This window comes from Massilia aurea (assembly GCF_014200505.1).
Lineage (GTDB): Bacteria > Pseudomonadota > Gammaproteobacteria > Burkholderiales > Burkholderiaceae_D > Telluria > Telluria aurea_B.
Genome location: NZ_JACHBX010000004.1, coordinates 341,058 through 397,170, shown reverse-complemented (window position 1 = coordinate 397,170; position 56,113 = coordinate 341,058). Strand labels below are relative to the sequence as shown.

Here is a 56,113-nt window from a genome sequence, read left to right as displayed (position 1 = left end):
CCAGGCAGATCTGGGCGACCTGCTGCGTGATGCGCAGCGCGCCGTTCTCGAAGTCGACACCGAAATACAGCAGCAGCACCAGCGCGATGACGATGCGCGTGAGCGTGAAGGTCTGCAGCGAGCGCCACAGGGCGACGCGCGCTTCGGGCGACAGGATGCGGCGCTGCGTCAAGGCCAGCCTGCGCCTACGGCGGCGGCAGGCGCACGTGGCCTGGCGAACAGTAGTCGTGGCCGTCGGCGCGCACCGATTCGGACGCCGGGAAGTACATGCCGCAGTGGTCACATTGGGCCATCGCTTCGATCTGCACCGGCGCCTTGGCCGCGCCGGGGCGCGCCTGCGGCGGTACGGCCGCACGTTTGCTCATGGCGCGCAGCTTGTTGCGCACCGCGAAGACGACGAGGGCGATGAAGGCAATCCAGAATAATAGTCGCATCAGATGGTTCCCCGGTGCAGGATAACTTCAAGCACGAAACGGCTGCCGACATAGGCCAGCGCCAGCGTGGCAAACCCGGCCAGCGTGAAGCGCAGCGCGGTCTTGCCGCGCCAGCCTCGCCAGCGGCGCCCCGCCAGCAGCGCCGCGAACAACGCCCACGACAGCAGTGCGAACACGCTCTTGTGGTCGAGCAGCAGCGGCCGGCCGAACACCTGTTCGGAGAACACGAAGCCCGACAGCACCGTCAGGCTGAGCAGGATGAAGCCGATCCAGATCACCCGGAACAGCAGTTTTTCCATGGTGAGCAGCGCCGGCAGCTGGTCGAGCGCAGCGCCAAAGCGGCCGCCACCAGCGGTGCGGGTGTGCAGCCGCGCTTCTTGTAACGCCATCAGCACGGCGTGGAAGGCGGCAATGGTCAGCGTGCTGTAGGCCAGTACCGCGACCGCGATATGCCAGCCAAAGGCAGGCGACTTGCCGGCCAGCGGCGTCAGGGTGCCGGGGAACAGCAGCGGCAGCAGCGCGGCCACGGCGGCAAACGGCATCACCAGGCGGCGCATGCCATCAAGAGCGAAATTGCGGTTCTCGAGCCAGTAGGCGGCCACGGACACCCACAGCGCGGACGAGAGCATGATCGCGAAACCGACGCGCAACCGGCCCGGCACCATCACGTCCATGCCGAGCGAGACGCCGTGCAGCGCCCATGCGCCGGCCGTCACGGCCGAGATGGCCGGCGCGCGGCGCGATGGCAGCAGGGCGCATACCGCGTACAGGAAAGCCGCGGCAAGGAAGAGGAAATTCTGCATGACGGGAGTCTACACCATTGCATGCTGTCGCCGTGGGGTGAGCGGGTTTTCCCGCCCACGCAGGGATGGTTGGCCGCCAGATCATCCGGCCCGCAAGCGGCACCGGTAACGATCACCGCGTGGAAGGCAGAGCCTTCCACCCTACGTAGGGTGGGCGGGTTCCCCGCCCACGCGGTGATGGTTAGCCGCCAGATCATCCGCCCCGCAAGCGGCGCCGCCACGGTCTGCTCCCGCGCAAAACGCCACGGTTTGCTGAAAAAATGTGCGCCTGCCGTCCGCCGGAAGAACCAGCAGCACCTGCGCAAGGTAAAATGCCGCTTTGGCGGCGCTCGCCCACCGGCATTTCGCTCGGGACCGCGCGTCCGATGTGCCCTTACTAATTAGGTTGAACATGCTAGATAACCTCACCCAACGCCTTGCCAAGGTCGTCAAGACCATGCGCGGCGAGGCGCGCCTCACCGAGGCAAACACTGCAGAGATGCTGCGCGAAGTGCGCATGGCCCTGCTCGAGGCCGACGTGGCGCTGCCGGCGGTGCGTGAATTCATCGCCAAGGTCAAGGAAAAAGCCCTCGGCGAAGAAGTCGTCGGCTCGCTCAGCCCGGGCCAGGCGCTCGTCGGCGTGGTGCAGAAGGAACTGGCGGCCCTGATGGGCGCCGACCTCGGCCCCGAGGCCAGCCAGCTGTCGTTCGCCCAGCAACCGCCGGCGATCATCCTGATGGCCGGTCTGCAGGGTGTCGGCAAGACCACCACCACCGGCAAGCTGGCCAAGTACCTCAAGGAACAGAAAAAGAAGAAGGTCCTGACCGTCTCGGCCGACGTGTACCGTCCGGCCGCAATCGCACAGCTCGAATCGGTGACCAGGCAGGTCGGCGCCGACTTCTTCCCGTCGACCGCCAGCGACAAGCCGGTCGACATCGCGCTGGCCGCACTCGACTGGGCCAAGAAGCATTACCACGACGTCCTGATCATCGATACCGCGGGTCGCCTTGGTATCGACGAAGCGATGATGCAAGAGATCGCGGCCGTGCACGCCGCCGTCAACCCGATCGAGACGCTGTTCGTCGTCGATGCCATGCTGGGCCAGGATGCGATCAACACCGCCAAGGCGTTCAACGACGCCCTGCCCCTGACCGGTATCGTGCTGACCAAGCTCGATGGCGACTCGCGCGGCGGTGCGGCGCTGTCGGTGCGGCACGTGACGGGCAAACCAATCAAGTTTGCCGGTGTGTCCGAAAAACTCGATGGTCTCGAAGCCTTCGATCCGGCCCGCATGGCCAACCGCGTGCTGGGCATGGGCGACATCCTGGCGCTGGTCGAAGAAGCGCGCAAGGGTGTCGACGCCGAAGCCGCAGCCGAACTGGCCAACAAGATCAAGGTCGGCGGCCGTTTCGACATGAACGACTTCAAGTCGCAGCTGACGCAAATGAAAAAGATGGGCGGCATGGCCGGCCTGATGGACAAGCTGCCGGCCCAGTTCCAGCAAGCCGCGGCGGGCGCCAACATGGGCCAGGCCGAGAAATCGGTCCAGCGCATGGTCGGCATCATCGATTCGATGACGCCGCTCGAGCGCGCGAAACCCGAACTGATCAAGGCCAACCGCAAGCGTCGCATCGCGGCCGGCGCTGGCGTGCAGGTGCAGGAAGTCAATCGCATGCTCAATCAGTACGATCAGATGCAGACGATGATGAAAAAGCTCAAAGGCGGCGGCCTGATGAAGATGATGCGTGGGATGAAGGGCATGATGCCCGGCATGCGTTAATCCATCGTTTTCCGCCCGCAGAACCGCGCAGAGTATCGCTTTGCGCGGTTTTTTTACGCCCCTTGTCGGCGTTTTATCGTTCCCGTGCGTTGTTGTGTGCGATAGCGCCCATTTAGCGGCTTATCAGAGTGAAAAAGTTTGGAAAAAGACTTGCACGAACAGTAAAACGCTACCAATATAGGCGTGCGATAAATTACGCATTTTTCCATGTGTTCGTTTTAGGAGGCTCGAAGATGGCAACAGCCAAAAAAACCACTGCAGCACCAGCAAAAAAAGCAGCTGCCAAGCCTGCTGCAGCGGCCAAGCCCGCAGCAAAAAAGGCAGCAGCACCAGCAAAAGCAGCCGCTAAAACGGCTGACAAATCAGCTGACAAATCGGCCGACAAGCCAGCAGTTGCACGCAAGCCAAACGCCGCGTTCATGAAAGCCATGACCCCGTCGGCCACGCTCGCTGCAGTCGTTGGCGACAAGCCGCTGCCACGCACCGAAGTGACCAAAAAGGTCTGGGATTACATCAAGTCGAAAGACCTGCAAGATCCGGCAAACCGTCGCATGATCAATGGCGACGACAAGCTCAAAGCAGTCTTCGGCGGCAAAGAGCAAGTCTCGATGTTTGAAATGACCAAACTGATTTCGGATCATCTGAAATAAGTTCAGGTTATATTCAGTCGATGTCTCGCTGATTAAAAAAGCCCCGGATTCAAACCCGGGGCTTTTTGTTATTCAAGTGTAAATAACCTGAATCTGCACTTACAAACCGCCGGCAGCCTTCATCAGTTCGAACACGCGGGTATTCTCCATCGTGCCTTTGAATGACGCCGAGCCGGCGCCAGTCGCATACAGTTTCACGTCGCCGCCGCCATGGGTTTCGGACGACTTGTGCACGCCTGTCTCCTGATGGTAATCGTCGCTCTGCGCGACCATGCCATCGACATCGGCGCGCACGTCCGCCCGGTTCGGGCCATTGCCGAACACCAGCGTGGTGAACGTCTTGCCGTCCGCATCCTTCTTCGGCTCGCCCGTCGCGTAGTCGCGCACGATATCCAGGATCGGGTTGCCGCGCTTCGGGTAGCCGTTGATCTGCATCGTGTGGTCATGGTCGGCGGTGAGCACGATCAGCGTGTTCTGCAGGCCCGGATCGATCGCGCGCATGCGCTCGATTGCCAGTTGCAACGCATCGTCGAACGCCACCGTCTCTTCCAGTGCGTGCTTGGCGCGGGTGTCGTGCAGCGCGTGGTCGATCTTGCCGCCTTCGACCATCAGGAAGAAGCCGTTCGGATTGGTCGACAGCAGATCGATCGCCTTGCCCGTCATCTCGGCCAGCGTCGGCTGCTCGGGGCGGCGCTGGTACGCATAATCGAGGTGGCTGGCCGCACTGTAGATGCCGACGAACTTGCGCCCTGCCTTCGCCGACATCATGCCTGCGCGGGTACCGGCCACGTAATAGCCGGCACCGGCAAATTCGGCCATCAGGTCACGCCCGTCGGGCCGGCCCTTCGGATTGAGCGCCGGGTCGCGCGGCGTGAAGTGATTGCGCCCGCCGCCCATCAGCACGTCGACACCGTCACCCAGCGCCGCGTTGTAGCCGGCGCCACCGGGCACGAGCTGCTGCGCGATCGTGTAGGCCGCGTCGCGGCTGCAGGTGTGCGCAAAGGTCGAGGCCGGCGTGGCGTGCGTCAGCTCGGTCGTCGTGATGGCGCCGGTGGCGCGGCCCCGGGCCTTGGCCAGCTCCAGGATCGTCACGGCTGGCGTGCCGTTGTTCGGGCCGCACTGGTCGACGCCGTCCTTGGTCGGGTTGATCGTGCGGGCGCCGGCCTGCGAGATCACGTCGTTGTTCAGCTTCATGCCGGTCATGTACGCCCCCATCGACGGCGCGCTGTCGGTGGTCTGGTAATCGAGCGAATAGGTCTTGATGCGCGCGGTGCGCTCCATCAGGCGCTCGAAGTGCAGCAGGCTGTCTTCGCCGCCGCGGTAGATGCGCGCGGCGGTGGTGACGGACGGGCCCATGCCGTCGCCAAGGAAGAAGATGATGTTCTTCGCCTTTTGCTGGGCCGAAGCCATTGCCGGCAGCGCTGCGCCAAAGGCGGCGGCCAGCAGCAGCGGGAGAATGCGTCGTGAAGTCATGGTGGATTTCTCGTGCTTACAGACCGGCTGCGGTCTTGATCAGATTGAAGACGCGCGTGTTGTCGATGGTCCCGCGAAACAGCTCCGCGTTCGCGCCGGCTGCGCCCAGGTAGACGTCGCTGCCGCCATGCGTCTCGGCGCCCGCGCGCGTGCGCACGACCGCTTGCTGGTGGTAGTCGTCGGCCGTCACGACGGCGTCGGTCAGCGGCGTGGTGCGCCCGCCCTGGTGGCGCTGCTCGCCCGTGCCGAAGCCGATGATCGTGTACGGCATGCCCTGGCTGTCGAGCGTCGGCTTGCCGTCGGCCGTGCGCACCAGCCCCAGCACACCCGGATTGGCGGGCGTGGTCTTGCCGGTGCGCGCTGCATAACCGTTCAGCAGCAGCGTGTGGTCATGGTCGGCGGTGGCAACGATCAGCGTGTTCTTCAGGCCCGGGTCGAGCGCTTCCATGCGTTCGAGCGCGGCCTGCAGCGCGGCGTTGTACGTCACCGTCTCTTGCAGTGCGCGTTTGCCGAGCGTGGCGTGCAGCGCATGGTCGATCAGGCCGCCCTCGACCATCAGGAAGAAACCACCGCGGTGCGGCGCCAGCAGGTCGATCGCCTTGGTCGTCATGGCCGGCAGCGCCGGTTGACGGGTGGTGTCGCGGATCGCGTCGAAGTCCATGTGGTTGGCGGCGAACAGGCCCACGACCGGCGCGCCCGGCGTCAAGGCGTTGAACCCGGCGGTGTCGTTCACGACCCGGAAGCCCTTGGCCTTGAACTCGGCCTGCAGATCGCGGTTGTCGGCGCGCTTGCCGCCACGCGCGAATGGCGTGAATTGCTGCGCACCGCCGCCGAACAGGACGTCCAGGCCATTGGCGCCCAGCGCCCGGTTGTAGCCGGCGCCGCCCGGCACCAGGCTGGCGGCGATGTCGGTTTCCAGCTTGCGAGTACATGCGTGGGCATAGGTTGCAGCCGGGGTAGCGTCGGTGACGCTGGTATTGGTGACCACGCCCACGGCCATGCCGCGCTTGCGGGCCAGTTCGAGCAGCGTGACGGCTGCTTCGCCATTCTCGCAGCGGCTCACCAGACTGTTGCCGTTGGCGTCCTTGGCGGGCGCGATCGAGCGCGTGCCGGCCGACATCGAGATCACGCCGTTGTTCTGCTTCACGCCGGTCATGTAGGCCGCCATCGAGGCGGCGCTGTCGGTGACCTGTGCATCGTTGGAGAAAGTCTTCACGAAGGCCGATTCGGGCAGGCGGTCAATCGCCAGCTCGCCCTCTTCGCCCACGGCAAAGATGCGCGCCGCGGTCAGCGTATTGACGCCCATGCCATCGCCCAGGAAGAAGATGATGTTCTTTGCGCGCTGGTCGACCGGGTTGACCGTCAGGGCCGGGGTCGCAGTCGCGGTCGAGACAGGCGGCGTGGCCGCGCAGCCGGTGAGTGCCGCCAGCAGTGCGCCAGCGGTGAAAAGAATGGGTCGCATGCAGTCCTCACTGGGGAAAGCGGGAAGTCTACACTGCGACAGTGACGATGTGGTGAATTGGCAGGACGCTGGTAGCGTTTGGCTGATCGCCAGCCACAAGCAGATGCACGTCGTTCCCGCGCAGGCGGGAACCCAAGATACGCGATCTGCCCCATGCGTCAGACGTATGCGGCAGTGCGGAAGACTTGGGTTCCCGCCTCCGCGGGAACGACGTGCTGGCGTCTTGGGTTCCCGCCTCCGCGGGAACGACGTGCTGGCGTCTTGGGTTCCCGCCTGCGCGGGAACGACGTGCTGGCGTCTTGGGTTCCCGCCTGCGCGGGAACGACGTGCTGGCGTATGTGGCCGAACGCTTCACGCCCCCGGTTTGAATTCCCAGTTCTTCCATGCGGCCAGCACCGCATTCGGGTATTTCGGCTTGCCCCGGCTGCCGTTGTAGCGGCCCAGCGCCAGGTACAGGTCGCCCCGCTCCATGTCGATATACATGCGCAGGATCGCGCAGCCGTAGCGCAGATTGGTCTGCATATGGAACAGGCGGCGGCGGTCGCCGTCGCCGATTGCCTTGGTCCAGAACGGCATCACCTGCATGTAGCCGCGCGCGCCGGCAATCGAGATCGCGTACTTGCGGTAGGCCGATTCCACCTGAATCAGGCCCAGCACCAGCCCCGGATCGAGGCCCGCGCGGGTCGCTTCATACCACGCGGTCTCGAGGAACTCGGTGCGGGTCTGGACGTCGGGCAGGCGCCTGGCCAGGCGCGGCGACATCTGGTCGAACCACGCCTGGTAGCGCGCCCGCCCCGCCTCGGTGCGGAAGGTCGGGCGCGGCGGACGCGCGTCGGCGATGGCGTTGGCCAGCGCCAGGCGCACCGAATCCGACAGCGCTTCTTCTTTCTGGTTGCCGGCATGCGCCGGCGCCGCCAGACCGAAGGCCAGCGCCAGCAGCACGCCTCCGGACCAGGAGGCCAGGCGCAACGCCATCACTTGCCCAGCTTGGCCTTGATGAAGCCGACCATCTCGCCCACGGCGACGCTGCTCGCTTCTGCATCGCGGCGGCCCTGGTATTCGAGGTTGCCTTCTTTCAGGCCACGCTCGCCGATCACCACGCGATGCGGCACGCCGATCAGTTCCCAGTCGGCGAACATCGCGCCTGGCCGCAGGCCGCGGTCGTCGACGATGACGTCGATGCCCATGGCCGACAGCGACGCATACAGCTGCTCGGTCGCGTCCTTGACCATCTCGCTGCGGTCCATGCCCATCGGGCACAGCACCACTTCGAACGGCGCCAGCGCGTCCGGCCAGACGATGCCCTTGTCGTCGAAGTTCTGCTCGATCGCCGCGCCCAGGATGCGGGTTACGCCGATGCCGTAGCAACCCATCTGCAGCGGCGCAGGCCGGCCGCCGTCGTCAAGGAAGGTCGCGCCCATCGCCTGCGAATACGCGGTGCCGAGCTGGAACACGTGGCCCACTTCGATGCCGCGCTCGATCGCCAGCACGCCCTTGCCGTCCGGCGATGGGTCGCCTTCGACGACGTTGCGCAGGTCGGCCACGACCGGCTCGGGCAAATCGCGGCCCCAGTTCACGCCGATGTGGTGGAAGTCTTCTTCGTTCGCGCCGCAGACGAAATCGGCCATGTTGGCGACCGTGCGGTCGGCCACGACGGTGACCGGCACTTTCGTGCCGACCGGACCGAGGTAGCCCGGCACGGTGCCGAACACCTCGAGGATTTCGGCTTCGGTCGAGAAGCGGTGGCCGGCCAGGCCATCGACCTTGCCGACCTTGATCTCGTTGAGTTCATGGTCCCCGCGCAGCAGCAGTACCCAGTAGCTCTTCTTGCCGTCGTTCTCGGTAGTCAACGCGATGGTCTTGACGGTCTGCGCCAGGTTCACACCCAGCAGCGCCGCGACGGTCTCGCACTTGGTCGTGCCCGGGGTCGGGGTCTTGGTCAGCGTTTGCGTGGCGGCGCCGCGCTCGCCGCTAGCGACGGCTTCGGCTGCTTCCATATTGGCCGCGAAATCGGACGTCGGGCAGTAGACCAGCGCATCTTCGCCGGTGCTGGCGATGACGTGGAATTCGTGCGAGCCGGTGCCGCCGATGGCGCCGTTGTCGGCTGCCACTGCGCGGAACTTCAGGCCGAAGCGCGTGAAGATGCGGGTATAGGCGTCGAACATGGTCTGGTACGACGTCTGCATGCCGGCGACGTCGCGGTCGAACGAATACGCATCCTTCATCGTGAATTCGCGGCCGCGCATCAGGCCGAAGCGTGGACGGCGCTCGTCGCGGAACTTGGTCTGGATGTGATAGAAGTTCACCGGCAGCTGGCGGTACGATTTGATCTCGCTGCGCACAACGTCGGTGATGACTTCTTCGGACGTCGGCTGGATCGCGAAGTCGCGGCCATGGCGGTCTTTCACCCGCATCAGCTCGTCGCCCATCTTGTCCCAGCGGCCAGTCTCTTGCCACAGTTCGGCCGGCTGCACGAGCGGCATCAACAGTTCGATACCACCAGCGCGATTCATTTCTTCACGGACGATCGCTTCGACCTTGCGGATGACGCGCAGCCCGACCGGCATATACGTATAGATGCCGGAACCCAGGCGCTTGATCATCCCGGCGCGCATCATCAGCTTGTGGCTGACGATCTCGGCATCGGAAGGCGCTTCTTTCAGAGTTGAAATAAAAAATCGTGAGGCACGCATATCTGTGAATTCTTTTTAAAAAGAGAGGGTTATAATCGACCTAATTTTAAAGGATTAGCCGGCTGATGCGTCCAATCTTTCTACAAACAGGGTCCGGAACCAGCATCATCGACCGCGCAAGCGGTGCGGAAACCCCTTGGGCATGACAATACGTAAGTAAAAACACAAGGGTACCGAGTGCCCGCAAGAGGGAACGTCCGCCGGCAGAAAGTATCGAGGTGCAATTATGCTCGACCGTGAAGGGTTTCGGCCCAACGTCGGCATCATCCTGCTGAACGCTAACAACGAGGTCTGGTGGGGCAAGCGGGTGCGAGAGCACTCATGGCAATTTCCTCAAGGGGGAATCAAGTACGGCGAAACACCCGAGCAGGCAATGTACCGCGAGCTCGAGGAAGAAATCGGTTTGCGTCAGGAGCACGTCAAGATCGTGGGTCGCACCCGCGATTGGCTGCGCTATGAGGTGCCCGATCATTTCATCAAGCGTGAAATTCGCGGGCATTACCGTGGCCAGAAGCAGATCTGGTTCCTGCTGCGCATGGTTGCGCGCGACAATGAAGTCAATCTGCGCCTGACCGACCACCCCGAGTTCGACGCCTGGCGCTGGCACGACTACTGGGTGCCGCTCGACGTTGTGATCGAGTTCAAGCGCGACGTCTACCAGCGCGCGCTGCAGGAGCTGTCGCGCTTTCTGAGCTGGCCGGCCAAGGGCCAGCACGGCGAGCGGCGTCACAGCGCGCGCTACCTGCGCCAGCCGCATGGCCGCGCGCAGCCTGGCGCCAAGGCGGGGCAAGAGATGCTCGGGGCGGCCGGGCCGGGCAATCCGGCGGCGCCCGATGCACTGGTGCTGGCGCCGAACAAGTAGGCTGTAACGATCGGAAGCGGCGCAGGCCGCTTCTCTCGATTTCATGCTTAAAGCATTGCTTTGATAGCAATATTCGCCAGTACAATGGTGGCATGAGCCCACTTATCTGTCACCTGCGTTTGCTGCTATTGCCACTCGCCGTGCTGACAGCGGCGCCTGCTGCCCACGCCTGGCAGAACACGCCGGCACGCTGCCAGCTGAGCCTGTTGACCACCCTCCCCATACGGTACACCGGCCCGAGCCTGAGCCTCACGCTCGAAGGCCGGATCGACGGGTCGCCGGCCGACATGCTGATCGACACCGGCGCTGCCGGCAGCATGCTGACGCGCACCGCGACCGAGCGCCGTGGGCTGCCACTGCACTCGAGCGACGCACTCGCAATCGGTGTCGGCGGCGTTTCGCGCATTTACACAACGCGCATCAAGGAATTTAAGGCCGGACCGGCGTCGATCACGAACAGCCGCGTGAACGTGCTGAGCGACTTCGGCACCGCACCATCGTTCGACGCCATCCTGGGCGCCCCGTTCCTGCTCCAGTCCGACCTCGAGATCTCGCTGGCGACCAAGGAAATCAAGTTTTTCAGACCGTCCAATTGCGACAATGCGGTGCTGTCGTACTGGGACCATGATGCGGTACAGATCCCCTTCAAATGGCGGTCGGCCGGGCGCGACAATCCCCAGTTCAAGGTACTGCTCAATGGGAAAGAAGCAACGGCGATCATCGATAGCGGCACCTCCACGACGGTCATCACGCACCGGGCGGCCGAAAAGGCGGGCCTGAAGATGAATGCGCCCGGTGTCGAACAGGCATTTGCGACAGCCGGGGCGGGTTTGAAGCGCATCGCGCGCTGGAACGCGACGCTGGGCACGCTGCAAATCGGCCGCGAAACCATTGAAAACGCCGACGTCGGTGTGATCGCCGCCGACGTGATCCTCGGCGCCGACTTCCTGCGCTCGCACCGTGTATTGTTCGCCATGAGCCAGAAGAAGCTGTATATCAGCTACGTCGGTGGCGATGCGCTTGGCCAATGGCGCCGCATCGAGCCCTGGTTACAACAGGAAGCCGACGCCGGCAACGGTGACGCCCAGATGATGGTGGCATCGATGCATGGCCGCGGAAACGGGGTCCCCCTGGACAAGGTACAGGCGCATGCCTGGGTCGACAAGGCGGCGGCCGGCGGACATCCCCGCGCCAACCTGATGGTCGGCGCGCGTCTGGTCAAGGAAGGGCGCTACGCCGAAGCAGCCGTGCGAATCAGGCAGGCGCTCGACCGCCTGCCGGCCGACCGCAGCGGCGCACTGCTGCTGTACACGGCGCGCATGCACAACGGTGACACGGCGCTGGCGCGGCGCGAACTGGAAGCCACGTTCAGTCACGACACCGATGAATGGCCGGGGCCGCTCGCCGATTTCTATCTTGGCAAGATCGATGAAGACAAACTCATGCAGCTGACCGTTGCAGCGCCCGACCCCTCGGTACAGCGCTTTTGCCAGGTGAGCTTTGCGATCGCCGAGGGCTACCTCTTTGCAGGCGATATCAACCGCGAGAAACTGGCGCGCGAGAAAGAGGCTGTCTGCCACCCGGCGCCCACATCTACGCCCTGACGGCCCGCCCCGCGCCGGATCGGCGGCTGCGCTACAATGCCCGCTCTCCCCTTTTTTCGCCCCCTCCTGCCATGTTCACTCCGTCCTCGCACGACGTGCGCCGCTTTTTCTGCGACGCCTATCGCAAGCAACGCAATGGCGAGATCCTGACGCCGATGGATGCCATCGCGGCCGACTGGATCGTGCAGCATCCCGAATACCACGACCAGTTCGAGGACATCGAGGCGGCGATCGCGCGCGACTACTCGGTCGAAGGCGGCAAGCCCAATCCGTTTTTGCACCTGTCGATGCACCTGTCGATCGCCGAGCAGATCTCGATCGACCAGCCGCGCGGCATCCGCGCCGCGCACGACATGCTGGTGGCCAAACGGGGCGAGCACGATGCCCACCACGAGATCATGGAATGCCTGGGCGAGATGATCTGGGCTTCGCAGCGGGGTGGCGTGCCGCCTGATACCGAGGCGTATATCGAGTGCGTGCGGCGCCGTGCGTTTGCCTGAATGCCGACGTGACTTGCGCGTGATTTACGCCAGCTTGTCGTCCGCGACCCGGTAACGCGGGTCTTCCACCAGGTTCACCTCGATCATGTCCTGCGCCTTTTCCAGCAGCTCGCGGCAGTCGGGGCTCAGGTGGCGCAGATGCAGGCGCTTGCCCAGCAGGCGATAACGCTCGGCCAGCGCGTCGATCGCCTGGATCGCCGAATGGTCCACCACGCGCGCGTGCAAAAAGTCGATCACGACATCCTGCGGATCGTCCTTCGGCGTGAAGATGCCCTGAAACGCACTCACTGACGCGAAGAACAGCGTGCCGTCGAGCGCGTACACCTTCCAGCCTTGATCATCGACCGCGACCGCCGCCTTCACCTGGCGCGCATGCTGCCACGCGAACACCAGCGCCGAGACGATCACGCCGGTCAGCACCGCCACCGCCAGGTCGACCAGCAGCGTGATCGCCGCGACCAGCACGACGACGAACAGGTCCGCGCGCGGCACACGCCCGGCCAGACGGAACGTGCCCCACTCGAAGGTCTTTTCGCAGACGACGAACATCACGCCGATCAGCGCCGCCAGTGGAATCGCCTCGATCCAGCTGGAGCCGAACAGGATGAAGCACAGCAGGATCACCGCCGCTGCGATGCCGGACAAGCGTCCGGTCGCGCCGCTGTTCACGTTGATCATGCTCTGGCCGATCAGCGCGCAGCCACCCATGCCGCCAAACACGCCGCTGACGACGTTGGCCGCGCCCAGCGCCAGCGATTCGCGGTTCGGCTGACCACGCGTGTCGGTGATTTCGTCGATCAAGGTGAGCGTCAGGAGCGATTCGATCAGACCCACGCCCGCCATCACGAGCGCGTATGGGAATACGATGCGCAGCGTGTCCCACGTCATTGGCACGTCGGGCAGCGCGAAGCTGGGCAAGCCGCCGGCGATGGAACCGAGGTCGCCCACGGTGCGCGTCTCGACGCCCAGCAGCGCGCAACCGACGTTGGCCACCAGGATGCCCACCAGCGTGGACGGCACTGCTTTGGTGATGCGCGGCGTCAGGTAGATCACCGCCATCGTGATGGCGATGATGACGCCCATCGTGACCAGCTGCGCGGCCGGCATCCATTGCGCCGTGCCGTCCGGGCCCGCCACCTTGAAGTGCCCGAACTGGGCGAGAAAGATCACCAGCGCCAGCCCGTTGACGAAGCCGAGCATCACCGGATGCGGCACCATGCGGATAAATTTACCGAGCCGCGCGGCGGCAAACAGCAGTTGCAGCACGCCCATCAGCACCACGGCCGCCAGCAGGTATTGCGCGCCATGCTGCACCACCAGCGCGATCATCACGACGGCCAGCGAGCCGGCAGCGGCCGAGATCATCCCGGGCCGCCCGCCGAATGCAGACGTGATGAAGGCAACCAGCACGGCAGCGTACAAGCCAGTAAGTGGCGACAGGTGGGCAACCAGGGCGAAGGCAATCGCCTCGGGCACGAGGGCCAGGGCGACCGTCAGGCCGCTGAGCAGGTTGGTTTTGAGATAAGTGGGCGAGGTGAGAATAGACAGAGATGACACGAAGAGCTCCGGCGGGTGACGCGGCAAGGGGCTCGCATGTTACCAGCAAGCGCCTTGCCCGTCTGGCGCCGGGCTTATTTCTTGGTCACCAGCTGGCCCGGCAGACTGCCCAGGTACGCGCCCAGATCGACCATGTCGCGGTTCGACAGCGGCTGCACCAGCGCTGCCATGATCGGGTTCACGCGCCCGTTCGGGCCGGCGCCGCGCTTGTAGGCACGCAGCGCCGTCGTCAGGTAGTCGGCATGCTGGCCGGCCAGTTTCGGATAACTCGGGTCGATCGGCTTGTTGAAATCGGCCCCGTGGCACGAGGCGCAGTTATGCGTCTTGGCCAGCGCCGCGCCGCGCGCGATGTCGGCGGCCGATGCGCTCGCGGCCAACGCGCCCAGCACCAGGGAAAGGACAATCCGTTGCATGGCGTGGTTCATCGCGTGGCCACCGTCTGTTGGGAGTAATAGGCCGCCACGTCGGCAATGTCCTGGTCGCTCAGCGACTTGGCGATATTGACCATCGACGGATGCTTGCGGTCGCCCTTGCGGTAGGCCTTGAGGGCGGATTCGAGATATTTGGCTGACTGGCCGCCGATCATGGGCACCCGGTAGACTTCGGGGAACGCCGTCTTGTAGCCGCCCTGAATGCCGTGGCAGCCGATGCACATCTCGATCTTGGCGACGGCCGCCTTGGGATTGCCGACGACTTCCGCGGCCGTGGCGACGGCGCTGCCGGCGGTACAGGCGCAGGCTGCCAGTACCAGTGGTGCCAAACTTGTTTTCATGGGCGTCTCTTAGTTGTAATTCGAAAACCGCAACCGCATAAAAAGTTAGCAAAGGTCTACCAACGGGCCGATTCTATCTGAAGACTTGACACCAGTCTACAAACCGGACGGTGGCGGCGCGCCCAGGGTTATGGCGTATACTTCCTGCCACCGACCGACTCGACAAAGCACCCGCCATGCATGCAGCTCCCCGCTTCGAAGGCAGCGACAAGTACGTCGCCACCGCCGACCTGAAACTGGCCGTCAACGCGGCCCTGACGCTGGGCCGTCCGCTCCTGATCAAGGGCGAGCCGGGCACCGGCAAGACCATGCTGGCCGAAGAAGTCGCGGCCAGCATGGACATGCCGCTGCTGCAGTGGCACGTCAAATCGACCACCAAGGCCCAGCAGGGCCTGTACGAATACGACGCCGTCTCGCGCCTGCGCGACTCGCAACTGGGCGACGAGCGCGTGCGCGACATCCAGAACTACATCGTCAAGGGCGTGCTGTGGCAAGCCTTCACGGCGCCCGAACCCGTCGTGCTCCTGATCGACGAAGTCGACAAGGCCGACATCGAGTTTCCGAACGACCTGCTGCGCGAACTCGATCGCATGGAGTTCTATGTGTATGAAACGCGCGAAATGGTCGTGGCCACCCACCGCCCGCTCGTGATCATCACGTCCAACAACGAGAAGGAACTGCCGGATGCCTTCCTGCGCCGCTGCTTCTTCCACTACATTCAATTCCCGGACCGCGAGACGATGGCCGACATCGTCGGCGTGCACTTCCCGAACCTGCGCCAGGACTTGCTGGCCGCGGCGCTGCAAAGCTTCTATGTCATGCGCGACGTCCCCGGCATCAAGAAGAAGCCGTCGACCTCCGAATTTCTCGACTGGCTCAAGCTGCTGCTGGCCGAGGACGTGCCGGCCGAAGCCCTGCGCGCCAGCGCCGAAGGCAAGGTGGGTATCCCGCCGCTGCACGGCGCCCTGCTCAAGAACGAGCAGGACGTCGGCCTGTTCGAGCGCCTGATGTTCATGGCGCGGAACAACCGGTGATGGTGGCGCCAGCCCCCTCGATGCGATGCTGATCGATTTTTTCCGCGCCCTGCGCGAGGCCCGCATCCCGGTCTCGATCCGCGAATTTCTGACGCTGCTCGACGCGCTGCAACGCGGCGTGATCGCCCCGTCGCTCGACGACTTCTACTATCTTGCGCGGCTGACGCTGGTGAAGGACGAAGCCCACTTCGACAAGTTCGATCGCGTCTTCGGCGCCTGGTTCCGCGGCATCGATGCGGTGTTCGACGCGAAGGCCGAGATTCCGCTCGACTGGCTGATCAAGCGCTTCGAGCGCGAACTCACGCCGGAGCAGAAAGCGCAGCTCGAAAAATTCGGCTACGACAAGCTGCAAGAACGCCTGCAGGAACTGCTGAAAGAGCAGAAGGAACGCCACGCAGGCGGCAGCAAGTGGATCGGTACCGGCGGCACGTCGCCGTTCGGCCATGGCGGCACCAACCCGGAAGGCATCCGCATCGGCGGCGAAAGTCGCAACCGCACCGCCGTGAAAGTGTGGGACCAGCGCACCTACCGCGACTACGACGGCGAGCGCGAACTGGGCACACGCAACCTGAAGGTGGCGCTGCGCCGCCTGCGCCGCTTCGCGCGCCAGGGCGCGGCGGATGAACTGGCGCTGGACGACACGATCCGCGCCACCGCCAGCAACGCCGGCTGGCTCGACATCCGCATGCGGCCCGAGCGCAAGAACCGGATCAAGGTCGTGATGCTGTTCGACGTCGGCGGCTCGATGGACGACCATATCGAACGCACCGAAGAACTGTTCTCGGCCGCCAGCAGCGAATTCAAAAACATGGAGTTCTACTACTTCCACAACTGCGTCTACGACTACCTGTGGAAGAACAACGCACGCCGCCACAGCGAGCGCTTTGCCACCTGGGACGTGCTGCGTAAATACCCGGCCGATACGCGCGTGCTGTTCGTCGGCGACGCAACCATGAGTCCCTACGAAGTCATGGCGCCCGGTGGCTCGGTCGAATACAACAACGACGAAGCCGGCGCGGTCTGGCTGGCGCGCTTCATGACGGCGTTTCCGAAATGCGCCTGGCTCAATCCCGAGCCCGAGCACCTGTGGCAGTACCGCCAATCGATCGCGCTGATTCGCCAGGTGATGAGCAACCGGATGTTCCCGATCACGCTGGAGGGCCTGGAACGGGCCATGCGCCTGTTGAGCAAGTAGTGTTAGCACGAACACGGACGCGAGCCGCCGGGCGCACTAGAATCGCGCAACGATAAGAAGAAGGAGACCGCATGCCTGACCTGTTGTCCGTATTGACGAGCCTTGCTTGGCCCCTGGCGATTGCGCTGGCATGGCTGGCCGGTGAATTTGGCCAGCGCTGGACCGGCCTGCCCCGCATCAGCTTCTACGGCCTGGTTGGCTTCGCGCTGGGCAGCGCGCAGATCGGCGTGCTGCCTGCCGCCGATCTGGGCCCGGTCGCGCTGCTGGCCAATATCGCCTTCGGCCTGGTCCTGTTCGAACTGGGCAACCGCATCAACCTGCGCTGGCTCGTCAACAATCCGTGGATCGGCGTGGCCGGCCTGGTCGAGTCCAGCCTGACCTTCGTGCTCGTCTACCTCGTCGCCATCGCGTTTGGCGCGGCCCAGATCACGGCGCTGCTGATGGCGGCGCTCTCCATGGCCACCTCCCCCGCCACCGTCGTGCGGGTCATCAACGAACAGAAAAGCTCGGGCCAGATGACCGAGCGCGTGCTGCACCTGTCGGCCCAGAACTGCGTGCTGGCTGTGTTCGCGTTCAACGCCATCATCGGCATCTGGCTGTTCCGCACGCAGGACGCCGTCAGTGAGGCAGTGTGGCAAAGCCTCGTGATGCTCGCCGCGTCGATCGTGGCCGGCGCCGTGTTCGGCCTGCTGGTGCCGGCGCTGCTGCGCGCGATCGGCAATGCGCAGCAGGACACGACCGTCGCGTTTGCGCTGGCCGTGATCCTCTTGGTGTCGATGTGCGATGTCGGCGGCCTGTCGCCAGTCGTCGCGGCACTGGCCTTCGGCCTGACCGTGCGCTCGCGCCGCGTGACCTTTACCCAGACCCAGCGCAATTTCGGCGCGCTCGGCGAAGTGCTCATCGTGCTGCTGTTCGTGTACGCCGCCTCGACCCTCGACTGGCGCCTGGTGACGGCCGGCGGCGTGATGGCGGTGGTTGTCGTGCTGGTGCGGCTGCTGGCCAAGACCGCCGGCGTGGCCGCGTTCTCGCACCTGTCGGGCGTCACCTGGCGCAAGGGCGCGCTCACGGGCCTGGGCCTGGCGCCGCTGGCCGTGTTCGTGATCCTGATGCTCGAACATGCGCGCTATGCCGGCCTGAAAGTGGTCGACGACCTGCACGCGATGGCCGCAGTCGCGATGCTGCTCGAAGTGTTTGGCCCGATCATCATCCAGCGCGCCCTGATCTGGGCGCACGAAGCACCGGAGTCCCATCATGCCGCTTGACGCTTTTACTTCGTCCACGCCGCTCACCTTCGGGGTCGAGCTCGAACTGCAACTGGTCAACCTGTCAGACTTCAACCTGACCGCCGCCAGCCCCGACCTGATGCATCTGCTGGAGCGCAAGCCGTTCCCGGGCAATGTCACGCCCGAGATCACCGAGAGCATGATCGAAATTAATTCGAGCGTGCACACGGCGTATGGCCCCTTGCTGGCCGAGCTGACCGAGATCCGCGACACGCTCGTCGCGGCAGGCGACACGCTCAATATCGGCATCGCCGGTGGCGGCACGCACCCGTTCCAGCACTGGTCCGACCAGCGCATTTCAGCCAAGCCGCGCTACGAATACCTGTCGCAACTGTACGGCTACCTGGCCAAGCAGTTCACGGTCTTCGGCCAGCACGTGCACATCGGCTGCGCCAACGGCGACGATGCGATGTACCTGCTGCACGCGCTGAACCGCTATCTGCCGCACTTCATCGCGCTGTCGGCGTCGTCGCCGTTCGTGCAGGGCCACGACAGCCTGTTCGAATCGGCACGCTTAAATTCCGTGTTTGCGTTTCCGATGAGCGGCCGCGCGCCCTTCACGCTCAGCTGGCAAGAGTTCACCGACGTGTACTTCGCCAAGATGGAACGTACGAACATCATCAAGAGCATGAAGGATTTTTACTGGGACCTGCGACCCAAGCCCGAATTCGGCACGATCGAGCTGCGCGTGTGCGACACGCCGCTGACCGTGGAGCGGGCCGCGGCGCTGGCGGCCTACCTGCAGGCGCTGTGCCGCCATCTGCTCGAGCGCAAGGATGAAGCACCTGCTGAAGACGATTACCTCGTCTACAACTACAACCGCTTCCAGGCTTGCCGCTTCGGGCTGGATGGCAGCATCACGCACCCGAAAACCTACGACAGCATCGTGATCCGCGACGATATCCTGGCCACGCTCGAACGGATGCTGCCGCACGCCGAAGCGCTGGGCTGCCGCCAGGCGCTGCAGCACCTGGCGGCAGCCGCCCGCGGCGGCAGCGATGCAGCAATCCTGCGTCGCCACGCCGAGCGCGAAGGCTCGGTCGAAGGGATGGTCAATGCGGCGATCGGGCACTTCCGGGGTGACCACGTGGCATGAGCTGCGCGAATCAGCCGTGCACTGCCCGGCTATCCGGCGGCGCCTGCTCGCGCTGCTGCATCCCGTAATCGCGTACCACGTGCGCCACGCGCAAACGGTAGTCGCGAAACACCCCGTCACGACCGGCAGCCTGCGCCGCCTGGTGCGCTTCCAGCGTACGCCAGCGCTGCACGGCGTCTTCATCGCGCCAGAACGACAACGACAGCAGGCGGCCGGGCTGCGTGAGCGATTCGAACCGTTCCACCGACACGAAGCCGTCGATCGCCTCGAGCGCAGCGCCCAGCGCCTGCGCCGTGGCGAGGTATTCGCGCTGGCGCAGCGGGTCGGGTTCGACTTCGAAGATGACCGCGATCACGCGCGGCTCCCGAGCGTGCCCTCCACCGCTTCGGTGAACGTGCGCGTTTCACGCACGATGAAACGCCCCTCGCGCGCCAGCGCGAAATTGGCGCGCGCCTCGTCATCCGTCTTCAAGCGTGTGCGGTACGCTTCGTAGTCGGCCAGACTGGCAAAGCCCACCAGCCCCCAGGCCTCGTCGTTGGTCCCCTCGTGCGGCAGGAAGTAGCCGATCAAGAAGCCGCCGAGCCGGGGAATGATGCGTCCCCAGTTGGCGGCGTATTCACGAAACTGCTCGCGCTGAAACGGATCGATGCGATAGCGGATGAAACAGGTAATGGTCATGGTGACTCCTCGGGTTTGGAGCGGTCACCTTAGCCTGATGCCGTGGCCAGATGCTTCGGTTAAGATCGAAGCATGAGAGACGGTCCCAATATCACCACCATCGCCGCACTGATCGGCGATCAGGCGCGCGCGCAGGCCCTGACCTTGCTGATGGCCGGACGGGCGCTCACCGCCACCGAACTGGCCGATGCGGCAGGCGTCACGCGCCAGACGATCAGCACCCATCTGGCCAAGCTGGTCGATGCCGGGCTGCTGGTCGTCCAGGCGCAGGGGCGGCACCGGTATTTCAGCATCGCCGATGCCGACGTGGCGGCGCTGCTCGAGACGCTGATGGGCATGGCCTTCGGCGCCGGCACGCTGCCGCTGCACCTGAAGCTGGGCCCGTCCGCGCCGGCCCTGCGCAAGGCGCGCGTCTGCTACGACCACCTGGCCGGCGAGCTTGGCGTGGTGTTGCATGACCGGCTGGCTGCGCGAGGCGCGTTCGGCTTCGGCGCCGACGGCATGGTGCTCACGACCGCAGGTGCGTCACTGATCGGCCAGCTGGGCGTCGACATCCCTGCACTGACCCGCTCACGACGCCCCGTGTGCCGCACCTGCCTGGACTGGAGCGAACGGCGTCACCATCTGGCCGGCGCACTGGGCAGCGCTCTGCTCGACCGGTTCGAACAACTCGGCTGGGCGCGCCGCGTGACAGGTTCGCGCGTCATGGCCTTCGATGCGCAGGGCGAGATCGCCCTGCGTGGCTGGCTCGATCAGGTCAGCCCGCCACCGGCACGCCCTTGCTGACCCAGCCCGTCTTCATGAAGCGTGCCAGCAGCGGCTGCCTGGCCGGTGCTGGCGGCGGCAGCCTGGCGTCGACCACGTTCGCCCACTGGTCGGCCAGCTGCTCGCAGGTGGCGCGCAGCACCGGGTCGATCGTCGGCAGGCGCGCCAGCGCGCACAGGTGGCGCTCGATCACGGACGCCAGCTTGACGCACGGCGGCTCGCCGTCGCCCTTGGCGCTGTAATGCGACATCAGGTGCAGCAGCGAGGCAACCAGCAGCGTGTCCTGGTTGCGCGGCTCGCCCGCTGTGGATGGCGTGGTGGGTATGGGGGAAATCGTCATGCGTAACGCTCCATGGACCAGAACAAGACAATGAGATGAGAATGATTCTCATTCATTATTCCCGTGTCACACGGTGAAAGCAAGCGATTTCGTGCTACAGGCGCGTCTCGCGCGCTGCGCGCAGGAACTCGTCGAGCACCGGCGTGCAGTCGAGCAGATCCACACCGCCCGCGCGGTGGAACTCGGGGTGCCATTGCAAGCCCATGACGAAGTTGGCGCGCTGGTAGCGGATCGCCTCGATGATGCCGTCCGGCTCGGACATCGCCTCGATGCGGATATCGCGCCCTAGGTCCTTGACGGCCTGGTGGTGGATCGAGTTGACTATCGCTTGCTGGATGTTGGGGAACATGCGGCCGAGCGACGAGCCCTTGGGAAACACGATCGCGTGGCGATGGGCATCGTACAGGTCGTGCACGTGCGCTAGCGCGTCGGGACGGTCGGTGGCGACGTCCTGGTGCAGCGTGCCGCCAAAGGCGACGTTGATCAGCTGGCAGCCACGGCACACGCCCAGGACCGGTTTGCCGGCGTCGACGAATTCGTGCAGCAGTTCGAGCTCGTACACGTCGCGTGCGCGGTCGCCGCTCCATTCGGGGCGCGTGGGCGTTTCGGAATAGGTTTGCGGCGCGACGTCGGCCCCGCCCTGCAGCACGAGGCCATCCAGATGACGCGCATAGTGGCGCAGCGTGATGTTGCTGGGGTGGAGCAAGCCGTTGGTATTGACCGTCGGGATCATGAACACCAGCACGTCGCGCGACATCACCCACTGGGCAATGGATTCCTCGAGGTACTGCAGGTTCTTGCTCAGCAGACCCTTGGCGCCCGCTTCGGGATGAAAGATGCGGGCCGAGACGCCAATGTGCAGCGTGCGCTGCATGATGTCGCGACTGAAGCGTTCACGCAGCGAGCGAAAGCGCGACGTGATGACCCGGCCGGCCAGGGCCACCGGGTTGTCGCCATCGCGCAGATAGCGCGCCGGCCCGCGTGCGTGCTGGCCGCCGCTGGCGCGCCGGTCGGGCACGCGCACGCGCGTCTCGCGACGTTCATCGATATCCGCCTCGGGCGAGGGGTCGTCTGGCTTGCGCTTGATGGGGTCGTCTTCGGTCATGTCATTAATATAACTTCGGCAATGCTGCGCACGATTCAAAGTTGTTACAAAAGGTCGCCACGCGCTCAGACCGGCACATCGAGCAGCTTCTGGAAGGTCAGCATCAGGTGGCGCCCTGCCACGGGCGTCTCGAGCAGGCCGCGCGCGCCGGCCAGCCGGGCGCGGGCACTGTCGTACTGAAACGATGGCGCGACCATGAACACGACCGGCGTGCGCCCGGCGCCGGCCTGCGCCTTGATCGATGAACACAGCGCATACGGTTCGATGCCCGGGGCGGCCGTGTTGATGAGCACCAGCGCCACCGGCGTCTCGTCACACAAGCGCACGGCGGCGGCCCGGCTGTCGGTCCATTCGACGCCGATCCGGCGCGGCCCGAGCACCTGCGCCACCCGGTTGCGCAGGTTGCACGCCTGATCGACGATCAGTACCGGGCCATCGACGGGGCCGCGGCGCAGTCGCGTGTAGAATGCGGGCGTTTCAAGATCCGGTCCCAGGCGCGGACGGCGGCGGCGTTCGGCCAGCACGCGGCGCGCACGGGCGCCCTGCTGGGCCAGCGCATGCACGCGCGTGTCGAGCAGTTCGGCCAGCTTTCCATGCAACGCCCGTTGGTCAAGCGGGCGGGTTAGAGTTGGCCAACAGGTGGCGTCACTGCCGCCGATGACCAGTACCGGTTGCAGCGCATCGGGTGGCCGGCACGCCAGTTGCGCCAGCGCAAACGGGTTGTCGCCATTGGCAATCAGCAGATGCGGCTCTTGCAAACTATCGGCATGCAGGCAAGAATACGACGGCCCGGCGCCCGGCGCGTCTTCGAGCAGCGCCGCCAGCCGGGCGGTTTCAACCGGATCAAAGCCGATCGGACGCACGGTGAACAGACAATGGGATCGCTGCATCAAGCCCCACCCTTCTTGCATCGATTATGTATTTACAGCGTAATCTAGCACAAAGGTGCAAGGTGAAAAGCACGACATAAGCGCAAAATACTGTATATTTATACAGTTAAAAAGCATTTCCTTTTCCGCTCGACAAGATAGAATGCCAACGCATTCTACAAATACTCTTCAAGATGGCCTCCAAGAAACCCGCTCCAGACTACAGCGAATCATCCATCCGCGTCCTCAAGGGACTCGAACCTGTGAAACAGCGTCCGGGCATGTACACCCGCACGGAAAATCCGCTCCACATCATCCAGGAAGTGATCGACAACGCCTCCGATGAGGCGCTGGGTGGCTATTGCAAGAACATCAGCGTCACGATGAACCCGGATGGCTCGATCACGGTCGAAGATGACGGCCGCGGCATCCCGGTCGGCATCCACCCTGAAGAAGGCGTGTCCACGGTCGAAATCGTGTTCACGCGCCTGCACGCCGGTGGCAAATTCGACAAAGGCTCGGGCGGCGCGTATGCGTTCTCGGGCGGCCTGCACGGCGTCGGCGTGTCGGTCACCAATGCGCTGTCCAAGCGTCTCGAGATCGAAGTCTGGCGCAAGGACGATCAAGGCAACGGCCAGCACAAGCTGGTGTTCGCCGCCGGCGACGTGATCGAACCCCTCACCTCCGCGCCATTCGAGCGCGGCGGCAAGAAGAACGGCACGCGCGTAACAGCCTGGCCGGACGGCAAGTACTTTGATTCGCCGACCATCCCGATGAACGACCTGCAACGCCTGCTGCGCTCGAAAGCCGTGCTGCTGCCGGGCGTAACGGTCACGCTCACGAACGCCAAGGGCGAAGTCCAGACCTGGCGCTACGACGAGGGCCTGCGTGGCTACCTGACCGAAGCGCTGGCGCAAAGCTCCACCGGCGAAACGCTGATCCCGCTGTTCGAAGGCGCGCAGTACGCGGCCGCCGGCGACGACAGTTTCGCTGAAGGCGAAGGCGCGGCCTGGGTCGTGGCCTGGACCGAAGAAGGCGGCGTGGTGCGAGAATCCTACGTCAACCTGATCCCCACCGTCAGCGGCGGCACCCACGAAGCGGGCCTGCGCGACGGCCTGTATGGCGCCGTCAAGAACTTCGTCGAGCTGCATGGCTTGCTGCCGAAAGGCGTCAAGCTGCTGCCCGAAGACGTGTTCGCGCGCGTCTCGTTCGTGCTGTCGGCCAAGGTGCTGGACCCGCAGTTCCAGGGCCAGACGAAAGAACGCCTGAATTCGCGCGATGCGCTCAAGCTGGTCTCGACCTTCACCAGGCCACCGCTCGAATTGTGGCTGAACCAGCACGTCGAATACGGCAAGAAGCTGGCTGAACTCGTGATCCGCCAGGCGCAATCGCGTCTGCGCTCGCTGCAGAAAGTCGAAAAGAAAAAATCGTCGGGCGTGGCCGTGTTGCCGGGCAAACTGACCGATTGCGAATCGAACGACATCACGCGCAACGAACTGTTCCTGGTCGAGGGCGACTCGGCCGGCGGCTCGGCCAAGATGGGCCGCGACAAGGAATTCCAGGCCATCCTGCCGCTGCGCGGCAAGGTGCTCAACTCGTGGGAAACCGACCGCGACCGCCTGTTTGCCAACAATGAAATCCACGATATCTCGGTGGCGATCGGCGTCGATCCGCACAGCGCGAGCGACTCGCCCGACCTGACCGGTCTGCGCTACGGCAAGATCTGCATCCTGTCCGATGCCGACGTCGACGGCTCGCACATCCAGGTGCTGCTGCTCACTTTGTTCTTTAAGCATTTTCCGGCGCTGTTCGCGAACGGGAACATCTGCATCGCGCGCCCACCGCTGTTCCGCGTCGACGTGCCCGCGCGCGGCAAGAAGCCGATCCAGAAGCTGTATGCACTCGACTCGGGCGAGCTGCTGGCGATCGAAGACAAGCTGAAAAAAGAAGGCCTGAAAGAAGGCGTGTGGAGCATCTCGCGCTTCAAGGGCCTGGGCGAGATGAACGCCGAGCAGCTGTGGGAAACGACGATGAACCCGGACACGCGCCGCCTGCTGCCCGTGTTTTTGGGCGACTACGACCACGCCGAATCGTCGGCACGCTTCAATATGCTGATGGGCAAAGGCGAAGCCGCCGCGCGCCGCGCCTGGATCGAAGAACACGGAAACGAGACCGAGGCGGATATTTGATGAGACTGTGATCTGCAAGCTGAACTTGGGTTCCCGCATCCGCGGGAACGACGGTCTTGCAGCCACTGGCCCATGTACGTCGTTCCAGCGAAGGCTGGAACCTAAGTCCTCCGCACCGCCACCACCGCTCGCCAGAACACGAAACAGACACCATGACGAACCAACCAAGTCTCTTTGAACAGCAACACGAGCCGTCCGACGTCGAGACGCTCACCCTCTCCACTTTCGCCGAGCGCGCCTACCTCGACTACGCCGTTTCGGTGGTCAAGGGCCGCGCGCTGCCGGACGTGTCGGACGGCCAGAAGCCGGTCCAGCGCCGCATCCTGTACGCGATGAATGAACTGGGCCTGGGCCCGACCGCCAAGCCGCGCAAGTCGGCGGCCGTGGTCGGCGACGTGCTCGGCAAACTGCACCCGCACGGCGACCAGTCGGTGTACGACGCGCTGGTGCGCATGGCGCAGGACTTCTCGCTGCGCTACCCGCTGATCGACGGCCAGGGCAACTTCGGCTCGCGCGATGGCGATGGTGCTGCCGCGATGCGCTACACCGAAGCGCGCCTGACGCCGATTGCCCGCATCCTGATGGATGAAATCGACATGGGCACGGTCGACTCGCAGCCCAACTACGACGGTTCGACGACCGAGCCGCGCACGCTGCCGGCGCGCTTGCCGATGGTGCTGCTCAACGGCGCCTCGGGCATCGCGGTCGGCCTGGCCACCGAGATCCCCTCGCACAATCTGCGCGAAGTGGCTGCCGCCGCTGTCGCCATGATCCGCAATCCGAAGATGTCGCACGCCGAGCTGATGGGCATCGTGCCCGGCCCCGACTTCCCGGGCGGCGGCCAGATCATCACCCCGGCGTCCAGCATCGCCGACATGTACGCGGTGGGCCGCGGCTCGATGAAGGTGCGCGCGCGCTGGAAGATCGAAGAACTGGCGCGCGGCCAGTGGCAGGCGATCGTCTACGAACTGCCGCCAGGCTGCTCGTCGCAGCGCGTGCTCGAAGAAATCGAAGAACTGACCAACCCGAAGGTCAAGGCCGGCAAAAAGGCGCTGCTGCCCGAGCAGCTCGCGCTGAAGAACACCGTGCTGGGCGCGCTCGACACGGTGCGCGACGAATCGGGCCGCGAAGCTGCGGTGCGCCTGGTGTTCGAGCCGAAGTCGAAGAACCAGGACCAGAACGAATTCATGCTGATGCTGCTCGCGCACACGTCGCTCGAGTCGTCCAGCCCGATCAATATGGTGATGATCGGCGGCGACGGTCGCCCGCGTCAAAAAGGCCTGGGCACGATCATTCAGGAGTGGATCGACTATCGCTTCACGACGATCCGCCGCCGCACCGACTTCAAGCTGGCCAAGGTCAACGACCGCATCCACATTCTGGAAGGCCGCGAGACGGTCCTGCTGAACATCGACAAGGTCATCGCCATCATCCGCAACGCGGATGAACCGAAGGCCGCGCTGATCGAGGAATTCCGCCTGAGCGAGCGCCAGGCCGAAGACATCCTCGAAATCCGCCTTCGCCAGCTGGCGCGCCTGGAAGCGATCAAGATCCAGCAAGAGCTGGCCGACCTGCGGAGCGAGAAGGAAAAGCTGCAGGACATCCTCGAGAACCCGTCGTCGATGAAGCGCCTGATCATCCGCGAAATCGAAGCCGACGCCAAGCAGTTCGGCGACGAGCGCCGCACCGTGATCGAAGAAGCGCAGCGCGCAGTGGCCGAGCAGAAGGTCGTCGATGAACCGGTGACCGTGATCGTGTCCGAAAAAGGCTGGGTGCGTGCCCGCACGGGCATCGGCCACGACCCGGCGCAGTTCGCGTTCAAGGCCGGCGACTCGCTGTACAAGGCGTTCGAATGCCGCACGGTCGACCATCTGCTGGGTATTGGCGACAACGGCAAGGTGTATTCGGTGCCGGTGGCGGCGCTGCCTGGTTCGCGCGGTGATGGCGTGCCGATCACGACGCTGGTCGACCTGTCGGGCGGCATCCGCATCCTGCATTATTTTGCGGGTAATCCCGAGACGCGCCTGCTGCTGTCGACGTCGGACGCCTTTGGCTTCATCACCAAGGCGGGCGACATGGTCAGCCGTCTGAAGGGTGGCAAGTCATTCATCACGCTCAACGACGGCGCGACGCCACTGCCACCACGGATCGTGACCGACAGCTGCGGCGCGATCGCGTGCCTGTCCGAAAAGGGCCGCGTGCTGGTATTCGGCATCGATGAGATGAAGGTGCTGACCAATGGCGGCCGCGGCGTGACGCTGATGGAACTCGAGCCGAAAGAAGCCATGCTGGCGGCGCAGCCAATCAACCAGAAAGGCCTGAATGTGATCGGCACCTGGGCCGGCGACAAGGCGCGCACCGTGGAGCTGTTCGCCTCCGGCCTGGAGCCACACTTCGGCAAGCGCTCGCGCAAGGGCAAGGCTTTGTCGGCGCGCATGAAGGCGCATGATCTGGGGATGCGGGCAGCCGAAACCGACTCTGTGAAAACGTAACGCGACCACAGGCGGCATAACGCCGAAATGGCGTACAGTTAGCTGCTGTAGGGTGGGCGGGTTTCCCGCCCACGCGTTCAACTCGACGTTGCACACCACAGAGCGAAGTGGGTTTGAACGCGTGGACGGCACAGCCGCCCACCCTACGACTGCCTCACTCGCTCGTTGAACGCAAAAAAAATGCCAGCTAAGCCGAAATGGCGTTCAGTTAGCTGATGTAGGGTGGGCGGGTTTCCCGCCCACGCGTTCAACTCGACGTTGCACACCACAGAGCGAAGTGGGTTTGAACGCGTGGGCGGCACAGCCGCCCACCCTACGACTGCCTCACTCACTCGTTGAACGCAAAAAAAATGCCGGCTGAGCCGGCATTTTTTATTGGAACTAGTTGCTTAGTTCTTTGCAGCAGCCTTGTGCACGTCAGCCTGGGCTTCAGCGCGGACCTGTTCGGTCTTGGCAGCAGCGGTTGCCTTGTCGGCAGCAGCATCAACCTGTGCTTTCAGCACTTTCTCGTCAGCCTTGATCATCTTCTTCTCGGCCTTCAGGTTGGCGTCAGCCACTTTGCCTTCGGCCTTGGCCATTGCCTTGGCGCGGTCTTCAGGATCGGCCTTGGCGACGTTGGCAGCAGCGTCGGTGTGGGTCTTGACCAGCTTGGCGTGTGCGTCGCCCTTGGTTTCCGTCGCCTTGGCCACGGTCTTGTTCAGCTTCTGGTCAGCCTTGACTGCGGCCTTGATTTCTTTTTGTTCGGCCTTGATGACGTCTTTCTCGGCGCTGGCTTCAGCCTTCACGATGCGGTTGTCCGCAGCGGTGGTGGTTGGTGCGGTGGTCTGGGCGTGAGCAGCGGTAACCATCAGGCCGGCGATAAGGGTTGCGATCAGTTTGTTCATGATAAGTTTCCTTTTGGTGGTCGCTGTACAGAGCGGGTTGCCCGTGCAGTCGTTGTTGTTGTTCAGTGATTCCAGAATACGACGTCAAGACAGTCGGGTCTGTTAGCCAGCACACGCAGAAATTGTCAGAGTTGTAAGCAAAGATTACTGACGAACAGAGCCCGCATACAAATCAATGATGTCCGTGACCCCATCGCGGCACACCGGGCAGAACGCATTGCTGCGGTCGAACATCAGGCACTGCATCGCGGGCCGGTAGTACCCGCTCGCCTCGTAGTTGGCGCCTTCAAAAGCGCCGACCGCGTGGCGGTGCGGCTGCCGGTCGAACAGCGCGTTGGTCTGTTTGAGGTCTTCACGGAACAAGGCGCTCATCTCCGACTCCGGCCGGTTGGCCTCGCGCAGCGCGGCGCGCTTTTTCTGGTAGGCGCGCGACGCGGCTTCGTAGTCGGCCTTTGGCCATGGCGTCGGCAACGGCGTGCCGGCCGTCACATGACGCTGCCATTTGAGCTTGGCCGGGTCACGCAGCGCCGTGACGTTCGGTTCCCACGGCTCCATGCGTCCGCTCGCCGCGGCGTAAGCCACCGGCGAGGTGTAGTACTCGTCGGCCAGGCCCGCGAAGTGGTGCCCGAATTCGTGCACGAACAGGTAGTCGGCCCAGTCGTTGCCGGCTGCCGCCGTGCTGAACTGGCCGAAGATCCCGCCGCCGCCGTAGGTTTCGTTGTTGACCAGGATTTCGATGAATTCATACGGCGCGTGCTGGGCAATGTCGCGCAGCGCGCGGTTGTCGAGCGTGAGCACATAGCGCTCGCTGCCGAAGATGTCGTAGCGCGTGCCCAGCGCCGATGGATGGTGTACGCCGGTCGATGGCCGGCTGATGCCCGATTGCCCGGTCGGCACGGCCATCGCCCAGACATTGAAGTCCTCCGCGCGCTCCTTGAACGGCGAGACCGAAAACAGATGCGCCGACAGGCGCCGCGCATCCTGCTCGAATTTTTTCATCTCTGTCTGCGTGTAGCCGTCGCCCAGGATCAACAGGTCGACCTTGTCGGGCGACGGGCCGCTGACTTGAATTGGGATCGGCTTTGCCGCCGCCGGCGGCTGGCGCTTGACCACGTCCGGCGCGTTCGGATCGACGTCGATGCTCCAGGCGACCGAGAACTGGTTGCGCTCGTCGCGCTTCAGGATGCGCACGCGCACCGGCTGCGCGAACTGGGGAAAGCGCACCGACTCGCTGAAGCTGCGGCTGATGCGCCCTGCTTCCTCGGTCGTGCGCCACTCGCCGAACACGGTGGAGAAACCGCGCGAATACAGCACGTCGCCCGTTTTCGGATCCACCACTTCGACCCGGTTCTGGCCGCGGTTGGTGTCGTCCAGGTTGCGCGCCGCGCTGCCGGGCCAGGGCAATGGCTCGATGACGACACGTTCGATCGCGTAGCTGTCCGCCAGCGCATTGCCGCTGTGCGCGTAGTCCAGGCGGACCGTGGCCGGCTGCGCAGCGTGGGCGAGTGAAGCGAATGCGCCAAACAGCAGCGCAGCAAAGGAGTGAAACAGGCGCATCGCGAATCCTTGACAGGTAGATCGCGCTATTCTAAGCCGGCCATGGCCTGCGGCGGCGACGCGACCTGTCAGATTTACCAGCCCAAGGCGATTGACCCGGCCTGGCAACCACGCCACAATCGGCCTGGTCATCCTTGACCATCCGGAGTTCCGATGTTTTGCCTGCGCGCCTGCCTTGCTGTTCCGCTGTTCAGTGCCTGCCTGGCCCATGCCGCCCCGGCCTGCAAGCCCGGCCAGCCGGTCGACGAAAGCGGCTTCGTGGAGATCGGCGGCATCGCGCAGTGGGTCACCGTCAGTGGCGACGACTGTGCCAATCCGGTGCTGCTGTACGTGCACGGCGGCCCGGGTAATCCGACTTCGGTGTTTGGCGCCGGCCCGTATGCATCGTGGCGCAAGCACATCACGCTGGCGCAGTGGGATCAGCGCGGCAGCGGCATGACCTGGGGCCGTCACCGCCCCGGCGAGGACGTCCCCTTGCGCATCGAACAGCTGCGCGACGATGGCCTCGACGTGGCGCGCTATCTGACGCAGCGTTTCGGCAGGGACAAGGTGATCCTGCTGGGCAGCTCGTGGGGCTCGATGATCGGCGCCCACATGGCCAAAGAAAAGCCGGGGCTGTTCTGTGCCTATGTCGGCGTGGCCCAACTGGTGGGTTACCGGGACAATGCCACGTCATGGAGCACGGTCATTGCCCGCGCAAGGGCGGCGAACGACACTGCCACCGTCACGCAACTGGAGGCGCTCGGCCCCCCGCCCTGGACCAATCCGCGCAACTTCGGCATCGTGCGGCGCGCCGTGCGCAAGTACGAGGCGCCCAACATCGACCCGACGCCGCCATCCTGGTTCGAGGTGCTGCCTTTGTATGCCTCGCCGCAGGCAAAGGCCGACTACACCGAGGGCGAGGATTATTCGTTCTTGAAATTCGTCGGCTGGAAAGGCGACGGCATGGCGTCCACGATGGACCTGTACCGCCTGGGCACGCGCTACGAGCTGCCGGTCTATCTGGTGCAGGGAACAGAAGACCTGTTGACCGAGCCAAAGGTCACGCGCCGCTTCTTCGAGGCCATCACGGCGCCGGACAAGGCTCTGGTCGAGGTGCCGCGCGCCGGCCACGATCCGAACGGCCCGCTGATCGATGCACAGCGCCAGGTGCTGGCCGAGCGGCTGCAGTGGCGCTGCGACTGAGCGCCGAGAGTACCGAATAAAAGACTTTCAAGCACTCGGTTTACAAGTGGCGGCAGCAGCCCAATCGCTCAACGAGCCGCGAAATTTCGTCTCCCTGACCTTGAGCAGACACAAAGTAGTTTGCTGCGTTAATTTGCCCCACCATTGAATTGTTCCCGGACTGATTCGATCAAGGCCGCTCCACTCGGTGCCTCCATATGTGCACACGAGCCACTTGCTTTCGTTTGGCTTAAAGCCGTAGACGGTATCCCAGCCACCCTTCACTTTTTTCGCTTCTGGGCCTTGCAATGTTTGCTCGCTATGCAGTTCTCCAACGTGCATGTAGGCGAACGATAGACGAGCCGGTTGCACGCGTCCGCTACCTTCTGGCAAGGTGACGTCCTTGTCAGGGTACCGTGGCGGGCACTCAATTACTTCAGCGTGTGCTGCGGATGTCAGAACAAGCGCGGTGAGTAGAAAACTTTTCATGGGACCATCACCACATAGAATTCATCAGCATTGTTGGAGGGGGTTGCAAACCTGGGGTATGCTTTTCGGAACGCAGGCGTAAGCGAGCCAAGGCCTCGCGCGGCTACGGTCTTTCCTCGGTACTGGTCGATCATCGAGAACACACACGGCATCCCGTTAATCATCACTGCGCCGTTCTCGAATCTGCGAAACAACCCGGCATGCCAGCCGTGCTTGTTGGGGTAGCGAGCCTTGCCGTTCTCAAAGACGAAGTTCGCAATAACGGTACCGGGCTGGAGAGAGCGAACATCGATTACCTTTGCTCCCGGTTGCCACTGGCTAGTGTGGCCAACCACGGTAAGTTCTTGTGGCAGTCTGGCGCACTCTCCATTCGCGACGTACTTTCCAGCCCAGGTCTGTTCCAGCGCCTCAAGATCGCCTTGGTAGATGATACTGCGGGGCATGCTGGCCTCGCCTCAAGCGCACTTGTTAGCGGCACAATCCCAGCCGCCCGAAGAGTTGCCTTCGGTACCGCCCCGGATGCCCTGCTTCGTGTATTTCCATTTCATTTTTGAATATGCCAGGAAGACGTGTTCAGTGACTATTCCCGAATCACCGCTGCCCGGGTTGATCCCGGAGATCATCACGTTTTCGATTTCCACAGTGTAATAACAGATTGGCTTGCCGTCGCCATCCGCTCGCATGAACTCGAGTTTCGCTCGCGGGAGCGTTTTTCCCATCGCACAGTGCTGCTGAAGTACGGGTGAGGACAAGTCAGCCAGCTTTTTGAAGGATAGGTTAGACAGCTCGGCTCTACCAGTCGTCAGGCCGCCAGCTGTCGATACCGCATCAGCCCGTGGCTGGAAAACGCTCCAAGCGACGTGCGATACTTCGATCCAGTCTTTGTGACCGCTGTCCGCAGACTCGCCCTTGATCCCTTCGATCTGCATATATGCGTCAAGTGCCATTTCGTTCTCCTTTGAGTGAACAAAACAGCAATTGTCACTGGGCTGGAGTCGGTCCAGCTTGGTCGAGGTCAGGCAATCAGACGGGAATTATCAAGGGTGATCCAGCGTCCAGTCTGGCTGGGCACCAGCCCGGAGCTGCAAACCAGGCATGCTGACATAACAAATGCAAAGCGCCCGAATATAGCCATCCGCCAGCTGAGCAGGAGATGGCCTACAGTCGCGGCGCGCCGGTACCGTGATGGATGCCCTGCTGGGTCAGTCGTTAAACGCGCCTCGGTTGATCATTCATTGAACCAGCTTTAACAAATCGGATTGAGGAGGTGGCTCTCGCACAGGCGCGTATGACTAATCTTTTTATAGTCCGAATAATCTTGATGGTGTTTCGAAAGGAAGAAATATTGGTCTGATGAAATAGCTAGAGCCATTTAGGAGATCGACCCTGATTGCGCCCGGTGCATCACCGTCGCACGTCCCGGCGAAGGCAAACTCACGTAAAACGATCCTGCTCACTTTCGTTTCCATCACCGATCCATTCGGTCATGATGGTGTCCATTTTGAACGAGCTTATCTGGCTTGTAATCTCATCAGCACGTATATATCACCCGGAGATCACCGATACTGATACAGCGGCCGTTGCACCACGATCGGCCGTATATCGAGCCGCACGTTATAGACCGAATAAGCTTCGCTGTACGCCGACTGGTAGCCTACCGTTTCGTTCACGCGACCGAGCTTGAACTCGAAGCCCAGGTCGGGCCGGTCGGCATTCGGGCTGTCGAGCGACAGGCCAATCGCATCCGGCTGGTCGCTGTCGACGAGCTTGGACATCAGGTCGACCACCGTGCCGTTGCCGAGGATATCGGCCGAGAACAGCGGCCCGCGCCAGTACGGCTTGTTCGCATCGAGCTTGCCACGCACTTTCTCGGGCGCCGGCGTGAACACCTTGCTGTCCAGGTTGAAGCGGTCGCCGTTATCGAGATAGCTCAGGCGGCCGTTACTGAGGTTGAAGGTGCCGTCGCGCGTGGCGGCGTTGCTCAGGTCAACCAGCAGCGCACCGCGATAGCCAAGCACTTCGACGTCGCGCTTCGGCCCCACGACCATCGCCGTGTTCTCGTCGATGCCCAGGCCGATGTTGTAGCCCTTGGCCAGCATGGCCGGCAGCATGCGCGCAAAGCGCCCGCGCACCAGCAGGTGCTGGTCGATGAAGACGTCGTCGCCGATGAAGCCCAGGCCGCGCGTGATCTGGCGGCCATCAGCCACGCCGTGCTGGAGCGTGCCCAGCACCGAGCGCGGATGGCCGAACATCGTGGCGCTCATGATGGCAGCGCCAGCGCTCGAGCCGGCAATGACGCCACCGCGCCGGTACATGTCCCACAGCGCATCGAGCAGTTGCGTGTTGCTGCCATCGGGCCGGCGCAGCGCGTTCGTGATGCGCGCCTGATCGCCGCCCGAGAAGTAGGCGCCGCCCGCCGAACGCACCGCCTCGACTAGCGCCGGATCTTCGGCGGCGGCGCGCACGTCGGAACCGTCGAGGCGTTCGGCGACGGGAACAAAGAACGCCTTGGCACCGTGCTGATCCAGCCGTTCGATGAGATAGTTGCCAGCGCGTTCGGGACTGGCCGAGGCCGAGGCGAAGACCGCGATGCGGGCATTCTTGCCGCCGGCAAGCTGCACGATTCGCGTCCAGACAGCGTCGTTGTCATCGCGCAGCGCGCCACCGATGATGACGAGCGAGCCCTTGGGCTGCAGTGACGATGGCGATGGTGTGGACGGCGACTCGGCCGCGTGGCTGGTGACGCCAGCGGCGACGGCCAGCGCGAGCGTGGTATGAGCAACAACACGGACGACAGATTGGAACATGCGACTTCCCCCGATGAGTCATCAGCGTAAGCCTGATTCCAGTTTCACGTCGCCATGTTGAGTGCGCTCAGGATAAGTAGATGTTGGGAAAGTAACGCTCCATCAATGTCTGTGGACGCAACGGTGGGGTGAACCCGAAGCGTTCGTACAGGCCGTGGCAATCCGACGTGGCCAGCGTGAAGCGGCGTAATTGCTGCAGGCTGGGATGCCGCATCACCACCCCGATCAATTGCTTGCCATAACCACAGCCACGGGCTTCCGGCACGACGAACACGTCCACCAGATTGGCGAAGGTGGAAAAATCGGTAATCACGCGCGCGAAGGCGATCTGGCGCCCATCGAGGTAGCCGCCAAAGCACAGCGAGTTTTCAATGGCGCGCTCGACGACGGGCCGCGAAATGCCCACGGCCCAGGTGGACTGCTCGCTGAGGAAGCGGTAGATCATTGGAATGTCGAGACGGGTCTGGTCGGTGCTGACCTCGAAGCTGGAATCGTTCGTCATCATGGCCTGGACAAGGTGACAAAAAGTCATTCTAGCGCCGATTGGTACCAACGCAAGCGGCGATGTGGCCTGCCGCACCGGATTTTGCCAGGCCCCGCATGGAAGCCTGTCCGCAAGCCTGCCTGCGAGCCTGGCCAGCCATGCCGCATGGCACACAGGCAGCGCAGTTTATAATCAAGGGATCCCCAACCGGAATCCCACCATGACCGAACAATTCTCCAAAAAAGCCGAAGCCTGGTCTGCCCGCTTCTCTGAACCCGTATCGGATCTCGTCAAGCGCTACACCGCATCGGTCTTCTTCGACAAACGCCTGGCCCCGCACGACATCGAGGGCTCGCTCGCGCACGCCGAGATGCTGGCTGCACAAGGCATCATCAGCGAACACGACCGCGCTGAAATTGAACGCGGCATGACGCAGATCCGGGCCGAGATCGACGCCGGCAGCTTCGAATGGCTGCTCGACCTCGAAGACGTGCACCTGAACATCGAAAAACGCCTGACCGAACTGGTGGGCGACGCCGGCAAGCGCCTGCACACGGGCCGCTCGCGCAACGACCAGGTCGCAACTGATATTCGCCTGTACGTGCGCGCCGCGATCGACGATATCGTCACGCTGCTCGCCAGCCTGCGCGGCGCCCTGACCGACCTGGCCGAACGCCACGCCGACACGATCATGCCGGGCTTCACGCACCTGCAGGTGGCCCAACCGATCACCTTTGGCCACCACATGCTGGCCTACGTCGAAATGTTCGGCCGCGACGCCGAGCGCATGCTCGACGCGCGCCGCCGCGTGAACCGCCTGCCGCTGGGCGCCGCCGCACTGGCCGGCACCACCTTCCCGATTGACCGCCTGCGCGTGGCCAAGACGCTCGGCTTTGACGACGTGTGCCACAACTCCCTCGATGCAGTGTCAGACCGCGACTTCGCGATCGAGTTCACGGCCGCCGCATCGATTCTGATGATGCACATCTCGCGCATGTCCGAAGAACTGGTCATGTGGATCAGCCCGCGCATCGGCTTCATCGACATCGCCGACCGCTTCTGCACCGGCTCGTCGATCATGCCGCAAAAGAAGAACCCGGACGTGCCGGAGCTCGCCCGTGGCAAGACCGGCCGCGTGTATGGCCACCTGATTGGCCTCCTGACCCTGATGAAGGGCCAGCCGCTGGCCTACAACAAGGACAACCAGGAAGACAAGGAGCCACTGTTCGACACGATCGACACCGTGATGGACACGCTGCGCATCTTCACCGACATGGCCTCGGGCATCACGGTCAAGGCCGAAAACATGCGCTCGGCAGCGCTGCAGGGCTATGCCACAGCCACCGACCTGGCCGACTATCTGGTCAAGCGCGGCCTGCCGTTCCGCGATGCCCACGAAGCGGTGGCGCATGCCGTGCGCGCCTGCGACGATGCCGGTTGCGACCTGTCCGAGATGTCGCTCGAGACGCTGCAGACGTTCTCGCCGCTGATCGAAGAGGACGTGTTCGCGGTCCTCACGCTCGAAGGTTCGGTGGCTGCGCGCGACCACGTGGGCGGCACCGCGCCGAACCAGGTGCGCATCGCCATCGAGCGCGTGCGCAAGCAGCTGGCCGAGTAATTTCATACCCCTGGAGCGGGCCGGCGCTGATCCAGCGCCGGCCCGCTTTTCCATGCCCTTTTTAGATTGAGGACGCCATGACCGCATTGCCCGCACGCGACTACGCCGCCTTCCTGTTCGACATGGACGGCACCATCCTGACATCCATCATCGCCGCCGAGCGCGTCTGGGCCGACTGGGCCCGCAGCCACGGACTGGACGTGGACGTGTTCCTGCCGACGATCCACGGCAAGCGCAGCGTCGACACTGTGCGCGGCCTCGGCCTGCCCGACATCGACGCGGAAGCAGAAGCGCACCGCATCACGCTTGCCGAGATCGAGGACGTCGACGGCATCGAAGCGATTGCCGGTGTGGCCGCCTTCCTGGCCACACTGCCAGTGGAGCGCTGGGCGATCGTGACGTCGGCGCCACGCGCGCTGGCCCAGGCGCGCATCGCCGCAGCCGGCCTGCCGCTGCCGCCGGTGCTGGTCGCAGCCGAAGACGTCAAGCACGGCAAGCCGGCGCCGGACCCGTTCCTTCTCGGCGCCGAAAAGCTGGGCATGCGCCCAGAAGAATGCCTCGTGTTCGAAGACACGCTGGCTGGCCTGCAGTCGGCCGCTGCTGCGGGCATGGACAGCGTGATGGTCACCGCCACGCACAAGCATCCGGTCGAGACCGACGTGATGGGCGTGCCGGATTACGATGATTTGCGGGCGATTCGTACGGGTGAAGGTTTGCTGCAGCTACAGCGTACGCGCTCTTAATTTCGTTCAAGCCGTTCGACGTTTGTTGAACGCGTGGACGGCACAGCCGTCCACCCTACGTTCCGATGCACTGCGTAGGGTGGACGGGCTCCCCGTCCACGCGTTCAACGCACGGCGTCGTGCCACTGATCGCGGATCGCTCAATGCCGCGGTTATTCGTCCACTGCGCGCTTCTGCACCAGCGTCAAAATGTCATAACTGGCCACCAGCTCATCGCGCTGGTTGGTCACCTGCACATCCCACGCCACCACGCCCTGCCCTCTACCCTGCTCGTCCGTCCGGTTGCGATCGACCTTGCGCTTGCAGGTCAGGCGCGCGCGGATCGTGTCGCCGATTGCCACCGGCGCCACGAAGCGCAGGTTGTCCAGGCCATAGTTGGCCAGCACCGGCCCCGGTGCGGGCGAGACAAACAGGCCGGCCGCCGCCGACAGCACGAAGTAACCGTGCGCGATGCGCTGCCCGAACTGCGTGTCCTTGGCCGCGATGGCGTCGAAGTGCATGTAGAAGTAGTCGCCCGAAACGCCGCCGAAGTTGACGATGTCCGCTTCGCTCACCGTGCGCCGGTGCGTCAGCAGCGAGTGCCCGACTTCCAGGTCCTCGAAATGCCGGCGGAACGGATGCAGGTCGCTTTCCTTGACCGCGCCGCCGCGCACGTATTCGCCCGTGACGGCGCCGAGCATCGTGGGCGAGCCCTGCACCGCCGCGCGCTGCAGGAAGTGCTTCACCGCGCGGATGCCGCCCAGTTCTTCGCCACCACCGGCGCGCCCCGGCCCGCCGTGTTTCAGTTGTGGCAGCGGCGAGCCATGGCCGGTGCTGTCCACGGCCGCCTCGCGATCAAGGATCAGCACGCGGCCATGCGACGCCGCCACGATCGGCACCGCGTACGCGGCCAGCGCCGGGTCCTTGGTCGCGAACGTGGTGACCAGGCTGCCCTTGCCGCGTGCCGCCAATTCGAGGGCTTCGTCAATGTCGTTGTAGGTCATCAGGGTGCTGACCGGGCCGAACGCTTCCACGTCGTGCACGGCATCGTTGACCATCGCATTACGGCATAACAGCAGCGTCGGCGAGAAGAAGGCGCCGCTGGCGACGTTTTCGCCCACCGGCTTGAACCCGTCGCGTGCACCGAACAGCACCTCGTTGCCGCGCGCGAGCAGCTCGACCCGCGCGCTCACGTCGCGGTGCTGGTCCATCGACGCCAGTGCGCCCATGCGTACGCCCTCCACGTTCGGGTCGCCCACCGTGATCTTCGCCAGCCGCTCGCGCAGCCGCTCGCCGACCGCGTCTACCAGCGCTTCCGGCACGATCACGCGCCGGATCGCCGTGCACTTCTGGCCCGCCTTGCCGGTCATCTCGCGCGCGACTTCCTTGATGAACAGGTCGAACTCGGGATCGGAAGGCAGCACGTCGGGCGCCAGCACCGCGCAATTGAGCGAGTCGGCTTCGGCGGTGAACGGCACCGAGGCGCGGATCAGGTTCCCGTTCGCGCGCAGCATCGCGGCCGTGTCGGCCGACCCGGTGAACGTGACGGCGTCAAAGCCGCCGAGGCGATCGAGCAGGTCGCCCGTGCTGCCGATCACGAGCTGCAGCGCGCCATCGGGCAGCAGGTTCGAGTCCACCATCATCTTGACCACTGCGTGGGTCAGGTAGCTGGTGGCGGTGGCCGGCTTGGCGATGCACGGCATCGCGGCCAGGAAACTCGGCGCAAATTTTTCGAGCAAGCCCCAGATCGGAAAGTTGAAGGCGTTGATGTGCACCGCCACGCCGCCGCGCGGCACCAGGATGTGGGTGCCGGCAAAGCCGCCCCGCTTGCCCAGCGCGATGGCCGGACCTTCGTGCAGCACATTCGACGACGGCAGCTCGCGCGAGCCCATGCTGGCGTAGGCGAACAGCGTGCCGATGCCGCCTTCGACATCGACCCAGCTGTCCTGGCGCGTCGCGCCGGTCAGGTGCGAGATCGCATACAGTTCTTCCTTGCGCTCTATCAGGTACAGCGCGAGCGCCTTCAGCGCCGCCGCGCGTTCCTGGAACGTCTGGCGCATCAGCGTCTTGACACCCGTCTTGCGCGCAAAGGTGAGCGCTTCGTCAAAGTCGATCTTCTCGGCGTGCGTGTGATAGATCAGGGTGCTGTCGAGCGCGCTGTGCAGCGGCGTGTGCGAGGCGGCGCCGTGCCAGCGGCCGGCGATCAGGCTTTGCAGTGTCGGGATGTGGCCCATGTAATCTCCAGTAGGTTCAGGACTTCGGCGTGTGCAGCGCGCTCGTGTCGAATGCAATGCGGCCACGGTCCGGCGCCACGGCGGTGTCGGCATCGACTTCGCGCATCGTCTGCAGCGAGCGCACGGCCAGCTCGTGGTACTGGCGCGTGCCGAAACTCTTCCACGCGACGTCGTCGTCGCTCAAGGCGCGCACCACCTTGGCCGGCGTGCCCATGACCATCGAGCGCGGCGGGATCACCATCCCCGCTTTCACAAAGCTCATCGCGGCGACGATCGATTCCGCGCCGACGACCGCCTTGTCCATCACCACCGCGTTCATGCCAACCATCGCATTGCGTCCCACGCGGCAGCCATGCAGCACGGCGCCGTGGCCGATGTGGCCATCGACTTCGACGACGGTGTCTTCCAGCGGAAAGCCGTGCATCACGCACGAATCCTGCAGGTTGGCCCCTTCTTCGAGGATCAGGCGCCCGAAGTCGCCGCGCAGGCTTGCGCACGGGCCGATATAGCAGCGCGGGCCGACGATCACGTCGCCGATCAGCACGGCGGAAGGATGCACGTAGGCGCTCGGATGCACAACAGGCCGCACACCATCGATTTCATAGACTTTGACCATTCGGCTAGACCCGCTCGACGATCAGGGCGATGCCCTGGCCAACACCGATGCACATCGTGCACAGCGCGTAGCGCCCGCCGGTGCGGTGCAGCTGGTTCACGGCGGTCATGACGAGGCGCGCACCGGACGCGCCCAGCGGGTGCCCCAGCGCGATCGCGCCGCCGTTCGGGTTCACGTGAGTCGCGTCGTCCGGCACGCCCAGGTCGCGCAGCACGGCCAGGCCCTGCGCGGCAAAGGCCTCGTTCAATTCGATCACGTCCATCTGGTCCAGCCTCAAGCCCGTTTGCGCCAGCAGCTTCCTGACGGCGGGCGCCGGGCCGAAGCCCATGATGCGCGGCGCCAGGCCGCTTGTCGCCATGCCGATCACGCGGGCGCGCGGCGTCAAGCCGTGGCGCGCCGCAGCCTCGCCAGAGGCCAGCAGCAGCGCGCAGGCGCCGTCGTTCAGGCTCGATGCATTGCCGGCGGTGACCGAGCCGTCCGGGCTCACCACGCCCTTCAACTTCGACAGCGCCTCGATACTGGAATCGGCGCGCGGCTGTTCGTCGGTGTCGACGATGCGCGTTTCCTTCTTGCCCTGGAGCGTGACCGGCACGATCTCGTCCTTGAAGACGCCAGCGGCATGCGCCTGCGCCCAGCGCTGCTGGCTGCGCAGCGCGAACGCGTCCTGGTCAGCGCGGCTGACATTGAATTCGCGCGCCACGTTTTCGGCCGTTTCGGGCATCGAGTCGATGCCGTACTGCGCCTTCATGCGCGGATTGACGAAGCGCCAGCCGAGCGTCGTGTCCTCGATTTTTGCGGCGCGAGAAAACGCGCTGTCGGCCTTGCCCATGACGAACGGCGCGCGTGTCATGCTTTCGACACCACCCGCGATCACCAGGTGTGCTTCGCCGGCCTTGATCGCGCGCGCGGCGGTGCCGATGGCGTCCATACCCGAGCCGCACAGGCGGTTGATCGTGTTGGCCGGCACGTCCTGCGGCAGCCCGGCCAGCAGTGCGGCCATGCGGCCGACGTTGCGGTTGTCTTCGCCCGCCTGGTTGGCGCAGCCGTAGAACAGGTCGTCGACCTGGGTCCAGTCCACGCTGGGGTTGCGGGCCATCAGCGCGGCGATGGGCAGCGCGGCCAGATCGTCGGCGCGCACAGTCGAGAGCAGCCCGCCGTAGCGGCCGAAGGGTGTGCGGATGGCGTCGCAGATGAAAGCGTCAAGCATGCTGGTTTCCTTGTTCATTGTTTGGGACGGCCGTCGACCACGCGCCGGGCCTTGCCGGTCAGCGTGCGCTCGATGCCTTGCGGCGGCAACAGGCGCACGCGCGTGGTCACGCCGACATAGGTCTTGATGCAGTGCTGCAGTTCGCGCGCCTGCACCTCGATGGCGTCAGGCGGGAGCAGCGTATCGCGCAGCTCGCACAGCACCTCGAGCGTGTCGAGGTGGCCGTCGCGCGCCACGACCAGCTGGTAGTGCGGCGCCAGTGCGGGCATGCGCAGCACCAGCTCCTCGATCTGGCTGGGGAACACGTTCACGCCACGGATGATCAGCATGTCGTCCGAGCGCCCCGTGATGCGGCCCATGCGGCGCATCGCGCGCGAGGTCGGCGGCAGCAGGCGTGTCAGGTCGCGTGTGCGGTAGCGGATGATCGGCAGCGCTTCCTTGGTCAGCGACGTGAATACCAGCTCGCCCTCCTCGCCATCGGGCAGCACCTCGCCCGTGTCGGGGTCGATGATCTCGGGGTAGAAATGGTCTTCCCAGATCACGGGGCCATCCTTGCTCTCGATGCATTCGCTGGCCACGCCCGGGCCCATCACTTCGGACAGGCCGTAGATATCGACCGCATCGATGCCAGCGCGCGTCTCGATCTCGCGCCGCATCGCGTCGGTCCACGGCTCGGCGCCGAAAATGCCGACCTGTAGCGACGATGCTGCCGGGTCCAGCCCCTGGCGCGCGAATTCCTCGACGATGTTGAGCATGTACGACGGCGTGACCATGATGATCGACGGCTTGAAGTCGCAGATCAGCTGCACCTGTTTTTCGGTCTGCCCGCCCGACATTGGCACGACCGTGCAACCGAGACGCTCGGCGCCGTAGTGCGCGCCCAGGCCGCCGGTGAACAGGCCGTAGCCGTAGGCGATGTGTACCAGGTCGCCCTTGCGACCACCGGCAGCGCGGATTGAGCGCGCGACGATGTTCGCCCAGGTGTCGATATCGTTCTGCGTGTAGCCGACCACGGTGGGCTTGCCGGTGGTGCCGGACGAGGCATGCACGCGCACCACCTGCTCGCGCGGCACGGCGAACATGCCGAACGGGTAGTTGTCGCGCAGGGCTTTCTTTTCGGTGAACGGAAATTTCGCCAGGTCGGCCAGCGTCTTGAGATCGGCCGGATGCACGCCTGCGGCGTCGAACGCGGCGCGGTAGTGCGGCACGTTGTCATATGCGTGCTGCAGCGTCCATTGCAGCCGTTGCAGTTGCAGCGCCTGCAGTTCGTCGCGGCTGGCGCGCTCGATCGGTTCCAGGTCGCCCGGTGCGGGAAGGTGTTGGACCATCTGTCGACTCCTTGTGGTTCAGGCGTCCACGGGCGCCACGGTGCCGCCGATGCGATGCGATTTGCCACGAAACAGCGCGATGGTGCGCCCGTCCGCGGCCTTCACCGTGACGTCGTAGACGCCGGTTTTGCCCTGCAGCGCCTGCTCGGTGGCTTCGGCCACCAGCACGTCGCCCGCGCGGCCAGGGGCGAGATAATCGATCGTGCAGCCGGCGCCCACGGTGCTGAGGTTGTGCGAGTTGCAGGCGAAGGCAAAGGCGCTGTCGGCCAGCATGAAGATGTAGCCGCCATGGCAGGTCGCGTGCCCGTTGAGCATATCGGCGCGCACGGTCATCGTCATGCGCGCATAGCCGGGCCGGATGTCATCCAGCACCATGCGCAGCGCCTGGCTGGCCGGGTCGCGTTCAAACATCGTGCGCCCGGCCAGCTCGGCCAGCGCCTGTGCGTTCTGATCCTGACCATCATGCATGAAAGCGCGCTCCCTGCGGATCGGCAGCCAGCTTGCGGCGCAGTAGCGGCGAGACGCGGTAGCGGTCTTCGCCATACGTCGCGGCCAGATTCGACAGAACGCTCACGACCTGCCCCATGCCGATCGCATCCAGCCAGGCCAACGGTCCGCGCGGATAATTCACGCCCTTCTGCATCGCGATGTCCACGGCGCGCGCGCTGCACACGCCCTGGTGGACGGCATCGGCCGCTTCGTTGGCCAGCATCGCCACCGTGCGCATCACGGCCAGGCCCGGGATGTCGTCCAGGCGCGTGACGACGAAGCCGGCAGCCTGGAACAGGCCGACTGCCGCGCGCCATGCGTCATCGCTGCAACCGTCGGCGCGCGCAAGCGCGATGCGCGGCGCCTTGGCAGCGTCGAACAGCAGGTCGAACACGATCGTGTCACGCCCGTTATCCGCCTGCGCGCGCTCGGTGGCACTGCGCCCGTCAGTGAGATGGATCGCCGCGCCGCCGCAGTACAGGCCCGGCGCCGCTTCGATCTCGGTCAGCTCGATGCCGGAAGCCTTCAACCGCGCGACGAGCGCATCGACGCCACCAGGCGCGCCCGCGTACTTGATCGCCGCCGGCCGATCGCTGGGAGCTTCGGACTGAACAACCGGCGTTTCCGCCCCGTCGCCATAGCGATAGAACCCGCGCCCCGTCTTGCGGCCCAGATAACCCGCGTTGACCAGCTCCTGCTGCAGCACCGATGGTGTGAAACGCGGGTCGCCGAAGTACGCCGCGAACACCGACTGCGTGACCGAGAAATTGACGTCGTGACCAATCAGGTCCATCAGCTCGAAGGGGCCCATGCGAAAACCGCCGCACTCGCGCATGACGGCGTCGAGCGTGGCAACGTCGCCCGCCTGTTCGAGCAGCAGGCGCAGGGCTTCGCCATAAAACGGGCGCGCCACGCGGTTGACGATGAAGCCGGGCGTCGACTTGGCGTGTACGGGGCTTTTCCCCCATTTTTCGGCGGTCGCATAGACGACCTGCGCGACCTCGCGCCCCGTCGCCAGGCCGCTGACCACTTCCACCAGCGCCATCAGCGGCGCCGGATTGAAGAAGTGCATGCCGACCAGGCGTTCGGGATGCGCCAGCTGCGCGCCGATGGCCGTGACCGAGATCGATGACGTGTTGGTCGCCAGGATGCAGTCGCTGGCAACGACGTCTTCGAGTGCGGCAAACAGCGCGCGCTTGACCTGCAGGTCTTCGACGATGGCCTCGATGACGAGCACCGCATTGGACGCTTCGTGCAAGGCATCGATGCGGCGCAGGCGCTCGCGCGCGAGATCGGATTCGACGGCGCCCATGCGGCCCTTGGCAACCAGGCGCGCATAGGTGGCGCCGATCTGTGCGATGGCCTTGTCGGCGGCGCCGGTGCGGGTATCGAACAGCAGGACCTGATGGCCGGCCGTGGCCGCGACCTGGGCGATGCCGGCGCCCATCGCGCCGCTGCCGATGACGGCAATCGTCGAATGCGGTGGCAGTGACTGCATCCCTACTCCCCCTTGAACTGCGGCGAGCGCTTGGCCAGGAATGCGGCGACGCCTTCGCGGTAGTCGTGGCTGTTACCGAGTTCGCGCATCATGTCGGCTTCGAGCTGCAGCTGCTGTTCGAGCGTGTTGGCATAGCTGGCCTGGAAGGCACGCTTGGTGAATGCCAGGCCCTTGGTCGGCGCGGCGGCAAAGTGCTTGGCCATGGCCAGGGCTTCGTCCATCAGCACGTCGTCCGGCACGCAGCGCCAGATCAGGCCCCAGGCTTCGGCCTTTTCGGCACTGAGTTTTTCGCCCAGCATGGCCAGGCCCATCGCGCGCGCGGGGCCGATCAGGCGTGGCAAATGCCAGGTGCCGCCGGTGTCCGGGATCAGGCCCAGTTTGCTGAAGGCTTCGATGAAGCTGGCCGATTTCGCGGCCAGCACGATGTCGCAGGCCAGCGCCAGGTTGGCCCCGGCGCCGGCGGCCACCCCATTGACGGCGCAGATGACGGGCATCGGCAGGTTCTTCAGCGTCAGCACGAGCGGCGCATAGAACTCCTCGACCGACGCGCCCAGGTCGACACTCGGGGCGCCCGGATCGACGGCGCGGTCGGCGAGATCCTGGCCCGCGCAAAAGCCGCGGCCGGCGCCGGTCAGCACCAGCACGCGCACGGACTGGTCGGCCTGCACGCGCGTGAGCGCATCGCGCACCTCGAGGTGCATGGCGCGCGTGAAACTGTTGAGGCGATCGGGGCGGTTCAGGGTCAGGACGGCGACGCCGCCTTCTACCTTGAACTGGATGCTGTCGTAGTTCATCGTGGTCTCCGTTTTTGTTCTGGTTGCGCGGTTATTCGGCGATATCGAAATCCACCACCACCTTGTCAGTCACCGGAAAACTCTGGCAGCTGAGCACGAACCCGCGTGCGACTTCGTAGTCTTCCAGCGCGTAGTTCACGTCCATCTCCACTTCGCCATCAAGTACCTTACAGCGGCAGGTCGAGCACACGCCGCCCTTGCACGAATAGCGCATGTCGATGCCCGCGCGCAGACCCGCGTCCAGCAGCGATTCGGTGTCCCGGTCCATCGTGAAGCTGGCGGCGCTGCCGTCCATGATCACGGTCACTTCGGTGTGCTGGCGCGCGCTGGCGGCAACCGCGCGCGGCGTGCGCTCGCGGGTGGGCGCGCTCGCGGCAAACAGCTCGATGCGGATCTGCTCTTTCGCCAACCCGGCCGCCTGCAGCGCGCGTGAGACGCCATGCATCATGTCTTCGGGCCCGCAGATGAAGGCGACGTCGATCGCCTTGATGTCGATCCACTGGCGCAGGAACTGCGTGCACTTGTCTTCGGTGATGCGCCCGTTGAAGAGTTCAATGTCCTGCTGCTCGCGGCTCATCACGTACACCAGCCGCAGGCGGTCCATGTACTGGTCCTTGAGGTCGGTGAGTTCGTCGCGAAACAGCACGCTCGACGAAGCGCGGTTGCCGTAGACGATCGTGAAGCGGCTGCCCGGTTCGGTCAGCAGCGTGGTCTTGACGATCGACAGGATCGGCGTAATCCCGCTGCCGGCGGCAAACGCCAGGTAGTGGCGAGCGCTGGCCGCGTCGAGCGGTACGTTGAAGTTGCCGCTCGGTGGCATGACGTCGAGCTGCGCGCCCGGTTGCAGGCTGTCGTTGGCCCAGCTGGAGAACTGACCGCCGGGCGTACGCTTGATCGCCACGCGCAGCTGCTCGTCCTGCACTGCCGAACAGATCGAGTACGAGCGGCGCACGTCCTCGCCATCGATCGTGGCGCGCAGCGTCAGGTACTGGCCCTGACGGAAGGCGAAGGTCTCTTTCAATGCCGGCGGCACGTCGAACGTCACGCACACGGCGTCGCGCGTTTCGTGTTTCACCTTGCTGACGGTGAGAGGATGGAATTGGCTCATGCTGGGCTTTAATGACACTTGAAGTAATCGAACGGCTCGCGGCAATCCAGGCATTTGTAGAGCGCCTTGCATGGGGTCGAGCCGAACTCGCTGGTCAGTTGGGTGTGCGCCGAACCGCAATGCGGGCAGCTCACGGCCGGCGCGGCGCGGCGGCGGATGCCGGCATGCAGGCCGCTGATGTCAATCGCCTGCTGCACGGGCGGCGCGATGCCGTAGCCGGTGAGTGCGGCCTTGCCGGCAGCGCTCATCCAGTCGGTGGTCCAGGCGGGCGCCAGGCGAGTCGCGATGCGCACGCGCTCGAGGCCATGCGCGCGCAGTGCGTCGACCACGCTGTCGGCGATCACGGTCATGGCGGGACAGCCCGAATACGTCGGCGTGATCGTGACCACCCACGTGTCGTCGTCCAGCGCCACGTCGCGTACGATGCCCAGGTCGACGATCGAGATGACGGGGATTTCCGGATCCGCGACCTCGCCCAGCCAGGCCCAGACCTGCCCGACCGACACGGCCAGCGCAGTCATCACCAGGCCGCGCCCGGATAGGCGCGCTGCAGGAACTGCATCTCGGCCAGGATGAAGCCGAGGCGCTCGCTGTGCCGGCCCTGCTTGCCGCCGCGCTGCATCCAGGCGTCCGGCGATGGCATGGTCAAGGTGGCTTCGGTGAATATGTCGGCCAGGTGGTTCAGGTAGGCTTCACGCAGCGGCCCGACGGCCGGCGCCACGCCCTCTGCCACCATCGCCTCGTCGACCGCGTCGTACAGGAACATCTCGCCGCTGTACATCCACAGGTCGTCCAGCGCGGTCTGCATCATCGCGTGGCTGGTGGCCGTGCCGTCACCCAGGCGCACCACCAGGTCGCCGCTGCGGCGCAGGTGGTACGTGACTTCCTTGAGCGACTTGGCCGCAATCTCGACGATGCGTGGGTCGCTCGAGCGGGTCAGGCCATCCATCAAGAAGTAATGCCACGCGTCGAACAGGAACTGGCGCATGACGACGTCGGCATAACTGCCATTGGGCTGCTCGAGCAGGATGCAGTTGCGGTACTCGCCACTGTCGCGCAAAAAAGCGAGACGGTCTTCGTCGCGGCCCTGGCCTTCGAGTTCGGCGGCGTACGAGAGCCACATGCGGGTCTGACCCAGCAGGTCGAGCGCCACGTTCGACAGCGCCATGTCTTCTTCGAGTGCCGGCCCCTTGCCGCACAACTGGCACAGTTGCTGCGACAGGATCAGGGCGTTGTCGCCCTGGCGCAGCAGGTAGTCGATTTTTGCATCCATGGGATTGGTCTCCGGCGCGCTCACAGGTTCTTGACTTCTTCCGGCATCGGGAAGAACGTCGGGTGGCGATACACCTTGCTGTTTGCTGGCTCGAATAGCGACGATTTATCGGCCGGGCTGCTGGCGACGATGTCGGCGGCGCGCACGACCCAGATCGAGACGCCTTCATTGCGGCGTGTGTAGACGTCGCGCGCGTTGTTGACGGCCATCTCGGCGTCAGGGGCGTGCAGGCTGCCGACGTGCTTGTGGGCGAGGCCGTGCTGGCTGCGGATGAAGACTTCCCACAGGGGCCATTCTTTGCTCATTGTTGTCTCCGTTTGGCGTGTACGTCAGTGCCAAGGTGGTTTGGACGCGTGGACGGCAGAGCCGTCCACCCTACGCAGCGGCCTGCTTGTCGGCGTGCGCCACCAGCGCGTCGCGGAACCATTCGCCATCGTCCCAGGCTTTGACGCGCGTGCGCAGGCGCTCGCGGTTGCACGGGCCGTTGCCCTTTAAAACGTCGTAGAACTCGCTCCAGTCGATCGCGCCGAAGTCGTACGAGCCGCGTTCGGCGTTCCATTTGAGGTCGGGATCCGGCACCGTGAGGCCGAGGTACTCGGCCTGGGGCACGGTCTGATCGACCATGCGCTGGCGCAGTTCGTCGTTGGAGAACAGCTTGATGCGCCAGGCGCTCGACTGCGCGCTGTTGACCGACTCGGCATCGGAGGGCCCGAACATCATCAGCGACGGCCACCACCAGCGATTGAGCGCATCCTGCGCCATCGCCTTCTGCTCAGGCGTGCCCTTCGCCAGCGCCATCATGATGTCGTAGCCCTGGCGCGCATGGAACGATTCTTCCTTGCAGACGCGGACCATGGCGCGCGCATACGGCCCGTACGAGCAGCGGCACAGCGGAATCTGGTTGATGATCGCCGAGCCGTCGACCAGCCAGCCGATCGCGCCCATGTCGGCCCAGCTCAGGGTCGGGTAATTGAAGATGCTCGAATATTTGGCTTTGCCGGCATGCAGGGCCGCCAGCAGCTCGTCGCGCGAGACGCCCAGGGTCTCGGCCGCGCTGTACAGGTACAGGCCGTGGCCGGCCTCGTCCTGGATCTTGGCCAGCAGAACCGACTTGCGCTGAAGGGTCGGCGCACGCGTGACCCAGTTGCCTTCCGGGAGCTGGCCAACGATCTCGGAATGGGCATGCTGCGAGATCTGCCGGATCAGCGTCTTGCGGTATGCTTCCGGCATCCAGTCCTTCGGTTCGATCTTGATCCCGGCGTCGATACGCGCCTGGAATGCCTGCTCGTCGGCGCTCATGTCCTGTTCTGTGCGGACTTTATTGAGGCCTGTCTCCACCATTTGTGCGTACATGGATCTCTCCCGTTGCAAAATCTGTGAGAATCATAATACGATACAAAAAATCGGAAGTACACAATAATTTTGAATCATATCGACCCACACCGTGAATGACATGACCAGCACCGAGTGGATCGCCCGCAGCCTGGCCACTGATCCGCCCCGCCACAAGTCGCTGGTAGTGACGATTTGCGGCGACGCGATCGCGCCCCACGGCGGCGCCTTCTGGCTCGGCAGCATGATCGAGCTGCTCGCCCCCTTTGGCGTGAACGACCGGCTGGTGCGCACCAGCGTGTTCCGGCTCGTGCAGGAAGGCTGGCTGACGGCCAGCCGCGAGGGCCGGCGCAGTCGCTATGCGCTGGCGCCGACGGCGTTGCCGCGCTTCGAACGCGCCAACCGCCGCATCTACGCCGCGCCCGGTCAGGACTGGGATGGCCGCTGGACGTTCGTGCTGGCCACCAACGGCAGCATCGACAGCGACCTGCGCGCGCTGGTGCGCAAGGAACTCGAATGGGAAGGCTTTGCGATGCTGGCCAGCGGCGTGATGGCGCATCCAGCGCCCGACCGAGACCTGCTGCGCGACATCCTCGCGCGCACGGGCGCCGAAGGGCGCGTGTTCGTGTGCCAGGCCGATGAGGTGCCGGACGCCGGTTCGCGCCCGTTGCCCGAACTGGTGGGCGACTGCTGGAACCTCGATGCGGTGGTGCTCGGGTACCGCGGCTTCATCGAGACGTTTGCCCCGCTGCCGGCCTTGCTGGCGCGTGGCGATGTCAGCCCGGCGCACGCGTTCGCGATCCGCACCCTGCTGATCCACGCCTACCGCCGCGTGCAGCTGCACGACCCGATGCTCCCGCTGCCCCTGCTGCCCGACCCGTGGCCGGGCGCCGACGCGTATGCGCTGGCGCGCACCATTTATCAACTGAGCCACGAACGCGCCGAGGAGCACGTGCTGGCCATGCTGCGCGTCGAGGATGCGGCCACGCCCGGGGCGGATGCGGCGTTTCGCGGCCGCTTCGGCGGGCTGGCACCACGGTAGCGCGGCGAAAGCGGTATCATTTCTTCTTTGACGTCTTCCCAACACAGGACAACACCATGTCTATCAAGATCAGCAGCCAATTCGACGCTGGCGCCATCGAGGTCGTGAACGCCACGAGCGCGAACGCCATCGACCTGAACATCCGCAAGGATTCGCACGCCGACATCATCCAGTGGTTCTACTTCCGCCTGCAGGGCGCGCAAGGGCAAGCCTGCACGATCCGCCTGCTCAATGCCGGCAAGGCCGCCTATCCGGCCGGCTGGGAAAACTACCAGGCAATGGCGAGCTACGACCGCGTGAACTGGTTCCGCGTGCCGACGTCGTTCGACGGCAACGTGCTGGCGATCGAGCACACGCCCGGCATGGACAGCGTGTATTACGCCTACTTCGAGCCGTATTCGTTCGAACGCCACCTCGAGCTGCTTGACCGCGCCCAGATGGCCGAAAACGTGCGCATGCTCGACCTGGGTTCGACCGTCGACGGCCGCGACCTGAACATGCTGGTGATCGGCGAGCCGGCCGAAGGCAAGAAGAAAGTCTGGGTCATCGCGCGCCAACACCCGGGCGAGACGATGGCCGAATGGTTTGTCGAAGGCATGCTCGATGCGCTGCTCGACCCGGCGAACCCGTTCGGCCGCCAGCTCCTGAACGAATCGGTGTTCTACGTGGTGCCGAACATGAACCCGGACGGCTCGGTACGCGGCAACCTGCGCACGAATGCCGCTGGTGCGAACCTGAATCGCGAATGGCTCAATCCGAGCATGGAGCGCAGCCCTGAAGTCTTCCTGGTGCGCCAGAAGATGCACGAGACGGGCGTGGACGTGTGCCTCGACGTGCACGGCGACGAAGGCTTGCCGTACGTGTTCGTGGCCGGCAGCGAGTCGCTGCCGAACTTCACCGCCGAGCAGGGCGCGGCGCAGGCCAGCTTCATCGCCGACTTCAAGGTCGCCAGCCCCGACTTCCAGGACGTGCACGGCTACGGCAAGACGCCCTACACCGACCAGACCCTGACCATGGGTTCGCCGCACATCACGCACACCTTCGGCGCGCTGTCGCTGACGCTCGAACTTCCGTTCAAGGACAATGCGAACGATCCGGATCCGCTGGTCGGCTGGGACGGCGCACGCAGTGCGCGCCTGGGCGCGGCAGTGCTGCAGCCGGTGCTCAAGGCGATCCGCGCGCGCAAATAGGTAAAGAGCTTGCCTCACTGATCAAAAACGCCCCGCATGACGGGGCGTTTTTTTGGCCACCTGTTGCGCGGCCCCATTCCTGCGCATGTGTGAATCCACGCTGCCGTGACGCACAAGTGTCGCGTCGCCGCGTCAGATTGTATTTATGAATAGACAACGCATGCATTGTCGGCGATAGCTGCCAATCCCAAAAACAATGCTATTTTGCAATGAAAATTTTCATTCCACCCGCTGCCTCCGCCCCCAGTGCCGCCGTCACCAAACCGGGGCTCACCCTGTACGGCACCGAACAGAATGACGCCCTGACCGGCGGCGATGACAATGACAGTCTGTATGGCCAGGGTGGCAACGACGTGCTCGAAGGTCGGGCTGGCAACGACAGCCTGCACGGCGGTAATGGCGATGATCACCTGATTGGCGGAGACGGCGACGATCAGCTGAACGACGAAGACGGCAACAATATCCTCGAAGGCGGCGCCGGGAACGATACGATCCACGCGGACATCGGCTTGGCGCAACGCGGCTCGCGGACTACCGTCGATGGCGGCGACGGCAATGATTGGATCGAAATCGGCCTGGGCATCGCCGCTGTCGCCGGCGGCAACGGCGACGACCATATTGTCGTGAAGACGGTCCGCTACGTCGATGCCGTGACCAGCGCCCAACCCTTGGGAATCGATGCCGGCGACGGCGATGACATCCTCTACCTGGAAGGCGGGATGCAGACGCTGCGTCCCTTGCTTGTCACCGGAGGCGCGGGGCGCGACGCCTATCATTTCAGCCAGACGCCTTTCCTTCCACTGCTGACGATCACCGACTTCGCAGCCGGCATCGGCGGCGACATGATCGATGTCGACTCGCTGCTGCTGGTCGCCAGGGAAGCGAGCAATCCGTTCGGCCAGGCCGGGCGCCTGCAACTCGTGCAGCGCGGCGCCGATGTCGTGCTGCAGCACGACGTCGATGGCGCCGCCGGTGCAGAATATGGCTGGATCGACCGTGTCGTTTTGCAGAACACCGCCTTGTCGGGCTTGCGCTCCGAGAACTTCGGCGGCATTGATCCGATGGGTTCGACGACTGGCGTCGAACTGACTGGCACCGATGGCGACGACATCCTGACAGGCTTGCGCTTTGACGATCTGCTGCGCGGCGGCAATGGCGGCGACCGCCTCCATGGCGAACGCGGCGACGACCTGCTGTATGGCGACGCCGGCAACGATGTCATGGTCGGCGGCGAAGGCAACGACCGGCTGTTTGGCGGCGCTGGCAACGACTGGCTCTACGACGCTGGCGGCGTCGACGAAGTCAACCTGCTCGATGGCGGCGAGGGCGACGATTTGCTGTCGACGGATGATGACGGCGGCAATATCCTGCAGGGTGGCGCCGGCAGCGACAGCCTGTGGACGACCGGCAGCGGCAACCTGCTCGATGGCGGCGACGGCGACGACAAGCTTGTCGTGCGCATCGGACCAGGCGTCGGGACGGTGTCGGTGACCACGATTCATGGCGGCGCGGGCAATGACCGGATCGAGCTGAGTCTGGAACGGGACACCGGCGTCGTTGCCGACGGCGGCGCCGGTCGCGACACCTATGCGCTGTCGTGGCGGCCGACGCAGGGTGCCATCACAATCCTGGACTTCGCGGCGGGCGCGGGCGGCGACCTGCTCGAGGCAGGCACACTGGCGCAATGGACAGGCAATCCTTTCGCAGATGGCCGCCTGCGCCTGATCCAGCAGGGCAGCGACACACTGGTGCAGGTCGACGCCGACGGCCCGCGCGGCGCTGCAGGCTTTGCCACGGCGGTCAAGCTGGCTGGTGTCGATGCAGCCACCTTGACCGCGCAGAACATCGTCGAAGGCTACCTGCCAGTTGTCGTCGGCACCGCGCCACCGGTGACACCCACACCCACGCCTACGCCCACGCCCACGCCAGAGCCGAGCATACCGGCACCGCCAACCGGCACCACCCCGCCGCCCGTGGCGACGCCGGCGCAGCCACCGGTCGTGGCACCGGTCGACCGTACCGGCACCACGGGCGTCGACCACCTCCTGGGCGGCGCGGGCAACGACCGCCTCGATGGTGGCAGCGGCAACGACGTCCTGATGGGCGGCGCGGGCAACGATACCCTGATCGGCGGCAGCGGCACCGACAGCGCGCACTTTGGCGGCGCCAGGAGCGATTACACGATCACCCATGGCGCGGACGGCATCCAGGTCGTTGACCGGCGCGGCTCGGCCGGCGACGGCAGCGACATCCTGATCGGTGTCGAGCGCCTGCATTTCGCCGACACGTCCCTGGCGCTCGATCTCGACGGCGCCGCAGGCCAGGCCTACCGCCTCTACCGCGCTGCCTTCGACCGCGCGCCGGACCTGGGCGGCGCCGGCTACTGGATGGCGCGCCTGGATGCCGGCGCCACGCTCGACGACATTGCCGCCGGCTTTGCCACTTCACGCGAGTTCGCCGACCTGTATGGCAGCGCGCCATCGAATGAGGACGTCGTGCTGCGCATGTACCGCAACATCCTCGACCGCGATCCAGACCAGGGTGGCTATAGCTTCTGGCTCGATGTGCTGGACAGTGGACGGGCTGGCGTCAACGCAGTGCTGGCGCAGTTCGGCGAAAGCGTGGAAAACCGGGACGCGGTTGCGGAGCTGATTGCCAACGGCATTGCGTTCACGCCGTACGGCGCCTGACGACGAGGTCGCGCCACAACGAAAAAGCGCCGTCGAATCGACGACGCTTTTTTTATGCCCATACCACGCAAGAGCATCAACCGTACGGCACGTACTCGAAGCCGTTGGCGATGAGCGGCGCGACCGCCGCGATGTTTTCAGGGCTGTCGCTGATCGCATCGAGCACCTGCGCAGCGGTTGCCTTGCCGCTGTCGAGCAGACCGGCCCAGTAGGCCAGGCCACCTGCGTCGGGTGCACGTTCGAGGATGTTGGAGTAGTACTTCGTCACCAGGTCGGTATTGCTGGTCACGCCGCTGTACAGCCTGGCATATTCGGTGCTGCTCATGAAGCCGGCAGCGATGTCGACGATGTTCGCGCCATCGTCGAGGCGGTCCATCCAGTACCCGAGGCCGGCCAGGTCGGGCGCCCGGTCCAGCGCGGCCTGGTAGAGGCGGTAGATGGTGCCGCCATTGTCATTGGCACCGACATCGATGGCGATGTGCTTGTCGGTGAAGGCCAGGCGCTCCACGTTGATCAGGGTGTCGCTGCCGGCAGCGCCGGTGACCGCAAATGAGCTGTCGCTGCCACGCAGCGTGTAGCTGGCGGCGGTGCCGCGATACACGGCGGTGTCGATGCCGCCATAGCCATTGAGGAAGTCATTGCCGGCGCTGCCGATGACCGTGTCGGCGCCCGAGAGCACATAGGCGTAGGTCTGCTGCGTATCGAGTTCGTTGCGCGCGAACTGCGCAATACGACCGGCGTCGAGCTGCGCATCCGAGACCCGGTAGACTTCGGCGTTGTTCTGGAAAAAGGACGTGCCGGTGACGGTGCCGGCCACCCGGTCGATGCCGAGATACGAGAAAGAACCGCTGAAGTTCTGCTTGTTGCCCGCACCCTCGATCGTGATGCGATTCTGGATCGCCTCGGTGATGGTCCACTCCCAGTCCTGGGCAGTGCGGAAGTCGAATGCTCGATACAGCTCGATAGTGGCCATGCGCGATCCCTTCGGTGGATTACAGATCGACGCCCAAATGTGCCTTTACCCAGGCGTTGGCGTCGCTGCTGCTGTCGAAATGCAGGGTGGCGATCGCGGTTTTATCCGGCGCCAGGAAAGTGGCATACACCTTGCGGCCGTCCCCGCTCGAGCTGAGCAGATCGGATTGGGGAGCGAGCTCCACGGTGGCTACCAAGTCGAGGTTGAGCAGGACCGTCTTGGGGCTGCTTTCCTTGTCGATGCGAACGAAGCGGGTCATGCGTTTTCCTTAGTTGCCGGCAATGACCATGTTCTCGATCAGAATCGAGCCCGTGGTCTTGTTGCCGCGAACCAGCGTGTCGGTGCCGACGGCAACGATCTGCTGGAACATATCGCGCATATTGCCGGCGATCGTGATTTCTTCGACCGGATACTGGATCACGCCCTGCTCGACCCAGTAACCGGAGGCACCGCGCGAATAGTCGCCGGTGACGTAGTTGACGCCCTGCCCCATGAGTTCGGTCACCAGGAGGCCCGTGCCGAGTTTGCGCAGCATGCCTTCGAAATCGTCGGTGCGGCGGGTGGCCGTCGAGACGATCTCGAGGTTGTGCGCACCGCCGGCGTTGCCGGTCGTTGGCATGCCCATCTTGCGCGCCGTATACGACGACAAGAAATAGCCTTGCAGCACGCCATCGCTGATCACCTTGCGGCGCACGGTCTTGACGCCCTCATCATCGAACGGGGCCGAGCCAACGCCGCCGATCAGGTGCGGGTCTTCGACCACCTGGATATGCGACGGGAATACGGGTTTGCCCAGCATGTCGAGCAGGAACGTGGACTTGCGGTACAGCGCGCCACCGGAGACGGCTTGCACGAACGCGCCCAACAGGCCCGCAGCCAGCGGTGCTTCAAACAGCACCGGGCAGGTGCGGGTGTTGAGCTTGCGGGCATTCAGGCGCGCCAGCGCGCGCTCGGCGGCGTAGCGGCCGACTTTTTCAGGTGCGGCCAGTTGCTTGGGGT

The 56,113-nt window shown here is 64.6% G+C and carries 55 protein-coding genes (2 of these 55 only partly in view); 18 read left to right on the top strand and 37 right to left on the bottom strand.

Annotation, left to right across the window (positions count from 1 at the left end; all coding sequences use genetic code 11):
• The 3 genes in view from HD842_RS18880 to HD842_RS18870 are tightly spaced (at most 13 nt apart) and all read right to left on the bottom strand, a layout consistent with a single transcriptional unit that may run on beyond the window.
• A protein-coding gene (locus HD842_RS18880; RefSeq protein WP_183556292.1) for a sensor histidine kinase crosses the window boundary here: on the bottom strand, positions 1-172 show its beginning. Its footprint begins 1,502 nt before the window's first position; only the first 172 of its 1,674 coding nucleotides appear in the window; the start codon lies at positions 170-172; the stop codon falls past the left edge of the window.
• Between the two features lie 13 nt (positions 173-185).
• On the bottom strand, positions 186-434 hold the full coding sequence (locus HD842_RS18875) for a PP0621 family protein (protein WP_183556291.1): 249 nt from the start codon (positions 432-434) through the stop codon (positions 186-188).
• Positions 434-1,237, bottom strand: a complete 804-nt coding sequence (locus HD842_RS18870; RefSeq protein WP_183556290.1) for a cytochrome C assembly family protein — start codon at positions 1,235-1,237, stop codon at positions 434-436. Before HD842_RS18870 ends, HD842_RS18875 begins: the two co-directional genes overlap by 1 nt.
• 391 nt (positions 1,238-1,628) lie before the next feature.
• Here HD842_RS18870 and ffh point away from each other — a divergent pair, with 391 nt between their 5' ends.
• Both ffh and HD842_RS18860 read left to right on the top strand, forming a co-directional pair.
• On the top strand, positions 1,629-2,996 hold the full coding sequence (gene ffh / locus HD842_RS18865; RefSeq protein WP_183556289.1) for a signal recognition particle protein: 1,368 nt from the start codon (positions 1,629-1,631) through the stop codon (positions 2,994-2,996).
• Positions 2,997-3,229: 233 nt separating this feature from the next.
• Complete coding sequence (locus HD842_RS18860; protein ID WP_183556557.1) at positions 3,230-3,646, top strand: SWIB/MDM2 domain-containing protein; 417 nt, start codon at positions 3,230-3,232, stop codon at positions 3,644-3,646.
• Positions 3,647-3,745: 99 nt separating this feature from the next.
• Here HD842_RS18860 and HD842_RS18855 read toward each other — a convergent pair whose 3' ends face one another.
• The 4 genes from HD842_RS18855 to HD842_RS18840 form a co-directional block, all read right to left on the bottom strand.
• Positions 3,746-5,119: an alkaline phosphatase gene (locus HD842_RS18855; RefSeq protein WP_183556288.1), complete on the bottom strand. Its 1,374-nt coding sequence runs from the start codon at positions 5,117-5,119 to the stop codon at positions 3,746-3,748.
• Between the two features lie 16 nt (positions 5,120-5,135).
• Positions 5,136-6,581, bottom strand: coding sequence for an alkaline phosphatase (locus HD842_RS18850; RefSeq protein WP_183556287.1), 1,446 nt, complete (start codon positions 6,579-6,581; stop codon positions 5,136-5,138).
• Between the two features lie 351 nt (positions 6,582-6,932).
• Positions 6,933-7,556 (bottom strand): lytic transglycosylase domain-containing protein, encoded by a 624-nt coding sequence (locus HD842_RS18845; RefSeq protein WP_183556286.1) that lies wholly within the window; start codon positions 7,554-7,556, stop codon positions 6,933-6,935.
• Complete coding sequence (locus HD842_RS18840; RefSeq protein ID WP_183556285.1) at positions 7,556-9,274, bottom strand: proline--tRNA ligase; 1,719 nt, start codon at positions 9,272-9,274, stop codon at positions 7,556-7,558. Before HD842_RS18840 ends, HD842_RS18845 begins: the two co-directional genes overlap by 1 nt.
• 226 nt (positions 9,275-9,500) lie before the next feature.
• Between HD842_RS18840 and HD842_RS18835 the strand changes: the two genes are divergently transcribed.
• The 3 genes from HD842_RS18835 (at position 9,501) to HD842_RS18825 (ending at position 12,240) form a co-directional block, all read left to right on the top strand.
• Entirely contained in the window at positions 9,501-10,136 is a 636-nt protein-coding gene (locus tag HD842_RS18835) for an RNA pyrophosphohydrolase (protein WP_183556284.1), read from the top strand.
• Between the two features lie 92 nt (positions 10,137-10,228).
• On the top strand, positions 10,229-11,740 hold the full coding sequence (locus HD842_RS18830; RefSeq protein WP_183556283.1) for an aspartyl protease family protein: 1,512 nt from the start codon (positions 10,229-10,231) through the stop codon (positions 11,738-11,740).
• A gap of 71 nt (positions 11,741-11,811) precedes the next feature.
• A complete protein-coding gene (locus HD842_RS18825) occupies positions 11,812-12,240 on the top strand; it encodes a DUF1841 family protein (protein WP_183556282.1) in 429 nt (142 codons plus the stop codon).
• Between the two features lie 24 nt (positions 12,241-12,264).
• On the opposite strand, the gene HD842_RS18820 is transcribed toward HD842_RS18825, so the two are convergent.
• The 3 genes from HD842_RS18820 to HD842_RS18810 all read right to left on the bottom strand — a co-directional run bounded on the left by HD842_RS18820 (position 12,265) and on the right by HD842_RS18810 (position 14,569).
• The gene (locus HD842_RS18820; RefSeq protein WP_183556555.1) at positions 12,265-13,788 is read right to left on the bottom strand and encodes a SulP family inorganic anion transporter; all 1,524 of its coding nucleotides are present in this window, start codon (positions 13,786-13,788) and stop codon (positions 12,265-12,267) included.
• Between the two features lie 83 nt (positions 13,789-13,871).
• On the bottom strand, positions 13,872-14,210 hold the full coding sequence (locus HD842_RS18815; RefSeq protein ID WP_183556281.1) for a c-type cytochrome: 339 nt from the start codon (positions 14,208-14,210) through the stop codon (positions 13,872-13,874).
• Positions 14,211-14,218: 8 nt separating this feature from the next.
• On the bottom strand, positions 14,219-14,569 hold the full coding sequence (locus HD842_RS18810) for a c-type cytochrome (protein WP_183556280.1): 351 nt from the start codon (positions 14,567-14,569) through the stop codon (positions 14,219-14,221).
• 176 nt (positions 14,570-14,745) lie between these two features.
• Between HD842_RS18810 and HD842_RS18805 the strand changes: the two genes are divergently transcribed.
• From HD842_RS18805 to HD842_RS18790, 4 genes are all read left to right on the top strand, one after another.
• Positions 14,746-15,603: an AAA family ATPase gene (locus tag HD842_RS18805; protein ID WP_183556279.1), complete on the top strand. Its 858-nt coding sequence runs from the start codon at positions 14,746-14,748 to the stop codon at positions 15,601-15,603.
• 25 nt (positions 15,604-15,628) lie between these two features.
• Positions 15,629-16,798 carry a vWA domain-containing protein gene (locus HD842_RS18800; protein WP_183556278.1) on the top strand — a complete coding sequence of 390 codons (1,170 nt, stop codon included), beginning with the start codon at positions 15,629-15,631 and terminating at the stop codon, positions 16,796-16,798.
• Between the two features lie 71 nt (positions 16,799-16,869).
• A complete protein-coding gene (locus HD842_RS18795) occupies positions 16,870-18,060 on the top strand; it encodes a cation:proton antiporter (protein ID WP_183556277.1) in 1,191 nt (396 codons plus the stop codon).
• Entirely contained in the window at positions 18,050-19,177 is a 1,128-nt protein-coding gene (locus HD842_RS18790) for a YbdK family carboxylate-amine ligase (RefSeq protein ID WP_183556276.1), read from the top strand. The genes HD842_RS18795 and HD842_RS18790 overlap by 11 nt, the downstream gene beginning before the upstream one ends.
• Before the next feature lie 10 nt (positions 19,178-19,187).
• On the opposite strand, the gene HD842_RS18785 is transcribed toward HD842_RS18790, so the two are convergent.
• A complete protein-coding gene (locus HD842_RS18785) occupies positions 19,188-19,532 on the bottom strand; it encodes an antibiotic biosynthesis monooxygenase family protein (protein WP_183556275.1) in 345 nt (114 codons plus the stop codon).
• Entirely contained in the window at positions 19,529-19,855 is a 327-nt protein-coding gene (locus HD842_RS18780; protein ID WP_183556274.1) for an NIPSNAP family protein, read from the bottom strand. The genes HD842_RS18785 and HD842_RS18780 overlap by 4 nt, the downstream gene beginning before the upstream one ends.
• A gap of 72 nt (positions 19,856-19,927) precedes the next feature.
• Between HD842_RS18780 and HD842_RS18775 the strand changes: the two genes are divergently transcribed.
• Positions 19,928-20,641 carry an ArsR/SmtB family transcription factor gene (locus HD842_RS18775; RefSeq protein WP_183556273.1) on the top strand — a complete coding sequence of 238 codons (714 nt, stop codon included), beginning with the start codon at positions 19,928-19,930 and terminating at the stop codon, positions 20,639-20,641.
• On the opposite strand, the gene HD842_RS18770 is transcribed toward HD842_RS18775, so the two are convergent.
• The 3 genes from HD842_RS18770 to HD842_RS18760 all read right to left on the bottom strand — a co-directional run bounded on the left by HD842_RS18770 (position 20,613) and on the right by HD842_RS18760 (position 22,955).
• Positions 20,613-20,960: a hypothetical protein gene (locus HD842_RS18770; RefSeq protein WP_183556272.1), complete on the bottom strand. Its 348-nt coding sequence runs from the start codon at positions 20,958-20,960 to the stop codon at positions 20,613-20,615. The two genes, HD842_RS18775 and HD842_RS18770, sit on opposite strands and share 29 nt — an antisense overlap.
• Before the next feature lie 94 nt (positions 20,961-21,054).
• On the bottom strand, positions 21,055-22,065 hold the full coding sequence (locus HD842_RS18765; protein ID WP_183556271.1) for a gamma-glutamyl-gamma-aminobutyrate hydrolase family protein: 1,011 nt from the start codon (positions 22,063-22,065) through the stop codon (positions 21,055-21,057).
• Between the two features lie 65 nt (positions 22,066-22,130).
• Positions 22,131-22,955 (bottom strand): response regulator, encoded by an 825-nt coding sequence (locus tag HD842_RS18760; protein WP_183556270.1) that lies wholly within the window; start codon positions 22,953-22,955, stop codon positions 22,131-22,133.
• A gap of 173 nt (positions 22,956-23,128) precedes the next feature.
• Here HD842_RS18760 and HD842_RS18755 point away from each other — a divergent pair, with 173 nt between their 5' ends.
• Positions 23,129-25,123, top strand: coding sequence for a DNA topoisomerase IV subunit B (locus HD842_RS18755; protein ID WP_183556269.1), 1,995 nt, complete (start codon positions 23,129-23,131; stop codon positions 25,121-25,123).
• A gap of 152 nt (positions 25,124-25,275) precedes the next feature.
• Positions 25,276-27,615, top strand: coding sequence for a DNA topoisomerase IV subunit A (parC, locus tag HD842_RS18750; protein ID WP_183556268.1), 2,340 nt, complete (start codon positions 25,276-25,278; stop codon positions 27,613-27,615).
• Between the two features lie 389 nt (positions 27,616-28,004).
• On the opposite strand, the gene HD842_RS18745 is transcribed toward parC, so the two are convergent.
• Together HD842_RS18745 and HD842_RS18740 are read right to left on the bottom strand one after the other, a co-directional pair.
• Positions 28,005-28,499 carry a hypothetical protein gene (locus HD842_RS18745; RefSeq protein ID WP_183556267.1) on the bottom strand — a complete coding sequence of 165 codons (495 nt, stop codon included), beginning with the start codon at positions 28,497-28,499 and terminating at the stop codon, positions 28,005-28,007.
• 144 nt (positions 28,500-28,643) lie between these two features.
• Positions 28,644-30,056, bottom strand: coding sequence for an IgA Peptidase M64 (locus HD842_RS18740; protein WP_183556266.1), 1,413 nt, complete (start codon positions 30,054-30,056; stop codon positions 28,644-28,646).
• A gap of 153 nt (positions 30,057-30,209) precedes the next feature.
• Between HD842_RS18740 and HD842_RS18735 the strand changes: the two genes are divergently transcribed.
• Positions 30,210-31,241, top strand: coding sequence for an alpha/beta fold hydrolase (locus tag HD842_RS18735; protein ID WP_183556265.1), 1,032 nt, complete (start codon positions 30,210-30,212; stop codon positions 31,239-31,241).
• A 27-nt stretch (positions 31,242-31,268) separates the two neighbouring features.
• Here the strand turns inward: HD842_RS18735 and HD842_RS18730 are convergent, their stop codons facing one another.
• The 5 genes from HD842_RS18730 to HD842_RS18710 all read right to left on the bottom strand — a co-directional run bounded on the left by HD842_RS18730 (position 31,269) and on the right by HD842_RS18710 (position 35,021).
• Complete coding sequence (locus HD842_RS18730) at positions 31,269-31,709, bottom strand: STY0301 family protein (protein ID WP_183556264.1); 441 nt, start codon at positions 31,707-31,709, stop codon at positions 31,269-31,271.
• On the bottom strand, positions 31,706-32,152 hold the full coding sequence (locus HD842_RS18725; RefSeq protein WP_183556263.1) for a BPSL0067 family protein: 447 nt from the start codon (positions 32,150-32,152) through the stop codon (positions 31,706-31,708). The genes HD842_RS18730 and HD842_RS18725 overlap by 4 nt, the downstream gene beginning before the upstream one ends.
• Positions 32,153-32,164: 12 nt before the next feature.
• Entirely contained in the window at positions 32,165-32,656 is a 492-nt protein-coding gene (locus HD842_RS18720) for an Hcp family type VI secretion system effector (RefSeq protein WP_183556262.1), read from the bottom strand.
• A gap of 609 nt (positions 32,657-33,265) precedes the next feature.
• Positions 33,266-34,516, bottom strand: a complete 1,251-nt coding sequence (locus HD842_RS18715; RefSeq protein ID WP_183556261.1) for a cyanophycinase — start codon at positions 34,514-34,516, stop codon at positions 33,266-33,268.
• A 67-nt stretch (positions 34,517-34,583) separates the two neighbouring features.
• Positions 34,584-35,021 carry a GNAT family N-acetyltransferase gene (locus HD842_RS18710; RefSeq protein WP_183556260.1) on the bottom strand — a complete coding sequence of 146 codons (438 nt, stop codon included), beginning with the start codon at positions 35,019-35,021 and terminating at the stop codon, positions 34,584-34,586.
• A gap of 199 nt (positions 35,022-35,220) precedes the next feature.
• Between HD842_RS18710 and argH the strand changes: the two genes are divergently transcribed.
• Both argH and HD842_RS18700 read left to right on the top strand, forming a co-directional pair.
• Positions 35,221-36,618, top strand: a complete 1,398-nt coding sequence (gene argH / locus HD842_RS18705; protein ID WP_183556259.1) for an argininosuccinate lyase — start codon at positions 35,221-35,223, stop codon at positions 36,616-36,618.
• A gap of 77 nt (positions 36,619-36,695) precedes the next feature.
• Positions 36,696-37,361 carry an HAD-IA family hydrolase gene (locus HD842_RS18700; protein WP_183556258.1) on the top strand — a complete coding sequence of 222 codons (666 nt, stop codon included), beginning with the start codon at positions 36,696-36,698 and terminating at the stop codon, positions 37,359-37,361.
• Between the two features lie 152 nt (positions 37,362-37,513).
• Here HD842_RS18700 and paaZ read toward each other — a convergent pair whose 3' ends face one another.
• The 12 genes from paaZ to paaA all read right to left on the bottom strand — a co-directional run bounded on the left by paaZ (position 37,514) and on the right by paaA (position 49,240).
• Entirely contained in the window at positions 37,514-39,574 is a 2,061-nt protein-coding gene (gene paaZ, locus HD842_RS18695; RefSeq protein ID WP_183556257.1) for a phenylacetic acid degradation bifunctional protein PaaZ, read from the bottom strand.
• Between the two features lie 16 nt (positions 39,575-39,590).
• The gene (locus HD842_RS18690; protein ID WP_183556256.1) at positions 39,591-40,190 is read right to left on the bottom strand and encodes a phenylacetic acid degradation protein PaaY; all 600 of its coding nucleotides are present in this window, start codon (positions 40,188-40,190) and stop codon (positions 39,591-39,593) included.
• Between the two features lie 4 nt (positions 40,191-40,194).
• Complete coding sequence (gene pcaF, locus HD842_RS18685; RefSeq protein ID WP_183556255.1) at positions 40,195-41,397, bottom strand: 3-oxoadipyl-CoA thiolase; 1,203 nt, start codon at positions 41,395-41,397, stop codon at positions 40,195-40,197.
• 14 nt (positions 41,398-41,411) lie between these two features.
• Positions 41,412-42,725 (bottom strand): phenylacetate--CoA ligase PaaK, encoded by a 1,314-nt coding sequence (gene paaK / locus HD842_RS18680; RefSeq protein WP_183556254.1) that lies wholly within the window; start codon positions 42,723-42,725, stop codon positions 41,412-41,414.
• An 18-nt stretch (positions 42,726-42,743) separates the two neighbouring features.
• Positions 42,744-43,193 (bottom strand): hydroxyphenylacetyl-CoA thioesterase PaaI, encoded by a 450-nt coding sequence (paaI, locus tag HD842_RS18675; RefSeq protein WP_183556253.1) that lies wholly within the window; start codon positions 43,191-43,193, stop codon positions 42,744-42,746.
• Positions 43,186-44,712 carry a 3-hydroxyacyl-CoA dehydrogenase PaaH gene (gene paaH, locus HD842_RS18670; RefSeq protein WP_183556252.1) on the bottom strand — a complete coding sequence of 509 codons (1,527 nt, stop codon included), beginning with the start codon at positions 44,710-44,712 and terminating at the stop codon, positions 43,186-43,188. The genes paaI and paaH overlap by 8 nt, the downstream gene beginning before the upstream one ends.
• 2 nt (positions 44,713-44,714) lie before the next feature.
• Positions 44,715-45,506, bottom strand: a complete 792-nt coding sequence (gene paaG, locus HD842_RS18665) for a 2-(1,2-epoxy-1,2-dihydrophenyl)acetyl-CoA isomerase PaaG (protein ID WP_183556251.1) — start codon at positions 45,504-45,506, stop codon at positions 44,715-44,717.
• Positions 45,507-45,537: 31 nt separating this feature from the next.
• Complete coding sequence (gene paaE / locus HD842_RS18660; protein WP_183556250.1) at positions 45,538-46,614, bottom strand: 1,2-phenylacetyl-CoA epoxidase subunit PaaE; 1,077 nt, start codon at positions 46,612-46,614, stop codon at positions 45,538-45,540.
• Positions 46,615-46,622: 8 nt separating this feature from the next.
• On the bottom strand, positions 46,623-47,135 hold the full coding sequence (gene paaD / locus HD842_RS18655) for a 1,2-phenylacetyl-CoA epoxidase subunit PaaD (protein WP_183556553.1): 513 nt from the start codon (positions 47,133-47,135) through the stop codon (positions 46,623-46,625).
• A complete protein-coding gene (gene paaC, locus HD842_RS18650; RefSeq protein ID WP_183556249.1) occupies positions 47,135-47,887 on the bottom strand; it encodes a 1,2-phenylacetyl-CoA epoxidase subunit PaaC in 753 nt (250 codons plus the stop codon). The genes paaD and paaC overlap by 1 nt, the downstream gene beginning before the upstream one ends.
• Before the next feature lie 20 nt (positions 47,888-47,907).
• On the bottom strand, positions 47,908-48,192 hold the full coding sequence (paaB, locus tag HD842_RS18645; protein WP_183556248.1) for a 1,2-phenylacetyl-CoA epoxidase subunit PaaB: 285 nt from the start codon (positions 48,190-48,192) through the stop codon (positions 47,908-47,910).
• Between the two features lie 70 nt (positions 48,193-48,262).
• Positions 48,263-49,240 (bottom strand): 1,2-phenylacetyl-CoA epoxidase subunit PaaA, encoded by a 978-nt coding sequence (gene paaA / locus HD842_RS18640; protein ID WP_183556247.1) that lies wholly within the window; start codon positions 49,238-49,240, stop codon positions 48,263-48,265.
• Positions 49,241-49,340: 100 nt separating this feature from the next.
• Between paaA and paaX the strand changes: the two genes are divergently transcribed.
• The 3 genes from paaX (at position 49,341) to HD842_RS23860 (ending at position 54,141) form a co-directional block, all read left to right on the top strand.
• Complete coding sequence (gene paaX / locus HD842_RS18635; protein WP_221290741.1) at positions 49,341-50,261, top strand: phenylacetic acid degradation operon negative regulatory protein PaaX; 921 nt, start codon at positions 49,341-49,343, stop codon at positions 50,259-50,261.
• 56 nt (positions 50,262-50,317) lie between these two features.
• A complete protein-coding gene (locus tag HD842_RS18630) occupies positions 50,318-51,451 on the top strand; it encodes a M14 family metallopeptidase (RefSeq protein WP_183556245.1) in 1,134 nt (377 codons plus the stop codon).
• Positions 51,452-51,660: 209 nt separating this feature from the next.
• On the top strand, positions 51,661-54,141 hold the full coding sequence (locus HD842_RS23860) for a DUF4214 domain-containing protein (RefSeq protein WP_221290718.1): 2,481 nt from the start codon (positions 51,661-51,663) through the stop codon (positions 54,139-54,141).
• 76 nt (positions 54,142-54,217) lie between these two features.
• Here HD842_RS23860 and HD842_RS18600 read toward each other — a convergent pair whose 3' ends face one another.
• The 3 genes in view from HD842_RS18600 to pmbA are tightly spaced (at most 19 nt apart) and all read right to left on the bottom strand, a layout consistent with a single transcriptional unit that may run on beyond the window.
• Positions 54,218-55,114, bottom strand: a complete 897-nt coding sequence (locus HD842_RS18600; protein WP_183556244.1) for a DUF4214 domain-containing protein — start codon at positions 55,112-55,114, stop codon at positions 54,218-54,220.
• A 19-nt stretch (positions 55,115-55,133) separates the two neighbouring features.
• Positions 55,134-55,373 carry a hypothetical protein gene (locus HD842_RS18595; protein ID WP_183556243.1) on the bottom strand — a complete coding sequence of 80 codons (240 nt, stop codon included), beginning with the start codon at positions 55,371-55,373 and terminating at the stop codon, positions 55,134-55,136.
• A gap of 9 nt (positions 55,374-55,382) precedes the next feature.
• On the bottom strand, positions 55,383-56,113 hold the 3' portion of the coding sequence (pmbA, locus tag HD842_RS18590) for a metalloprotease PmbA (protein ID WP_183556242.1). Its footprint extends 622 nt past the window's final position; only the last 731 of its 1,353 coding nucleotides appear in the window; its start codon lies beyond the right edge, outside the window — the gene reads right to left on this strand; it ends in the stop codon at positions 55,383-55,385.

Coding starts and splice junctions, on each gene's coding strand:
- HD842_RS18875 (WP_183556291.1), bottom strand. CDS start 434: ATGCGACTATTATTCTGGATTGCCTTCATCGCCCTCGTCGTCTTCGCG.
- HD842_RS18870 (WP_183556290.1), bottom strand. CDS start 1,237: ATGCAGAATTTCCTCTTCCTTGCCGCGGCTTTCCTGTACGCGGTATGC.
- ffh (WP_183556289.1), top strand. CDS start 1,629: ATGCTAGATAACCTCACCCAACGCCTTGCCAAGGTCGTCAAGACCATG.
- HD842_RS18860 (WP_183556557.1), top strand. CDS start 3,230: ATGGCAACAGCCAAAAAAACCACTGCAGCACCAGCAAAAAAAGCAGCT.
- HD842_RS18855 (WP_183556288.1), bottom strand. CDS start 5,119: ATGACTTCACGACGCATTCTCCCGCTGCTGCTGGCCGCCGCCTTTGGC.
- HD842_RS18850 (WP_183556287.1), bottom strand. CDS start 6,581: ATGCGACCCATTCTTTTCACCGCTGGCGCACTGCTGGCGGCACTCACC.
- HD842_RS18845 (WP_183556286.1), bottom strand. CDS start 7,556: ATGGCGTTGCGCCTGGCCTCCTGGTCCGGAGGCGTGCTGCTGGCGCTG.
- HD842_RS18840 (WP_183556285.1), bottom strand. CDS start 9,274: ATGCGTGCCTCACGATTTTTTATTTCAACTCTGAAAGAAGCGCCTTCC.
- HD842_RS18835 (WP_183556284.1), top strand. CDS start 9,501: ATGCTCGACCGTGAAGGGTTTCGGCCCAACGTCGGCATCATCCTGCTG.
- HD842_RS18830 (WP_183556283.1), top strand. CDS start 10,229: ATGAGCCCACTTATCTGTCACCTGCGTTTGCTGCTATTGCCACTCGCC.
- HD842_RS18825 (WP_183556282.1), top strand. CDS start 11,812: ATGTTCACTCCGTCCTCGCACGACGTGCGCCGCTTTTTCTGCGACGCC.
- HD842_RS18815 (WP_183556281.1), bottom strand. CDS start 14,210: ATGCAACGGATTGTCCTTTCCCTGGTGCTGGGCGCGTTGGCCGCGAGC.
- HD842_RS18810 (WP_183556280.1), bottom strand. CDS start 14,569: ATGAAAACAAGTTTGGCACCACTGGTACTGGCAGCCTGCGCCTGTACC.
- HD842_RS18805 (WP_183556279.1), top strand. CDS start 14,746: ATGCATGCAGCTCCCCGCTTCGAAGGCAGCGACAAGTACGTCGCCACC.
- HD842_RS18800 (WP_183556278.1), top strand. CDS start 15,629: ATGCTGATCGATTTTTTCCGCGCCCTGCGCGAGGCCCGCATCCCGGTC.
- HD842_RS18795 (WP_183556277.1), top strand. CDS start 16,870: ATGCCTGACCTGTTGTCCGTATTGACGAGCCTTGCTTGGCCCCTGGCG.
- HD842_RS18790 (WP_183556276.1), top strand. CDS start 18,050: ATGCCGCTTGACGCTTTTACTTCGTCCACGCCGCTCACCTTCGGGGTC.
- HD842_RS18780 (WP_183556274.1), bottom strand. CDS start 19,855: ATGACCATTACCTGTTTCATCCGCTATCGCATCGATCCGTTTCAGCGC.
- HD842_RS18775 (WP_183556273.1), top strand. CDS start 19,928: ATGAGAGACGGTCCCAATATCACCACCATCGCCGCACTGATCGGCGAT.
- HD842_RS18770 (WP_183556272.1), bottom strand. CDS start 20,960: ATGACGATTTCCCCCATACCCACCACGCCATCCACAGCGGGCGAGCCG.
- HD842_RS18765 (WP_183556271.1), bottom strand. CDS start 22,065: ATGACCGAAGACGACCCCATCAAGCGCAAGCCAGACGACCCCTCGCCC.
- HD842_RS18760 (WP_183556270.1), bottom strand. CDS start 22,955: ATGCAGCGATCCCATTGTCTGTTCACCGTGCGTCCGATCGGCTTTGAT.
- HD842_RS18755 (WP_183556269.1), top strand. CDS start 23,129: ATGGCCTCCAAGAAACCCGCTCCAGACTACAGCGAATCATCCATCCGC.
- parC (WP_183556268.1), top strand. CDS start 25,276: ATGACGAACCAACCAAGTCTCTTTGAACAGCAACACGAGCCGTCCGAC.
- HD842_RS18745 (WP_183556267.1), bottom strand. CDS start 28,499: ATGAACAAACTGATCGCAACCCTTATCGCCGGCCTGATGGTTACCGCT.
- HD842_RS18740 (WP_183556266.1), bottom strand. CDS start 30,056: ATGCGCCTGTTTCACTCCTTTGCTGCGCTGCTGTTTGGCGCATTCGCT.
- HD842_RS18735 (WP_183556265.1), top strand. CDS start 30,210: ATGTTTTGCCTGCGCGCCTGCCTTGCTGTTCCGCTGTTCAGTGCCTGC.
- HD842_RS18730 (WP_183556264.1), bottom strand. CDS start 31,709: ATGAAAAGTTTTCTACTCACCGCGCTTGTTCTGACATCCGCAGCACAC.
- HD842_RS18725 (WP_183556263.1), bottom strand. CDS start 32,152: ATGCCCCGCAGTATCATCTACCAAGGCGATCTTGAGGCGCTGGAACAG.
- HD842_RS18720 (WP_183556262.1), bottom strand. CDS start 32,656: ATGGCACTTGACGCATATATGCAGATCGAAGGGATCAAGGGCGAGTCT.
- HD842_RS18715 (WP_183556261.1), bottom strand. CDS start 34,516: ATGTTCCAATCTGTCGTCCGTGTTGTTGCTCATACCACGCTCGCGCTG.
- HD842_RS18710 (WP_183556260.1), bottom strand. CDS start 35,021: ATGATGACGAACGATTCCAGCTTCGAGGTCAGCACCGACCAGACCCGT.
- argH (WP_183556259.1), top strand. CDS start 35,221: ATGACCGAACAATTCTCCAAAAAAGCCGAAGCCTGGTCTGCCCGCTTC.
- HD842_RS18700 (WP_183556258.1), top strand. CDS start 36,696: ATGACCGCATTGCCCGCACGCGACTACGCCGCCTTCCTGTTCGACATG.
- paaZ (WP_183556257.1), bottom strand. CDS start 39,574: ATGGGCCACATCCCGACACTGCAAAGCCTGATCGCCGGCCGCTGGCAC.
- HD842_RS18690 (WP_183556256.1), bottom strand. CDS start 40,190: ATGGTCAAAGTCTATGAAATCGATGGTGTGCGGCCTGTTGTGCATCCG.
- pcaF (WP_183556255.1), bottom strand. CDS start 41,397: ATGCTTGACGCTTTCATCTGCGACGCCATCCGCACACCCTTCGGCCGC.
- paaK (WP_183556254.1), bottom strand. CDS start 42,725: ATGGTCCAACACCTTCCCGCACCGGGCGACCTGGAACCGATCGAGCGC.
- paaI (WP_183556253.1), bottom strand. CDS start 43,193: ATGCATGATGGTCAGGATCAGAACGCACAGGCGCTGGCCGAGCTGGCC.
- paaH (WP_183556252.1), bottom strand. CDS start 44,712: ATGCAGTCACTGCCACCGCATTCGACGATTGCCGTCATCGGCAGCGGC.
- paaG (WP_183556251.1), bottom strand. CDS start 45,506: ATGAACTACGACAGCATCCAGTTCAAGGTAGAAGGCGGCGTCGCCGTC.
- paaE (WP_183556250.1), bottom strand. CDS start 46,614: ATGAGCCAATTCCATCCTCTCACCGTCAGCAAGGTGAAACACGAAACG.
- paaD (WP_183556553.1), bottom strand. CDS start 47,135: ATGACTGCGCTGGCCGTGTCGGTCGGGCAGGTCTGGGCCTGGCTGGGC.
- paaC (WP_183556249.1), bottom strand. CDS start 47,887: ATGGATGCAAAAATCGACTACCTGCTGCGCCAGGGCGACAACGCCCTG.
- paaB (WP_183556248.1), bottom strand. CDS start 48,192: ATGAGCAAAGAATGGCCCCTGTGGGAAGTCTTCATCCGCAGCCAGCAC.
- paaA (WP_183556247.1), bottom strand. CDS start 49,240: ATGTACGCACAAATGGTGGAGACAGGCCTCAATAAAGTCCGCACAGAA.
- paaX (WP_221290741.1), top strand. CDS start 49,341: ATGACCAGCACCGAGTGGATCGCCCGCAGCCTGGCCACTGATCCGCCC.
- HD842_RS18630 (WP_183556245.1), top strand. CDS start 50,318: ATGTCTATCAAGATCAGCAGCCAATTCGACGCTGGCGCCATCGAGGTC.
- HD842_RS23860 (WP_221290718.1), top strand. CDS start 51,661: ATGAAAATTTTCATTCCACCCGCTGCCTCCGCCCCCAGTGCCGCCGTC.
- HD842_RS18600 (WP_183556244.1), bottom strand. CDS start 55,114: ATGGCCACTATCGAGCTGTATCGAGCATTCGACTTCCGCACTGCCCAG.
- HD842_RS18595 (WP_183556243.1), bottom strand. CDS start 55,373: ATGACCCGCTTCGTTCGCATCGACAAGGAAAGCAGCCCCAAGACGGTC.